The organism is Catellatospora sp. KI3, from assembly GCF_029948125.1.
GTDB lineage: Bacteria > Actinomycetota > Actinomycetes > Mycobacteriales > Micromonosporaceae > Catellatospora.
Genome location: NZ_JASAMB010000018.1, coordinates 1 through 56,738, shown reverse-complemented (window position 1 = coordinate 56,738; position 56,738 = coordinate 1). Strand labels below are relative to the sequence as shown.

Genomic DNA, 56,738 nt, shown 5'->3' with positions numbered 1-56,738 from the left:
CCAGCGCGCGGGCGCGGCTGCCGCGGACCAGGGCCAGTGCGAGCCCCCAGACCATCGACAGCGCGCCCGCGATCAGCGACAGCTCCACGGTGATCCAGAACCCGGCCAGGACCTTGGGGAAGTGGGTCCACATGACCCCGAGGTCGAAGTACTGCCGGAAGAAGACGTCCATCGTCAGCTGAGCAGGTTCGCCGGCGGGGCGGTCTGGAACCACTCGCGGTAGATGCGCTCGAAGGTGCCGTCGGCCTTCATCTCCCGCAGCGCCTGGTCGACCTCCTTGCGCAGCGGCGAGCCCTGCTTGAAGGCCAGGCCGTAGTACTCGCCGGTCTGGATGGTCGCGGCGACCTCCAGGGTGGGGTAGCTGCGCTCGGCGAACTTCGAGGACGGGAAGTCGTTGATCACCGCGTCGAGCTGGCCCGCGGCCAGCCCTTTGAAGGCGTCGTCCACCAGGTCGTACGTGCGCAGGTCGACCGAGGCGACGTTGGCCTTGGCCCACTTCTCGCCGGTGCCGCCGAGGACCACGCCGATGCGCTTGTCGGTCAGGCCGGCCGCGTCGGTGATCAGCGAGCCCTTCTTGACCATGATCGACTGGTCGGAGTTGAAGTAGGGCAGCGAGAAGTCGACCACCTTCTTCCGCTCCTCGGTGATGACCATGGACGCGGCGATCATGTCGAACCGGCCCTGGGCGACGTCGCGGACGATCGTGTCGAACGGGGTCTTCTGGATCTCCACGCGGCGGCCGAGGCGCCTGCCGATCTCGCGTACCAGGTCCATGTCCATGCCCTTGTAGTCCGGCCCGTCACCGAAGGCGAAGGGCACGTAGGGGATGTCCGCGCCGACCTTCAGCGCGGGCGGGTCCTGGCCGATGCTGGTGACCGGCGCGGTCGTGCCGCAGGCGGCGGTGGCGGCGACGAGGAGCAGGGCGACTGCTCCGAGGCTGGTGCGTATGCGGGTGCCGAGCATGGGATCTCCATCTGTGGTTACGGCTGCGGGCGGCGCGCCGCCGGAGTGATGATGGCAACCACACAAATCATGGTCAATACATGTATCGATCTCTTCCTGATAACATCCGTCCGATGTCGACATACGGCACGGCGCACACCTGCGGCGAAGGGCGGTGTGGTCTGCTGCCCGCGTCGAGCCCGAGGCGAGCTCGCACTGCCGGGTAGGAGAAGCCGAGGCAGCTGGGCGATGTCGGTTGAGCTGCCTCGGCGGTTTGTGGGCCGGGGTAGCGCGGGTTGCGAGCCATGGGGACTACCCCGACGTCAACGGGCCCTGATTTGCCGAACCGAGGACCGTTTCGAGACCCCAACCTACGTCAGATACTGCTGTAGGTCTAGTCCTGTTTGGAGAATGCATCACTATCTGCACTTGCTGACGGTGGTTGGCACATGGTCTGATCGAGGAGCCGAACCGAGGAACCTCACATGCCTGTAGCAAAAGCGGATTACCGCCGGATCGCGGATGCGATCACCGGGAAGATCAAGAACGGCGAGCTGGCGCCGGGTACGAAGCTGCCCAGCACCGCGAAGCTCGCTGACGAGTACGACGTGAGCCCCGCAACCGTCTACCGTGCGGTGTCGCTCCTGCATGACCGTGATCTGGTGATCGGTCATCCGGGCAAGGGCGTCTTCGTCGCTGGTGCGACGTCGTAGCTGCCCGTCGTGCACCCTTGCCCGAAGGGTGCACACGCAGCGGTAGAGAGGTAAGTGCGCCCGGCAGGACTCGAACCTGCGACCTGAGGATTAGAAGGCCCCTGCTCTATCCGGCTGAGCTACGAGCGCGCGTACTGAAGGCTACCGTGACCGGGCGCCGCGGTGATCGGCTACCCGGTCTGATCCGACCCCGATCCTAGGTCAGAGACACGCCGCCGAGCAGGTATTTATCGCCATGATCAGCCGTGGACGTAGGTCGACAGCCAGCGGTCGGACTCGGCGAAGAACGCGTCCCTGGCCGGGCGCCGCGACAGGGTCAGATCGTGCTTGCCGCCGTCGATGCGGACCAGGGTCAGGTGGCGGCCCAGCGCGGGCGCCCAGCGCACGATGTGCTCCACGTTCAGCACCGCGTCGGTCTCGTGCGCCTCGTCGGTCCAGCCCCGCTGCCGGTAGGTCCGGGTCGCGCAGGCCACGAAGATCGGCATACGCAGGTCCAGGCCCGCGTGCAGGCGCTGCTGCCCGGCCCGGATCGCCTTGATCCAGGCCACCCGCACCGGGAACCCGGCCACCGGCTTCCAGTCCACCCGGAAGTCCCACTCGCCGTCGTGGTCGCGGTGGATGCTGCGGCCGTACAGCCGCGGCACCTTCAACGGCACGACGCGGTACGGCGCCCGCCGGGCCAGCGAGCCCACCGCGCTGACGGCCGGCCGCCGCATGAACCAGGGCGCGTTGAAGTCGAAGAACGGGCTGTTGAACAGCAGCCCGTCGACGGTGCCGTCGTCGCCGCGCGCCTGCGCCCACAGCGCCGTGATCAGCCCGCCGGTCGAGTGCGCCGCCACCACGAGCTTGTCGTGGCCGTCCTGCTCCCGGATGATCCGGGCGGCGGCGTCTAGCTCGGGGAAGTACTCGTCCATGCTGCGGGTGAAGTTCGGCGTCTGGTGCTCGAGCAGGCTGCGGCCGTACTTGCGCAGGTCGATGGCGTAGAAGTCGTAGCCGCGCTCGACGAAGAAGTCGGCCAGGTGGGTCTGGAAGAAGTAGTCGTTGAAGCCGTGCACGTAGAGCACCGCGCGGGTGGTGGGCTGGGCGGCGCGGCGGCTCACCAGCGTGGCCACCACCGGGCCCTGGTCGTCGTCGGGCAGCGCGATGGTCCGCTGCCGGTACGGCTCGCCCAGGATGTCGATCTCGCCCGCGATGTCGGTCTGCACGCTGGAATGTTACCGCGAAGTAGTCCTCGGCATAACAGATCATCTGGCTGCTCGGGCCGTCATCCCCAATCGGGTCGTCGTCCACAGGCCGGGGGTCCGCGCGGTGGCTCGCGAGCGCGCCCGCCGGGATTCTCATCGGTGTCGGACATCGAGAGGAGATGGCAGTGTTCGATACGTATGTAACGATCGTCGGGAACGCGTTGACTGCGCCGGAATGGCGGCGTACGCAGCAGTCCGGGCAGCTCGTGGCCAACTTCAAGGTCGCCTCCACCGCGCGGCGGCTGGACCGGACGACCGGTCGCTGGGTCGACAGCAACAGCCTGCGGGTCCGGGTGAACTGCTGGCGGCGGCTGGCCGAGGGGGTGGCCAGCTCGGTGATGGTCGGCGACCCGGTGGTGGTCACCGGACGGCTGTACACGCGGGACTGGCTCGACGAGGAGGGCCAGCACCGGGTCATGTACGAGCTGGAGGCGGTCGCGGTCGGCCACGACCTGTCCCGGGGGCGGGGGCGGTTCGCCCGTACCAAGCCGGGCACCGGCACCAGCTCGGTCGAGGACGGCTCGGCGGAGTCGCGGGTGGGCAACGAGGAGACGGTGGCCGCGCCGGACCTGCGGGTCGGGCCGGACCCGGACGATCCGCTGTTCGCCGACGACTTCGGTGACGCGTTCGGGCTGGATCCGGTCGCGGCGCTGCGCGGCGGCGGTCTGAGCGCCGAGCTGGTCGGCGGGCGCCCGGTCGGCGAGGAGGACGAGGACGACGACCTCGACGACGCCGACGACGAGCAGGTCGCCGCGCGTGAGCGTGTGCCGGTGGGGGTGTAGCCGGGGTGAACAGGGGGTGGCCGGAGGGGTTCGCTGAGGGGCCGGCCGCCCCCGCGCATACGCTGACGACATGAGCGGGATCTTGATCGCCGGCACCACCTCCGACGCCGGCAAGAGCGTGCTCACCGCCGGAGTGTGCCGCTGGCTGCACCGGCGCGGCGTGCGTGTGGCCCCGTTCAAGGCGCAGAACATGTCCAACAACTCGGCCGTGGTCGTCGACGAGAACGGGCGCGGCGGCGAGATCGGCCGGGCCCAGGCGCTGCAGGCCGTCGCCGCCGGGCTGGCACCGCAGGTGCGGTTCAACCCGGTGCTGCTCAAGCCCGGCAGCGACCACAGCAGCCAGGTGGTGCTGCTCGGCCAGGCCGTCGACACCATCGACGCGGTCGACTTCCGGCGCCTCAAGACCGCGATGTCGGGCGCGGCCTACACCGCCTTCGACGAGCTGTCCCGGGAGTACGACGTGGTCGTCTGCGAGGGCGCGGGCAGCCCCACCGAGATCAACCTGCGCGAGCACGACTACGTGAACATGGGCCTGGCCCGGCACGGCAACCTGCCCACGATCGTGGTCGGCGACATCGACCGGGGCGGCGTGTTCGCGGCCATGTTCGGCACCGTGGCGCTGCTGGACCCCGCCGACCAGGCGCTGCTGGCCGGATTCGTGGTCAACAAGTTCCGCGGCTCGCGCGAGCTGCTGCAACCCGGCCTCGACATGATCGAGAAAGCCACCGGCCGCACCGTCTACGGCGTACTGCCCTTCGACGTGGACCTGTGGCTCGACGCCGAGGACGCCCTCGCGTACGGCAAGGTGCTCGGGCGGCCCGGCCCCGCCCGGGGCAGCGAATGGCTGCGGGTGGCCGTGATCCGGCTGCCGCACATCTCCAACGCCACCGACGCCGAGGCGCTGGCCTGCGAACCGGGCGTCAGCGTCCGGCTCACCGTGGAACCGGCCGAGCTCGCCGAGGCGGACCTGGTCGTGCTGCCGGGCACCAAGGCGACCGTCGCCGACCTGCGCTGGCTGCGCGACACCGGGCTGGCCGACGCGGTCGCCGAGCAAGCCGCGCGCGGCAAGCCGCTGCTCGGCATCTGCGGCGGGTTCCAGATGCTGTCCGAGCAGATCACCGACGAGGTCGAGAGCCGGCGCGGCACCGTCGACGGGCTGGGGCTGCTGCCGGTGCGGATCGCGTTCGCGCCGGACAAGGTCCTGTCCCGACCGGTCGGGTCGGCGCTGGGCGCACCGGTACGCGGGTACGAGATCCACCACGGGCGGGTGGCCCACCGCGACCCGGGCCTCGCCCCGCTCATCACGTACGACCACGGCGAACCCGAGGGCGCCGCCGCCGGTCACGTCTTCGGCACCCACTGGCACGGCGCGTTCGAGTCCGACGAGTTCCGGCGCCGGTTCCTCACCCACGTGGCCGGGATCGCCGGACGGCGCGGCTTCGCCGCGGCCCCCGACACCGGCTTCGCCGCGCTGCGCGAGGCGACCGTGGACCGGCTCGGCGACCTGGTCGAGGAGCACCTGGACACCGGGGCGCTGTGGCGACTGATCGAGCAGGGGCCACCGGTGGGGCTGCCGTTCCTGCCGCCGGGCGCGCCCGCATGACCCCGCAGGACGTCGCCGCACTGGTACGGGCCGCGCCGCCGAAGCTGGGCCGCACCCGGCTGGTGCTGGTGGATGGGCCGAGCGCCTCGGGCAAGACGATGTTCGCGGCCCGGCTCGCGCAGGAGCTGGGCGGGCCCGACCAGGGCGCCGCGGATGCCGGGGCGGTCGACATGGTGCACACCGACGACCTGCTCGACGGGTGGCACGACCAGTTCACCTACTGGCCCCGGCTGGAGCGGCAGATCCTCATGCCGCTGCGCCACGGGGCGCCGGGCGGGTACCACCCGTTCGACTGGCAGCTCGGCCGGTTCGGCATCGAGTGGACGACGGTGTGGCCCGCCGACGTGGTGATCGTCGAGGGGGTGGGGGCGGCGCGGGCCGAGGCGCGGCCGTGGGCGTCGCTATCGGTGTACGTGCACGCGCCAGCCGCGCTGCGCCGCGCCCGCAGCATCCTGCGCGACGGCCCGGCCATGCAGGGCGTGCTGCGGGTATGGCGGCACCGCGAGGTGATCCACTTCGCCGCCGACGGCACCGCCGACCAGGTCGACGTCCGCATCGACGGCTCAGGCTAGAGGTCGGTCCGCCGGATGATCGCGATCTGCGGTCACCAGACTGGGAGCGGCGCGTGGTGATCGGCGTCGGCGGCCCCTCGAGCAGGAGGCGGTGCGTGGTGATCGGCGACTGCGGTCCCTCGAACAGGAGGCGGCGCGTCATGATCGGCGTTTGCGGTCACCGAGTCTGTGGCGGCGGCCCTTGATCGGCATCTGCGGTCAGAAGGCCAGCGATAACCCGGTGTTCTGACCCGGGATAGCGATCATCGCGGGCGGGAGGCGGCAAGATCGCGACTTGTGGTCGCGAGCGGACGGCGACCTGCCGACCCGCCGACCCGCCGACCCGCCGACCCGCCGACCCGCCGACCCGCCACCTGCCGACCTGCCACCTGCCGACCTGCCACCTGCCACCTGCCGACCCGCGGACCCGGCGGCATGTGGACCCGGCGGCATGTGGCGCGGGTCGGGTGGGACGCGCGTGGGCTGGGTGGCGCTGTGCGAGCCCATTGGGTGGAGGTGCGGGGCGGTGGATCGCGGTGCGGGGCGGTGGAGCGGCGTGTAAGGATCATCCTCATGACGACCCTCACTGTTGACCAGCTTCGCGCTGCGATCGAGCGCGAGTTGCCGGGCGTACGCGCCGACCTGGAGGCCCTGGTCCGCATTCCCGGTATCGCCTTCGACGGCTTCGACTTCGCCCCGCTGGAGCGCTCGGCCCAGGCCGTGGCCGACCTGCTGCGCGGTGTCGGCCTCGAGGTCGAGGTCAGCCGCATCGGGGACGGCCACCCGGCCGTCATCGGCCGCCGCCCGGCCCCGCCCGGCGCGCCCACCGTGCTGCTCTACGCCCACCACGACGTACAGCCCGTCGGTGACCTCAGCAAATGGGAGTCGGACCCGTTCGAGCCGACCGAGCGCGACGGCCGCCTATACGGCCGGGGCGCCGCCGACGACAAGGCCGGTGTGATGGCCCACGTCGCCGCGCTGCGCGCCTTCGGCTGCGGCACCTCCGACGACCGGCTGCCGCTCGGCGTGGTCGTGTTCATCGAGGGCGAGGAGGAGTTCGGCTCGGACTCGCTGCCCGAACTGCTGGCCAAGCACCGGCAGGAACTGGCCGCCGACGTCATCGTCATCGCCGACTCCGGCAACTGGGACATCGGCGTGCCCGCGCTCACCACCTCGCTGCGCGGCATCGTCAACTCGTTCGTGGACGTGCAGGTGCTGCACTCGGCCGTGCACAGCGGCATGTACGGCGGCCCCGTGCCCGACGCGCTGACCGTGCTGTGCCGCCTGCTGGCCACCCTGCACGACGACAACGGCGACGTGGCGGTGCCCGGCCTGGTCAGCAAGCCGGCCTCGCCGCTGGACTACCCGGAGGACCGGTACCGGGCCGAGGCCGGGATCCTCGACGGCGTCGAGCTGATCGGCACCGGCCGCATCGTCGACCGGATGTGGACCAAGCCGTCGCTGTCGGTGCTGGGCATCGACGCGCCGCGTACCGCCGAGGCGCCCAACGCGCTGGTGCCGTCGGCGCGGGCGAAGCTGAGCATGCGGCTGGCGCCCGGGGACGACCCGAAGTCGGCGTTCCAGGCGCTGCAGGCGCACCTGGAGAAGCACATCCCGTGGGGCGCGAAGGTCACCTTCGAGTTGGAGCACGACGGCAACCCGTGCGTGATCGACGCGACCGGGAAGTACTTCGACGCCGCCCGTGCCGCGTTCACCACGGCGTGGGACGGCACCGAGCCGGTGGAGATCGGGGTGGGCGGGTCGATTCCGTTCATCGCGACCTTCCAGGAGGTGTACCCGGAGGCGTCGATCCTGGTCACCGGGGTCGAGGACCCGAACGCCAAGGCGCACGGGCCGAACGAGAGCCTGCACCTGGGCGAGTTCGCGCGGGTCTGCCTGGCCGAGGCCCTGCTCCTGCACAACGTCGCCGAGGCCGCCAAGTCCTGACCCACCCCGTTCAGGCCCCGCTTTAAATTTACGCTGGCCTATCTAGTGGACGATTTTCCAAGATCCGTCTTCTAGATAGGCCAGCGTAAATGTTAAAGCGGGGCGGTGGGCCCGGGTGAACCGGTGACCGGCGAGGTGGAACGTCAGAGGGCGGCCAAGGAGCGGACGTAGTTGACCTGGGCGTGCAGGTGTGCGATCACCCGCTGGTCGCCCACCGGGATGCGTACCACGTAGTGCTGTCCCGCGTTGGCGATCGAGATCTGCACCGACCCCTCGTACGTGGTCTCCTTCACGAGCAGGAACAGCAGGCTGAGGAAGCACAGCAGGAAGAACAGCAGGATGGCGCAGACCACCGCCCACGCCGGGATGCGCTGCCGGCTGTGGAACTGGTCGTTGACCGTCCACTGCGACCCGCGCAGCGGGATCTCCCCGGCCGGCGTGATGATCGTCGTCGCGGTGACCGCGACCTCCCCGAGCTGCACCAGCACGGGCCCGCCCGCCCCGATCCGCACCGGCGCGGGCGCCGCGGACGGCAGCCGCAGCCGGGGCGGGGCGGGCGGCGTCACCGGGGGCATGGGCGGCGTGGGCGCAGTCGCGGCGGCTCTCCCGACCGACGGCATCGGCGGGGTGCCGGCGGCGGCTCCCTCGACAGGCTGCAGGCGCGTGGGCGCGATGCCCGTCGGGTCCGGCGGCCGCATCCGCACCGTCGGCTGGGCGGGCGGGGGCTCCGGCACGGCGGCCCGGCCCGACGGGACGGGCGGCACGGCCGGTTCGGGCACCTCGGCGGTGGCCCGTACGCCGAAGCCGGCCAGCGGCTCGGTCGGCAGCGGCAGCGTCGGCGGCATGAACGGGTTCGGCCGGTCCGCTTCGGGCTGATCGGGCTGCTCGTCGGTCACCACCGCACCATAGCGTTCACGCGCCCGCCCCACAGCCGTCGCATCCGCCGGCGCCCCCGCCCGCTGGTCGAGGACCGTGGTTAAGAAGGGGCCCTTCTACTACGGAAAGCGATTGGAAGGGTCCCTTCCTTACGTCAGGGAGGGGGTGGTGGGGGTGGTTTCGCGGCGGTCTTTGCGGATGAGGAGGGCCACGCCGACCAGGGCGCCGACGGAGAAGATCCACCACTGGACGGCGTACCCGAGGTTGAGCCAGGCGTTCTCGTGGCTGACGGGGATCGGCACGAGGCCCTGGGCCCCGGGGGTGTCGCCGTCGGCGAGGATGTACGCCCCGAGCACCGGGTACGGCAGCTTCGCCGAGATGGGGCCGACTGCCGCGCGGCGGGTCTCCCAGCGGCCGAAGCGCTGCTCGATGGCGCCGGGGGAGGACTCGCTCAGGTGGACGCGGCCGACGACGGTGACCGTGCCGGACGGGGCGGCGGGCACGTCGGGGGCGGCGGTGATGCCCTGCGGGTTGGGCTTGACCCAGCCGCGGTTGACCAGCAGCGCCGTACCGTCGGCCAGGCGCAGCGGCGTCAGCACCTCGTAGCCGACCTCGCCCTCGACGGTGCGGTTGCGCAGCAGGATCTCCTGGGCGGGGTCGTACTGCCCGGTGGCGGTGACCCGGGTCCAGGCGTGGTCGTCGCCGGGGGCGGTGCCGGGCGGGCCGAGTATGTCGCGCACCGGCGCGGGGGCGACCACGGTGCTGGCGTCGATGCGGTCGTTGACGGCCGAGCGCAGCTCGTACCGGCTCCACTGCCAGCGGCCGAGCAGCACCATCACGAAGGATGCGAGCAGGGCGGCGAGGAGGATTCCCAGCCAGCGGGGGGTCAGGAGGGAGCGCACCCGGGCAGTCTACGGGTATGCCCGAGTTGTGAGTTCTATCACGCCCAAACGGCTGACCCGACACTCAGGCGACCGTATGGTGCACCAGGTATGGTGCAACTTCGAGTCGCCCCGGGCGCTCTACCTGATGCAGGTACGCCAAGGGCAGGCGCGCCACCCCCGACGATGGAGTCATGCATGTCGAGCCTATTGACCGCAGGTGTGGCCGGGCGAGGCAATCTCGCCATCCGCCGTTTCCCGACGCTCACGGTGCAGACGCCGCGGCTGGACGTGCGGCCGCTGACCGCCGCCGACGCCGATCCGGTGACCGACATCTTCGCTGACAAGCAGACGCAGCGCTGGCTGCCGTTCCCGCAGGAGTTCGGCGAGATCGAGGGCCGGTCCTGGTGCACCGAGATGGCCGCGGAGCGGCGCGACAGCGGCATGGGCGACCACTACGGCGTCGTACGGCGCGAGGACCAGCAGCTGGTCGGGTGCCTGTGGACCAAGCGCACCGACTGGGTGGGGCGGGTCACCGAGATCTCGTACGCGGTGTCGCCGGACGCGCGCGGCCTGGGCATCGCGCCGGAGGCGGTGGACGTGCTGGCCCTGGCGCTGGTGCTGGAGCACGGCTTCCAGCGCATCGAGCTGCGGGTCGCGCCGGGCAACACCGCCTCGCGGCGGGTGGCGGAGAAGGCGGGCTTCACCTACGAGGGCCTGCTGCGCAACGCGGGCTACGTGCACAGCGGCCGGGTCGACCTGGAAGTGTGGTCCATAGTCGCCGCCGACCTGCGCTGACATACGCCGAAGGGGCGCCCCGATGACCCGGGGCGCCCCTTCGGCGTCGCTGCTACTTGGAGCCGAGGATCGAGTCCGGCGGCGGGGTGAACTGCTTGACCGGCTTGCCCTCCAGCGCGTCGCGCAGGGTGTACGAGACGGTCTCGATCGGCTTCCAGGAGTTCCAGTCACCGGTCACGTGGAACGGGTTGTCCGGGTCGGCCATGAAGCTCGCCGCGGCCAGCTCCTTGGTGAAGCCGACGAACCAGGCCGCGCGGGTGTCGTCGGTGGTGCCGGTCTTGCCCGCCACCGGCCGCTTGACCATGCCGTACACGCCGGGGGCGGTGGACCAGTTGCCGCAGGAGCCCTTGGCGGCGCCGTACCCGGTGACGCAGCGCATGGCGTCGGTGGCGGCGCGGGCCACCGCCTTGGTGACCTCCTGGCGGCAGCGGGGCGTGGCCACGGGGACCTGCTTGCCCTTGACGTCCATCATGGCCGGGCTGCCGTCGGGGTTGGTGATCCCGATGACCGGCAGCGCCTCGCAGTACTTGCCCTCGGCCGCCATGGTCGCGTACGCGTTGGCCATCTCCAGCGGGGTGGTGTCGGCGACGCCCAGGGTGAACGAGCCCCAGCTCTTGGCCTTGGCCGGGGACGCCTGCAGCTTGTCGATGTCGGTACGCCAGTGCAGGCCCAGCCGCTCGGCCATGCGGACCGCCTTGTCCGCGCCGACCTTCTGCTCCAGCTGTACGAAGTAGGTGTTGACCGACTTGCCGAAGCCCGACCACATCGCGTGCTTGCCGGTCATCGCGCCGCTGGCGTTGACCGGGCACCAGTGGCCGCCGCCGCAGGAGCCGCGCTCGCCCCAGCCCGCGAAGTAGATGGAGCGGTAGCGGTGCGGGGCGTAGAACCAGGTGTTCATCTTCAGGCCCGCGTCGAGCGCCGCCACCATCGTGAAGATCTTGAACGTGGAGCCGGCCTGGTAGCCGGGCAGGTTGCCGCCGCCCAGCAGCGGGTTCACCGTGTTCGGGTAGTTGCCCTTGATCTTGCCGGCGCGCAGCGGGTCGGTGTGCGTGCCGTTGTTGGCCTGGTCCAGCGAGTAGTTGCGGTTGACCGCCATCGCCTTGACCAGCCCGGTGCCGGGCTGCACCACGACCTCGCCGAGGGCGTACGAGCTGCCGATGGGCTGGCGCTTGGTGACGTGGTCCATCGCGATGTCCTGGACCTTCGGGTCCAGCGAGGTGACGATCTTGTAGCCGCCGCGGCGCAGGTTGTCCTCGCGCTCACCTGGGTTGGCCCCGAAGGCGGGCTGCGAGATCCACCAGTTCTTGAACATGTCGCAGAAGAAGCCCCAGCTGTTGTGGGCCGCCGACACCGAGGTGCAGTCGTTCGGCGGATCAGTGATCTTGAGGCTGATCGGCTCCTTCTTCGTCTTCTCCGCCACGTCGGGGGTGATGTAGTTCAGCTCGCGCATCCGGTCGATCACGTAGTTGCGCCGCTGGGTCGCCGCGCTGCGGTCGGTGCCCGCCGGGTCGTACGCCGAGGGCGCCTTGACCAGGCCCGCCAGGGTCGCCGCCTCGGCCAGGGTGAGGTCTGCGGGCAGCTTGGAGAAGAAGATCTGCGACGCGGCGAAGATGCCGTACGCGCGGTGGCCGAAGTACGCCACGTTGAGGTACCGCTCCAGGATGTCGATCTTCGACATCTGCTGCTCCAGCTTGATCGCGAGGCGGGCCTCGCGGATCTTGCGGAGGCTGGTCTGCTCGGTCGCCGCCATGACCTCGCTGGGGGTCTGCGCGCCGTCGCGCAGCGCCATCCGGACGTACTGCATCGTCAGGGTCGAGGCGCCCTGCGACACCTCGCCCGCGGTGTGGTTGGCCACGAACGCACGCGCGATGCCCTTCGCGTCGACGCCGTTGTGCTGGTAGAACCGCCCGTCCTCACTGGCCACGATCGCCTTCTGGATGTTCTCCGAGATGTCGGCGATGGGGGCGTACTTGCGGTGCTCCTCGTAGAAGAGCGTGATCAGGGTCTTGCCGTCGGCGGCGTACACGTAGCTCGTCTGCGCCGGCGGCACGGTCTTGAGCTGCGACGGCAGTGAGTCGTAGAAATCGGCGCCGGCCTTGACGCCGAGGCCGCCCACCGCGGCCAGTGGGTAGGTGACCGCGGCGACGACGACGCCCGCGATCAGCCCGGATCGCATGATCGGCCCGAATCGTCCCGTGGCGGAAAGGGCCTCTTTGAGGCGGCTGAGCGGCTTCACCCCATAAAAGTAGAACAGCGTCCCCTTTATCCGGATTCAAAGCGGTAAAAGACGCGGCGTTTTCTGCCCCCGAGTCGGCAAGGCGACACGGGACGTGATGAGCTGACGGAGTGACGAGTGAGCTACTGGGGCTAACGATCGAGTCGGTGCGTCCGCTCGACGCCGCCGCGATCGAGCAGGCCCGCGCGCTGCAGGCCCGGCTGACCAAGCCCGCGGGCAGCCTGGGCGCGCTGGAGGAGCTGTCCGAGCGCCTCGCCGGGCTCGCCGGGGTCTGCCCGCCGCCGCTGCTCGAACCCGCCCAGCTGGCGATCTTCGCGGGCGACCACGGCGTACACGCGCAGGGGGTCACGCCCTGGCCGCAGGTGGTGACCGCGCAGATGGTCGGCAACTTCCTGGCCGGCGGCGCCGCCGTCAACGCGCTGGCCCGCCAGGCCGGGGTCCAGGTCACCGTGGTCGACGTCGGCGTCGCCGCCGACGTGCCGCCCGCCGGCGGGCTCATCCCGGCCAAGGTCCGCGCGGGCACCCGGGACATGACCGTCGAGCCCGCGCTCACCCGCGCCGAGACCACCGCCGCGTTGGAGGTGGGCATCCAGATCGCGCACCGGCTCATCGACGGCGGCGCCCGCATCCTGCTCACCGGCGACATGGGCATCGCCAACACCACCGCCTCGGCCGCGCTCATCGCCGCGTTCACCGGCCGCGAGCCGGGCCTGGTCACCGGGTACGGCACCGGCATCGACGCGCCGACCCACCTGCGCAAGGTCGAGGTCATCGGCAAGGCGCTCAGCCTGCACGCCCACCTCTGGCAGGGCGAACCGGCCCGGGACCCGATCGCGGTGCTCGGCGCGGTCGGCGGGCTGGAGCACGCGGCGCTGGCCGGGTACATCCTGGGCGCGGCGTCGCGGCGGGTGCCGGTGATCCTCGACGGGGTGATCGCGGCCGCCGCCGCGCTGGCCGCCGCGGCGCTCGCCCCCGGCAGCCGGGATGCGATGATCGCGGGGCACCGCTCGGTCGAGCCGGGCGCCGACGTCGCGCTGACGCGGCTGGAGTTGGCACCCCTGCTCGACCTGGGCCTGCGACTGGGCGAGGGCACCGGCGCCGTGCTCGCCTATCCGGTGGTGGCCGCTGCGGTACGCGTACTGCACGAGATGGCCACCTTCGACAGCATCGACATCGCCCCCGCGGCCTGACCTCTCACCATCCGCCGGCACCGAGCCGACCCGCTTCGTTCGCAACTCGTAAACGAAGGTGAACACGGGTCGGCGGCGTCGGCGGGACGCTTGAGTGGCGGGCGGGCGCGGCCGGGCGAGGCAAGGGGTGGACGTGTCTGAGTTGTACCCACTGGGGTTGCGGTTGGACGGGCTGCCGGTGCTGGTGGTCGGCGGCGGCGCCGTCGCCACGCGGCGCGTGCCCGCGCTGCTGGCGGCCGGGGCCCGCGTGCGGCTGGTCGCGCCGGAGCTGACCCCGGCGCTGCACGGGCTGGCCGACGCCGGGCGCCTGGAGTGGGCGCGGCGCGCCTTCACCGAGGACGACGTCGAGGGCGCGTGGCTGGTCCAGGTCGCCGTCGACGATCCGGAGGCGGCCCAGCGGGTCTCGGCCGCCGCGGCGGCGCGGCGCGTCTTCTGCGTACGGGCCGACGACCGGCACGCCGCCACCGCGTGGACCCCCGCCGTGGCCAGGCACGGCACCGTCACCGTGGCGGTGCTCGCCGGGGGCGAGCCGAAGAAGGCGATGTCGGTGCGCGACCGGGTGGCCGGGCTGCTGGCCACCGACACCGAGACCGTGTCGGAGTCGTACCGGGGCACGGTCGCCCTGGTCGGCGGCGGTCCCGGCGACCCGGAGCTGATCACGGTCAAGGGCCGCCGCCTGCTGGCCGCCGCCGACGTGGTGGTGGCCGACCGGCTCGCGCCCGGCCTGCTGCTGGACGAGCTGCGGCCCGAGGTCGAGCTGGTCGACGTGGCGAAGCTGCCCTACGGCCCGGCCGCGCAGCAGGAGGAGATCAACCGCATCCTGGTCGAGGGCGCCAAGGGCGGGAAGTTCGTGGTCCGGCTCAAGGGCGGCGACCCGTACGTCTTCGGCCGAGGCGGCGAGGAGGTGCTGGCCTGCGCCGAGGCGGGCGTCCCGGTGACCGTCGTGCCCGGTGTGACCAGCGCGATCTCCGTCCCGGCCGCCGCCGGGGTGCCGGTCACCCACCGCCGGGTGGCGCACGAGTTCACCGTGATCAGCGGGCACATCCCGCCGGACCACCCGGACTCGCTGGTCGACTGGCCCGCGCTGGCCCGCATGCGCGGCACGCTGGTGCTGCTGATGGGCCTGAAGAACCTGCCCGCGATCACCGCGACGCTGCTGGCGCACGGGCGGCCCGCCGACACCCCGGCCGCGCTCGTGCAGGAGGGCACCACCGCCCACCAGCAGGCCGTCCGCGGCACCCTGGCCGAGCTGCCGAGCCTGGCCGAGGGCTTCCGCCCGCCCGCGATCGTCGTCATCGGCGATGTCGTCGGCGTGCTGCCCGCCTGATCACTCGCCCTGGTAGAGCCGGACCAGGTCGACCAGGACCACGTCCTCGCGGGGCCCGGCGGCGGCGGTGAGGGCGGCCGTGAACCCGGCCCGGCTGAACAGCATCAGCCGGACGGGTTCCGGCGTGGCCTCGGCGGGCAGCATGGTGCGCAGGTGCTCCAGCCGCTCCAGCTCCGCGACGCCGACCGGGCCCGTCGTGGCCTTCGCCTCGCCGACGGCCACGATGCGGTCGGCCTGGTTGGGGCGCGCCTCCCAGACCACCGCGTCCAGCTCGTGGCCGGTCTGGTGGCTGCGGCAGGCGAGCTGGCTGGGCAGCACCCGGCTGGCCACCCCGCCCAGCGTCTCGGGCGAGGCGTGCCACAGGCACCACTGCCGGGCCAGGTCCTCGAAGTGCGGCCCGAAGATCTTCGACTGGACGGTGCCCGCGTTGCGGGCCCACACGTCGGCGGCGCGGCCGCCTACGAGTTCGGCCTCGTGCCGCGCGCTGATCAGCTGGTACAGCCGGACCACGGGTTCGGTGATGCGGTAGACGGTGCGCCGGTGGCGCAGCGCGTCGTCCACCGCCTCGACCAGTCCGATGTCCTGCAGCCCGTCGAGCAGGTGCGCCAGCGAGGTGGCGGGCCGGCCGAGGTCGGCGGCGATCTCGCTGCGCCGCACGTGGCCCGCGCTCAGCGCGGTCAGGATCGCCGCGTACGACGTCGGGTCGGCGATGGACGGGTCCTCGCGCAGCAGCAGGCTGCCCTCGCGGAACATGGCCGAGGCGGGGTTGATGATCCGCCGCTGCACCCACCGGTCGAAGTCGGCCCGGTCGCGCGGCCCGGCCCCGCCGCTCATCTCCAGGTACGCCGGGGTCCCGCCGACCAGCGCGTGCACCTTGAACGCCAGCTCCGGATCGTCCAGGCGCCAGAACGCGGCCGCCTCCCGGTAGCCGAACGGCCGCACCACCAGCTCCAGCACCGCCCGGCCGCGCAGCGGGGCGCTGGCGCTGAGCAGGGTCGCCATCGTGGTCAGCGCGCTGCCGCAGAGGATCAGCCGCGCCTGGGTGTACTGCTTGGCGCGGCCCAGCGGGCTGAGGGTCTGCTGCAGGTAGGACGGCAGGCCGGGCGAGGACGCCACCAGGTAGGGGAACTCGTCGAGGATGACGGGGCACGGGCTGTCCGCGCCGAGTCGCACCAGCTCGTCGAGCGCTTCGGGCCAGCTCCCCAGCGCCAGCGGGGCGCCCAGGCCGCGATGGTCGGCGATGGCGCGGCCGAGGTCGGCCAGGTTCTGGTGCTCGCTCTGCTGGGTGGCGCCGAAGAAGAAGCCGCCGGTCTGCCGGGCCAGCAGCTCCAGCATCAGGGTCTTGCCCTGGCGGCGGCGGCCGTAGACCAGCCCGAGCGTGGCGCCGGTGACCTGCGCCGAGACGAAGTCGGCCAGCTCGTCCCACTCGGTGACCCGGCCGTGCAGCTGCTGCGGCTTATCGATCTCCATGGCGTCTCCCACAGTTATAGCTGCACCTATAATAGGCACAGCTATAACTTCGGACAACGCAGGTGCGTTAAGAAGGGCCCCTTCTACCTCGCAAAGCGATAAGAAGGGGCCCTTCCTTACCTCAGGGCTACTTCGAGAGGAGCTGGGCGCAGCGGATCAGGCCCAGGTGGCTGTAGGCCTGCGGGTGGTTGCCCAGCCCGCGCTCCAGGTCCGGGTCGTACTGCTCGGGCAGCAGGCCGGTCGGGCCGGCCGTGGCCAGCATCTGGTCGTACAGCTCCTCGGCGTCGGCGCGGCGGCCGGTGCGCAGGTACGCCTCGATCAGCCACGCCGTGCAGATGTGGAAGCCGCCCTCCTTGCCGGGCATGCCGTCATCCCACTTGTACCGGTACACCACCGGTCCCGAGCGCAGCTCGGCCTCGACCGCGAGCACCGTGTCCAGGAAGCGCGGGTCGTCGTCGGCGAGCAGGCCGGACAGGCCGATCCACAGGCTGGACGCGTCCATCTCCGGGAACCCGTACGCCACCGTGTACGCCTTGGTGCCCTCGTGCCAGCCCTGGTGCAGCACGTTCTCGGCGATCCGGTCGCGCAGCTCGACCCACTCGGGCCGCTCCTCGTTGGTGTGCCGCTCCAGCACCTTCAGGCCCCGGTCCACCGTCATCCAGGACATGACCTTGGAGTACACGTGGTGCCGCGGTGGCAGGCGCGCCTCCCAGATGCCGTGATCAGGCTCGTGCCAGCGCTGGCTGACCGCCTGCACCATCGCCTCCATGACCCGCCACTCCTCGTGGCGGATCTTGCCCCGGCGGTCGGCGACCGCCATCAGCACGTCGGCGACCGGCCCGAACACGTCGAGCTGGAGCTGCTTGTTGGCGGCGTTGCCGACCCGGACCGGGCGCGAGCCCGCGTACCCGGGCAGGCTCTCGATCACGGCCTCGGGGCCGAGCTCGTACCCGTCGACGGTGTAGAGCGGGTGCAGCCGCTCCGGGTGCCCGCCGGTGCGCTCGACGACGCCGTCGACCCAGCGCAGGAACGACTCGGCCTCGGTCAGCGAGCCCAGCTCGACCAGCGCCTTGACCGTCATCGCGCCGTCGCGCAGCCAGCAGAAGCGGTAGTCCCAGTTGCGGATGCCGCCCAGCGTCTCCGGCAGCGAGGTGGTGGCCGCCGCGATGACGCCGCCGCCCTCGAAGTGGCACAGGCCGCGCAGCGTCAGCGCGCTGCGCAGCACCACGTCCCGCTCGCTGCCGGTGGGCAGCTCCAGCGAGTTGGCCCACTCGCGCCACGGCTGCTCGACCGCCTCCAGGCGGTCGGTGGTGCTGCGCGGGTGCGGGGTGAGGTCGTGGCTGCGCATGCGCATCTCCAGCAGCGCCTCACCGCCGAGCTTGGCCAGGTCGATCACCGCGCGGGCGGTGTCGTGCCCGCCGTCGTCGACCACGTCCCACTCCACGCCGGGGGAGTACAGGCTCAGGTGCTCGCTGGTGCCGAGCACCAGCAGGCCGTCGCTGAGCGCCTGCAGCTGCACCGGCACCTGCCCGAACTCCGGCCGGGGCGCGAACTCGACCCGCACCACGGTGTTGCCGGACAGCCGCCGCATCAGGCTGTCGCCCTCGAGCCAGTCGGTCACGGTCAGGCCGGACCAGCGGGTCTCGATGGTCATCGTGCCGTTGCGGTAGCGCTGGCCCAGCGGGTGGCCGCCGCGCTGCGGGCCCACGCTGAAGTGGCCGGCCGGGGCGCCGCCGAGCAGGTCGGCGAAGATCGCCGCCGAGTCCGGGCGCGGGTGGCACAGCCAGCTCATCCGGGCGTCCGGGCTGATCAGCGCGACGGTACGGCCGTCGGCCAGCATCGAGTGGCGCTCGATCGGCACCGCCCGCTCGCCGAACAGCCAGTTGCGCCGGGTGTCCAGCAGCAGCCCCAGGATGCGCACCGCCTGCAGCGGGTCCTGCACCCGGTGCCCGGCGGCCGTCTCGCCCGAGCCCACCTTCACGCCGATGTCCTTGCCGGACAGGCTGCGGAACGCGTTCTCGTCGGTGACGTCGTCGCCCATGAACAGCACCGCGCCGGCCGAGACCTGGCGGCGCAGCTCGTCGATGGCGGTGCCCTTGTGCGAGGCGAGCACCGACAGTTCGAGGACCTCCTTGCCCTCGGTGGTGTGCACGCCGGGCCAGGCGGCCGGGCCGCAGCGCACCGCGTCGGTGATCGCCGAGGCGACCGGGCGGGAGGCGGTACGCAGGTGCACCGCGATGCTGGCGGGCTTGTTCTCCAGCCGTACGCCCGGGTGGGCGGCGGCGATGCGCTCCAGCTCGTGCTGCAGGCGGGTGCGCAGCTCGACCTGGTCAGGGGCCAGGCGCTGCACGAAGCCGACGTCGAACTCGGAGCCGTGGCTGCCGACCAGATGGACCTCGCTGGGCAGCCGCGACAGCGCGGCCAGATCCCGCAACGCCCGGCCGGAGACCACCGCGACGGTGGTCTGCGGCAGCGTGGCCAGCGATCGCAGCGCGGCGACCGCCTCGGGCAGCGGCGCGGCCGCGGCCGGGTCCTCCACGATCGGCGCCAGTGTGCCGTCGTAGTCGCACGCCACCAGCAGTTGCGGCACCCGGGCCAGCTTGCTGAGGGCGGAGCGGAGGGCGGGGTCGAAACCGTCGCGGTCTAGATCGACGGTGGTGCCCAGGGTCATGTTGTGGCTCCCAGTTCGGTCAGGAAGTCGGACGCCCAGCGCGCCACGTCATGCCGCCGCAGATGCCGCTGCATGACGCCGATCCGGCGCCGGGCCTCGTGCTGGTCGACGGTGACCGCCCGCATCAGGGCATCCTTGACCGCGTCCAAGTCGTGCGGGTTGCACAGGAACGCCTGCCGCATCTCGCCCGCCGCGCCGGCGAACTCGCTCAGCACGAGCGCCCCACCGTGGTCGAGGCGGGCTGCGACATACTCCTTGGCCACCAGGTTCATGCCGTCCCGCAGCGGAGTCACCATCATCACGTCGGCCGCGCAGTAGAGTGCGGCCAGCTCACTGCGACTGTACGACTGGTGCAGGTAATGGACGGCAGGCACGCCGACACGGCCGAAATCACCGTTGATCCGGCCCACCTCCCGCTCCACCTTGATCCGCAGTGCCTGGTAGTGCTCGACCCGTTCGCGGCTGGGCGTGGCGACCTGGACCATGACCGATTCCGGCACGGTCAGCTTCCCCGCGGCCAGCAGCTCCCGGTACGCCTTGAGCCGGTGCTCGATGCCCTTGGTGTAGTCGAGCCGGTCCACGCCGAGGATGACCGTCTTCGGGTCGCCCAGTTCGGCGCGGATCTGCCTGGCCCGCTCGCGCACGAGCGGGTTGTCGGCGAGCCGTTCCATCTCGCCGACGTCGATGCTGATCGGGAACGCGTCCGCCTTGACCTGGCGGCCCTCGTACTCGATCACGTTGCCGTGGTACGGCGTGCCGAGCAGGTGCTTGGCCAGCCGGAGGAAGTTCTGCGCCGCCAGCCGCTGCTGGAACCCGACCAGGTCGGCGCCGAGCAGCCCCCGCAGCACCTCGGCCCGCTGCGGCAGCTGCATGAACAGCTCGATCGGCGGGAACGGGATGTGCAGGAAGAACCCGATCTTGAGGTCGGGGCGCAGCTCCCGCAGCATCGCGGGGACCAGCTGGAGCTGGTAGTCCTGCACCCAGACGGTGGCACCGGGGGCGGCCACGGCCGCGGCGGCCTCGGCGTAGCGCCGGTTGACCACGCGGTACGCCTCCCGCCAGCGCCGCCGGAACGCCGGCGGCTCGACGTTGTCGTGGTACAGCGGCCAGATGGTCGCGTTGGACTGCCCCTCGTAGTACCGCTCGAGGTCGTCCTCTGACAGCGGGACGGGGTGGATGTTGATCCCGTCCAGCTCGAACGGCTCCGGAGCGACCTCGCCGGGCGTGCCCGCCCAGCCGATCCAGGTGCCGTGGTGCTCGACGAGGACGGGGTGCAGGGCGGTCACGAGTCCGCCGGGGCTGCGTCGCCACCGGCGCTGCTGATCCCCGGTGCCGGTTACCCGGCCCCCGGGGGTGTCGTTGGGGACTTCGTCCACAGGGAGCCGGTTGGCAACCACGACAAACGGGCTGCGATCGACCATCGCGGCCTCTCCTCCGATCGGTTGACCGTTGGCCATCCTTTGAGACTACTGGCGCAATCCGGAAGATGGATCATCGGCACGGTGATGACCGCAATACGTCGCGATAATCCCAGCGGGGGACATTGATCACAACCCACCCGATGCGGAGGTCGCCCCGGTGGCCTGGGATGATGGAGCGGAAGTCTGTCTGAAGGGGGTTGGCCCACCCGTGGCCCAGTTCATATACACGCTCGAAAAGGCGCGCAAGGCACACGGCGACAAGGTTGTGCTGGACAACGTCACGCTCAACTTCCTGCCCGGTGCCAAGATCGGCGTGGTCGGCCCGAACGGCGCGGGTAAGTCCAGCCTTCTGCGCATCATGGCTGGTCAGGACATTCCCAGCAACGGCGAGGCCCGGCTCATGCCGGGGTACACCGTCGGCATGGTGGCCCAGGAGCCCCGGCTCGACGAGTCACTCACCGTGCTGGAGAACATCGAGCTGGCCGTCGCCGCGACCAAGGCCAAGCTCGCCCGGTTCAACGAGATCGCCGAGCTGATGGCGACCGACTACTCCGACGCGCTCATGGACGAGATGGGCAGGCTCCAGGAGGAGCTGGACCACTCGGACGCCTGGGACCTCGACTCCAAGCTCGAGCAGGCCATGGACGCGCTGCGCTGCCCGGAGCCCGACCTGCCGGTCGGCCCGCTCTCGGGTGGCGAGAAGCGCCGCGTGGCGCTGTGCAAGGTGCTGCTGGAGCAGCCCGACCTGCTGCTGCTGGACGAGCCCACCAACCACCTGGACGCGGAGAGCGTGCTGTGGCTGGAGCAGCACCTGGCCAAGTACCCGGGCACCGTCATCGCCATCACCCACGACCGCTACTTCCTCGACAACGTGGCGCAGTGGATCCTGGAGCTCGACCGCGGCCGGGCGTACCCGTACGAGGGCAACTACTCCACCTACCTGGAGAAGAAGGCGCAGCGTCTGGGGGTCGAGGGCCGCAAGGACGCCAAGATGAAGAAGCGGCTGTCCGAGGAGCTGGAGTGGGTCCGCTCCAACGCCAAGGCCCGCCAGACCAAGTCCCGGGCGCGACTGGACCGCTACGAGGAGATGGCCGCCGAGGCGGAGAAGACCCGCAAGCTCGACTTCGAGGAGATCCAGATCCCGCCGGGCGGGCGACTGGGCAACACGGTCATCGAGGTCAAGGGCCTGAAGAAGGGCTTCGACGAGCGCGTGCTCATCGACGACCTTTCCTTCTCGCTGCCGCGCAACGGCATCGTGGGGATCATCGGTCCGAACGGTGTCGGAAAGACGACTTTGTTCAAGACCATCGTGGGGCTGGAGAAGCCGGACGACGGCTCTGTCAAGGTCGGGGAGACCGTCAACCTGTCCTATGTGGACCAGAACCGGGCCGGTCTCGACAGCGGCAAGTCGGTCTGGGAGGTCGTCTCCGACGGCCTGGACTACCTGATGGTCGGCAAGGTCGAGATGCCGTCGCGGGCGTACGTCGCCGCGTTCGGCTTCAAGGGGCCGGACCAGCAGAAGCCGGTCAACGTGCTGTCCGGTGGCGAGCGTAACCGCCTCAACCTGGCGCTCACCCTCAAGATCGGCGGCAACGTGCTGCTGCTCGACGAGCCCACCAACGACCTCGACGTGGAGACCCTGTCGAGCCTGGAGAACGCGCTGCTGGAGTTCCCCGGCTGCGCCGTGGTCATCTCCCACGACCGCATGTTCCTCGACCGCGTCGCCACCCACATCCTCGCGTGGGAGGGCACCGACGAGGACGAGTCGAAGTGGTTCTGGTTCGAGGGCAACTTCGAGGCGTACGAGAAGAACAAGATCGACCGCCTCGGCATCGAGGCCGCCCGTCCGCACCGGGTCACCCACCGCAGGCTGACCCGGGACTGACGAAGATCCACCAGGTCGCCCGGCGGTCACGACCGCCGGGCGACACCCATGACTGAGGCGGCATCGATGAGGTTCACCTACCACTGCGCGCTGCGCTGGTCCGATCTTGACGCGTACGGGCACGTCAACAACGCCCGCTTCCTCACCCTGTACGAGGAGGCGCGTGTCGCGATGATGTTCGTCGGCGCCCGCGAGGCGGGGGTCACCTCGTTCGAGGACGGGATCGTGGTCTCCCGGCACGAGGTGGATTACCTGCGCCCGGTCGACTACGGCGACCCGGTGCGCATCGAGCTGTGGGTCGACGACCTCAAGGCGTCGCGGTTCACCATCTGCTACGAGCTGTTCGACGGGGACCTGCTGGCCAGCCGGGCCAAGACCGTGCTGGTCCCGTACGACCTCGAACGCCGCCGCCCGCGCCGGCTCACCGAGGGCGAGCAGGCCTTCCTCAAGCCGTGGCTGGTCAGTTGAGCACCGTGTCCGCCCCCTCGGGCACCGCACCGGCCGCCGACGCGGGCGCGTTCCTGAGCCGCCTGGTCCGGCTGGACCCGGCGGCTCTGGTGCGGCTGCGCCCGGCGGGGGCCGGGCGCACCGCGCTGTGGGCGGCGCTGCCGTGGGGCGTGCTGGTGACCCGTACCGTCGACGGCCCGGTCCCCGACGACCGGGTCACCACGGCCGCGGCGCTGCTGTCCGGCGCCGCCGAGCCGCCGCGCCGCGACGGCGACTGGCGGCAGCCGCTGCCCCCGGCGGCGGGCCGGGTGCTGGAGTCGCTGCCGGTCGAGGTGGTGCGCCAGGCGGCCGCGGCGGCCGCGGCGACGCTGCGCGAGGTCGAGTCCGACGGGCTGCGCGGTCGGGCCGTCGGGCAGCGGATGTTGCGCGACGCACTCCTTGACCACGTTGTCATCACCGGAAAGTCCGATATAGACGATGTACCCTTTTCTGTACCGCAGCGGCTGGTCCAGGCTGTGGTGCGGATGGGCTTCCTCGGCACATCAGGCCAGGTGAGCGTAGTCACCGCCGGACCCTGGACCGGTTTGGCCGCTTCCTTTGGTACGGCTTGGATCCGGGCCACCTCGGCATTGACTGTACGACCGATCGCCTCTCGTCCTATTGGTTGATCACGGCTAGTTCATTTAGCCTGGGACGGCCGGTAAGGGGATGACGGAAGGCGGCTGTCCGGGTAGCCTCTCGCCGGGGGATGAACTGAGGGTAGGCATTTGCTCTCCCTCAGCACTTATCTGGTCGGCATCAAGCTACGTCGGACAGGAGCATGAGCGATGGCTTGGTTCTCATGGCAACGCGGATGGCGGGGGCAGTCCGCGGCGGCGAGCACGGCTCGGCAACGGGTCGTCCCGCAGCAGCGTGGGCTCTTCGAAGTGCCGGACGATCTGTCCATGATGGACAGTCTGCCACCGGCCCCTACCAAGCTGGCGGTCAGTGAGACCCCACCGGTCAACCTGCGCCGCATCGCGGCCACGCTCGACCTGCTCGACATCCGGTACCTGTCCGACGGCGAGGAGAGCCTGCTCGCGCTGTGGGAGCGGCACGCGCTGCTGTTCGCGGTCGAGGGGCCCGACGACGAGATCCTGGTGATCCGCGCCCGGCCGCACGCCACCGTCCCGCCGGAGCTGGCCGACCTGGCCTACCGCGCCGTCAACGAGTGGAACCACACCCGCCGCTTCGCCAAGGCGTACGTGGGCGACCCGACCGAGCGCGGCCAGCTGCCGATCTACGCCGAGTGGCAGGTGCCGCTGCGCTCCGGGGCGCACGACGCGCTGCTGATGGAGATCCTGGACTGCGCGGCCTCGGTGTCGACGACCTTCGTCGACTGGATGCACTCCGACGGCGGCCTGCTGCTCTGACCCCCGGCCCCGCCACCCTCGCACCGTGGCGGTATACCGGTCAGCGCCCGGACGCCCCTCCGCACTCCGCCCGCAGCGCCCCACGCCCGTTTTGTCATAGACGTTGGCCTATCTCAACGAGTCCGATCCTCGCACACTCGATGAGATAGGCCAACGTCTGTATTTAGCGGGGCGCCGCCCGGGGCGGGTCACTCGGGGCGGGGGAACAGCCCCACGCGGCCGTGGAACTCCCGGCCGAGTTCGTCGGTGTCCGAGCCCACCAGCAGGCCCAGCGGGGTCGCCGCGAACGCCTTCACGCCCACGCCGCGGGTGCGCGTCGGGTTCCACGGCAGCGCCATGCCCGTCTCCGGGTGGATCGCGCCGACACCGGGCCGCGACACCGCACCCGGCCCCTCCGACTCGTGGCCGTACGGGTTGTCCAGCCAGCGCTGGTGCCCGCCGACGTACACCGCGCCGCCGATGATCTCCACGGCGTACAGCGAGTCGCCGCCGGTGTGGTTGACCCAGGTCGGATCGGTCCGCCCCGGCGCGTACGTCTCGAACCGCGCCGCGGTGTCGCAGGTCAGCCGCCGCCCGCTGAGCCGTCCCGTGGTCACGATGACCAGGTACCCGCCGTCCGGCGAGAAGTCCGCCCCGCGCATGTACGTGTCGAACCCGTCCCGGCACAGCGGCGTGTACGCGTCGGTCGACCAGGGCGCCAGCGTCGCCTTCGGCCTGGTCAGGTCGAACATCGCCGCCTGTACCCGCCGCGTGGACCCGACCCGGGTGAACGCGCCGACGGCCAGCAGCCGGTCGCCTGACGGCGTGATCGCGATGTCCTCGACCTTCACTCGGCCGATCTCCGGCGCGGACAGCCGGGCGTCGAAGCGGGGGTCGACCGCGCCGGTGTCGGGGTCGATCCGGGCCAGCCCCAGCCGCGCCACGTCGTCGACGGCGCTGAACGAGCCCGCCAGGTAGAGCCAGCCGCCGCTGGGCACCAGGGCGCGTACGTCACCCCAGTTGATCATCGCGTCGAAGCCCTCGACCGGTTCGCCGGTGGCCAGGTCCAGCCGGGCCAGACCGCGCCCGTACCGGCCGTCGATCCCCTGGAACGCCCCGCCCACGAACACGGAGCCGTCCGGGCCCGGGGCCAGCGACATCACCTCGCCGTCGACGTCGGGGGCGAAGTCGAGCACCGCGCCGGTACGCAGGTCGAAGGCGAAGATGTTGCGGCGCTCGTACTGATACTCGACCTCGCTGTCCACGACGGTGCTGAACTCGCCGCCCACCACGACGGTGTCGCCGACCACCGTGATCGCCTCGACCTCGCCGTCGAGGACGTGCGGCGTCCAGTCGACGGGGTCCTCGCCGACGGTGTCTGCCGCGCGCGGCCTGGCGAGGGCCTCCGGTGCGGCGGCCGCCCCCACGGCGGCCAGCACGGCCAGGGCGGCCAGCGATATGACGCGACGGCGCATCAGGATGTCTCCTCGTTGTCCGGGGTCTCCACCCGGTCTAACGAGGCTCCAGGCCGCTGTGAGCGGCCCGGCGGTGTTAAGAAGGGGCCCTTATACGTCACATACCGATAAGAAGGGTCCCTTCCTTACGGCCGGACGCGCTCAGTGCTCGGCGTTGACCATGAAGAAGGCGGCGCGCTCGAGGTAGTCCCAGAGGAGCTGGTCCAGCTCGGGGGAGAGGTCCAGGACGTCGACGGCGTGGCGCATGTGGCGCAGCCAGGCGTCGCGTTCGGTGCTGCCGATGACGAACGGGGCGTGGCGCATGCGCAGGCGCGGGTGGCCGCGCTCCTGCTGGTACGTGGTCGGGCCACCCCAGTACTGGACGAGGAACTTGCGCAGCCGGTCGTTGGCGGGGCCGAGGTCCTCCTCCGGGTACATCGGCCGCAGCACCGGGTCGGCGGCCACCCCGGCGTAGAACTCGTCCACGAGCAGCCGGAAGGTGTCCTCTCCGCCGAGCAGTTCGAAGTAGTTCGGCGGCGTCTGCGTCGCGGGGGCGGTCTGTTCGCTCACCCGGCCCAGGTTACCCGGCGACCGGAGCCTCGTTCAGGCGGCGAGCCCGCTCGATGGCGGCGGTGAAGAGGTCCGCGGCGGGCCAGGCGCTGAGCGCCACCAGGATCAGCACCACCCCGGCCACACTCCACAGGCCGATGACCTGGTGCAGCGGCCAGTGGTTGGCGAGCATGCCGGTGACCAGGACCGAGGCGCCCTGCAGCAGCTGCACCCCGGTCTGCATCACCCCGAAGGCCCGCGCCCGGTACTGATTGGGCAGCGCCTGCACGAACAGGCCGTTGGCGGCGGGCATCATGCCGGCGATGCAGAAGCCGCAGACGGCGGCCATGACGCACACGGTGAACAGGGGCGGATCGGCCAGCGCCGGCACCAGCGACAGCGCGGCGACCAGGGCCAGCGGGCGGATCAGGCGGCGCCTGGTCTCCGGTGCGATCAGGCGGCCGACCAGCAGGCCGCCCAGCACGTAGCCGACCGGGCTGGCCAGCATGATCAGACCCTGGTTGAAGCCGACCTCGGCCGGATCGCCGTTCGGTTCGAGGTGGTGGGCCCAGACGACGGCCAGGCCCTCGGGCACGATCGCGAACAGCATCGAGGTGAAGACGAGCACCGCGATGCCGCGCAGCGCGGCCGTGCCGAACACGATCGCGAAGCCGTCGCCGGTCTCGCGGACCAGGTTGCGGCGGGTGGACCGGGCGTTGACGGCCGGGCGGTGGGCGACCATGGTCCACAGCACCAGGGCCGAGACCGCGAAGGTGGCGGCGTCCAGTCCCAGCGCCAGGCGCGGGCTGAGCGCCGCGAGCACGCCGCCGGCCAGGTAGCCGACGATCTGCGCGGTCTGGTTGAGGCTGAGGTTGAGGGAGATGCCCAGCACCAGGCGGTCGCCGGAGAAGACCTGCGACAGCAGCGCGGAGCGGGCCGAGTCGTACGGCGGGTTGCCCAGGGCGGTCAGGAACAGCAGGCCGATCAGCACGGGCAGGGGCAGGCCGGGCACGGCGACCAGCGCGATCAGGACCATCCGGGCCACGTCGCTGACGATCATGACATTGCGGTACGGGTACCGGTCGGCGACCGCGCTCAGCAGCGGCCCGAGCAGCAGCCACGGTGCGAAGCTGATGGCGAAGGTGGCCGCCGCCGCGCCCGCCGAGCGGGTCTGGTCGAAGACCAGCGCGGTGACGGCGGCCTTGGCCAGGTAGTCGCCCAGCCAGGACAGCGCCCCCGCGCAGAGGATCCCCCGGTACTCGCGGTCGGCGAGCACGTCGCTGAAGGTTGCCCGCCGCTCGGGTTGCGAGGCGGCCGTGGTGACCTGCGCCGGTGGGTCGTTCGGCGGTGATGCGTTGGTGGGGGCGGAGGGGTGCACCACCGGATGGACCTCCATCGATCACGACGTGGGTGTCGAGGAACGTCATCCTGTCGTACGTTCACGTCGAATGGCCGTCCCGGTAGGGATCTCGACGGTAGATTCTGCCCGATCGGTGGATAAAGCGCTAGCCTCTACGGTTGATGCCCTGGTGGTCGGTCAGCTAGCCGACTCGGCTGCGACGACCGTTCCCTCCTCCGGGGGCACCGCCGCACGCAGCGTCCGGGCGGCCTGCATCTGCGCCGCGATGCCCGACGCCTCGAGCGCCTCGGTGAGCCGCCGCCGCAGCTCCCGCTGCACGATCCACTGCTTGTCGGCCGAGGTCTTGCAGATGGTGCGCAGCACCGCGCCGTCGACGCTGATGCTCTCCACGCCCAGCACCTGCGGCGGGTCGATGAAGTCCCCGGCGAACTCCGGGTCGGCCGCGAACGTCGCCACGGCCTGCCGCAGCACGCCGGTGGCCTCCTCGACGCCGACGAAGCCGATCGGGACGTCGACCATCACCTGGGCCCAGCCCTGGCTCTTGTTGCCGATCCGGATGATCTCGCCGTTGCGCACGTACCAGAGCACGCCGCGCGCGTCGCGCACGGTGATGGTGCGCAGGCCGACCGACTCGACCACGCCGACCGCCTCGCCCGTGTCGACCACGTCGCCCACGCCGTACTGGTCCTCCAGCAGCATGAACAGGCCCGCGATCAGGTCCTTGACCAGCGTCTGCGCGCCGAAGCCGAGCGCCACGCCGGCGATGCCGAGGCTGGCGATGAGCGGGGCCAGGTCGATGCCGAACTCGCTCAGCACGATCAGGAAGGCGATGGAGAAGACGCCGACCGTCACCATGCTCTTGAGCACCGAGCCGATCGCCTCGGCCCGCTGGCGGCGGCGCTCGGGGAAGACCGTGGTGGCGTTGACGACCGAGGTGGGGATCTTCTCCCGCAGCGGCCGCAGCATCGTCGGCGCCTTGCCCGCCGAGGCCCGCTTGACCACGTTCATGATGAAGTGGCTGATCACCGCGCGGGCGATCATGGCGCCCAGGATGATCGCGAGGATGCGCAGCGGCTTGATCAGCAGGTAGAAGCCGCCGTCGGCCAGCCAGATCGAGTCGGTGAGGTTGTAGAGGCTCTTGCAGAGGTCGTCGCCCATGCACTGGGCGGACGGCGTCGGCGAGCCCGTGGCCGACGGCGTGGGGGCGCTCGTCGGGTCCAGCACCAGCAGGGCGAGCTTACTGAGCAGCATATCGGCGTACTACCTCGTCGGTCGGTGGCGAGAGCCCAGGGTATCGTGCCGGCCGGCCACCCCCCGTCGGCGGCTTCCGCGGGCGGCACTAGATTAGCGACCGTCCGCATTGGTCGCGGGGCGCGTGGGCCGGTTTTGGGACGGCGGATGCGGCGCCCGACGCGCGTGCGGCCTCCAGTGGCCCACCGCGCCGGTGTTCTCGCGGCGCGATCTTCGGGGATTAATCTCGCAAATGCCCATGAGCTGGGCTGATTGCCGCCGAGAATTCACAGTAGGGCCGCAAATTGTAGGTGCGATCACCCGATCTATCGGGGACGATGGTCACAGTGACAGGTGGGATCTGAGGCCCCGGCGTCAGGCCCTTGGTGATAGAGGGTGATACCGATGCCTGACATACGACCCACAGCCTCTTCCGCCGCGTTGCTCCTCAACGCGACCTATGAGCCGCTGTGTGTCGTGTCCGTGCGTCGGGCCGCCATCCTCATCCTCTCCGGCAAGGCCGTCTGCGTCGCCGACGGCGACGGGGTGCTGCACAGCTCCCGCCACGACGTGCCGGTGCCGCTGGTCGCCCGGCTGACCCGCTTCGTCCGGGTGCCGTACCGGACCTCGGTGGGCCTGTCCCGGCGGGCCATCTTCGCCCGCGACGGCGGGCGCTGCGTCTACTGCCAGGGTCCGGCCGAGACCATCGACCACGTGCACCCGCGCTCCAAGGGCGGCCCGCACGCCTGGGAGAACGTGGTCGCCGCGTGCGCCCGGTGCAACCACCACAAGGGCGACAAGACCCTGGCCGACCTCGGCTGGCGGCTGCCGGTCAAGCCGGCGGTGCCGCACGGCATCATCTGGCGGGTGCTCGGCCACCGGGCCCCCGACCCGCGCTGGGCGCAGTGGCTCGAACCGGTCTGACCGTCACCCCTTGCGCGTGCTGACCAGGCTCGCGAACACCACGATGTTGTCGGCGTAGCCGAGCTTCCCGCCGACCCACCGGCCCCCGCACGTGATCACCCGTAGTCCGGGGCGGCTGAAGTCCTGGTAGACGCGTTTGACCGGCAGCGCGTCCTTGGCGAAGCGCTCGACCGTGTTGACCTCGAACACCGCCACCTTGCCGTCGCGCCGGGTGATCTCGATCCGCTGGCCCGGCTTCATCTCGTTGAGCCGGTGGAAGACGCCGGGGCGGTCCTTGGTGTCCACGTGCCCGACGATGATCGCGGGCCCGTACTGGCCGGGCGTCGGGCCCTGCTGGAACCAGCCCGCCTCGTTGCGCAGCAGCAGCGAGGGGGTGGCGACCGCGCCGTCGGCGGCCACGCCGACGCCGTGCACGTACGCCTTCACCTTGATCGACGGGATCTCGATGCGCAGCGGGCGGCTCGGCGCCAGCACCGGGAACTCGCCCGGCGGCGGCTTGCCCGGCCCGCGGAACAGCTCGGCCAGCGAGAGGCCGTGCGCCCGGCCCAGTCCGATCCCGACACTGAACAGCCCCGCCAGCACCAGCAGCAGCGCCAGCGGGCGGCTCCACCGGCCGCGCACCGGTCAGCCCTGCGGAATCGTCCGGCGCCGCCGGGCCAGCAGCGCCACCCCGGCGCCCAGGCCCACCGCGGCCGCGCCCGCGCCGATCAGCGCGCTGCCGTCGTCACCGGCCAGGAACCCGCCGCCGGTGTCGGGGCCGTGGTGCGAGGTGTGCTCGCCGACCACCCAGAGCGTGGTGGTGGCGGTCTGCCGGCTGGGGCAGGTCAGCTTCACCGTGTACCCGCGCGGCGTCTTGTGCTCGGGCACGGTCGCGGCGGCGATCAGGTACGCGTTGACCGGCTCGACGGTGACCTCGCCGAACGCCTCCGAGTGCACCTTGGCGTTGTTCAGCGCGTCGCCGCAGCTGGCCCTGATGGCGACCTGGAACCCCGCCTGGATCGTGCTCGGGTTGACCTCCACGAAGACGCCCTCGGCGTACGCCGGCGCGGGCGCGCTCAGCCCCGCGAGCGCCAGCGCCGCAGCACCGGCCGCGACCCGGATGGCAGACCGCATGTTTCCCCCATCATCGGCGATCCCGGCGAAACCCACCGGGCTAGGAGGAATCCTCTCATCACCGACGCGACCCCCCACCGAAACATGAAAACTCGTCCACCGCGCCCGCGGCTGCGCCAGATTGGGGTCAGGGTTCCTGCGGGGGCATGGGGGTGATCGGGCGGCGGGACAGCGGAGTGGACAGGACCATGGTGCTGGAGGGGCGGCCGTGCCGGGCCAGGCGGTCGATCACCGCCTCGAACGCCTCCATCGAGGGCGCGGCGACCTTGAGGATGCTGCACGCGTCGCCGGTGATGCGGTGGATCTCCAGGATCTCCGGCCACTGCGACACGGTCGGGTCGCGCAGGATGCAGCCGGGCCCGTAGCAGGACATCTGGATCAGGGCGACCACCGGCCGCCCGACCGCGCTCAGGTCGATCTGCGCGTGGTACCCGGTGATCACGCCCGACTCCTCCAGGCGCCGGACCCGTTCGGCGACCGCGGGCGGGGACAGGTGGACCCGCCGGGACAGCTCGCTGAAGGACAGCCGCGCGTCGTCCTGCAGCTCGCGTAGCAGCGCCCAGTCCATGTCGTCCACGCGGCACCTTTCCTTCGTAAACCGGGTTCTCGAACTTGATTATGAACCGAAAGCCGGGCGCCTCCGGCGCCGTTGAAACGGCATTCCGCGGGCGGGGTGTCCGGAGACAGGATGTCCGCATCAGTGAACGGAGGAGCCACGTGGACGCCAAGACTTCGACGACCGTCGTACGCCCGGCCACCGCCCTGGAGCGCGACGAACGCGCGGCGGTCAACGGCGGCGAACCCACCCTGGAGTTCGCCGACCAGACGCCGTACGACGCGTATGTGCACGCCTCCACCCTGCACAGCCTGCAGCAGACCCTGAGCAAGGACCCCGGCGAGATGTCCTTCCTCATGATCAGCCAGGTGATGGAGCTGTACTTCGGGCTGGTGCGCTTCGAGCTGCGCGAGGCGCAGCGGCTGCTCGGCGAGGACGACGTGTGGGGCGCGCTGGCGCCGCTGCGCCGTACCGTGCTGCACCTGGACGGCCTGATCGCGGCCTGGCAGGCGCTGCACTGGATGACCCCGGCCGACTTCAACCGCTTCCGCAACCTGCTCGGCGAGGGCTCGGGCTTCCAGTCGGCGATGTACCGCCACCTGGAGTTCCTGCTCGGCCTGAAGACCGCTTCCCTGGTACGCCCGCATCGGCGCCAGGACGACGTCTACCACGACCTGCTGGCCAGCCTGAACGGCGCGAGCGTGTGGGACGACGTGATCGCGCTGCTGGCCCGGCAGGGCTTCGGAATCCCGGCCGACCTGCTCGCCCGCGACCTGGCCGAGGAGCACCAGCCGCACCCGGCGGTCGAGGCGGCCTGGGTGGAGGTCTACCGCGACGACAGCCCCGACAACCACCTGCGCCAGCTCGGCGAGGCGCTGACCGAGGTGTCGGAGCGCTTCGACGAGTGGCGCCACCGGCACCTGCGCGCCGTCGCCCGCACCATGGGCGCCAAGGTCGGCAGCGGCGGCTCGAACGGGTACGCCTGGCTCCAGCGCAGCATGTCCCGCACCGTCTTCCCCGAACTCTGGTCCGCCCGCACCCTCATGTAGCGGGTCCGCCCGCACCAGCGCGGGCCCGCGCCGGTGATCACGGTGGCAGGGTGGAGACACACCGTCGAACACGTCCTTAAGTTCATGATCAACGCAGAATGAAGAGTGGCATGAGGTTCAGCGAGGAAGACGCGCGGGAGCGGGATGCGGCGGAGGCGGGGCAGCGGGAGCTGTTCCGGGTGCCGCAGGCCGAGGGCGGGGTGTACGCCGAGGTGGCGTACATGGCGGGGAACTCGTTGGGGTTGCCGCCGAAGGCCACGCGGGAGGAGCTGCTGGCCGATCTCGACGAGTGGGCGCGGCTGGGGGTGGAGGGGCACCTGGACGCGGCGCGGCCGTGGCTGCCGTACCACGAGCTGCTGACCGGGCCCGCGGCGCGGCTGGTCGGGGCGCTGCCCGCGGAGACCGTGGTGATGAACTCGCTCACGGTCAACCTGCACCTGCTGATGGTGTCGTTCTACCGGCCCGAAGGCGCGCGGAACCGGATCGTCATCGAGGACTCGGCGTTCCCGTCGGACAGCTACGCCGTACGCAGCCAGGCCGCCTTCCACGGGCTCGACCCGGACCTGGCCGTGGTGCGGCTGCGGCCGCGCGACGGCGAGGACTGCCTGCGCACCGAGGACGTGCTGGAGTTCCTGCGGGTCGAGGGCGACACGGTCGCCCTGGTGCTGCTCGGCGGGGTCAACTACCTCACCGGCGAGCTGATGGACATCCCGGCGATCACCGCCGCTGCGCGGGCCGCCGGGGCGGTCGCGGGCTGGGACCTGGCGCACGCCGCGGGCAACGTGCCGCTCAAGCTGCACGAGTGGGGCGTCGACTTCGCCGCCTGGTGCTCGTACAAGTACCTCAACTCCGGGCCGGGCGCCCTGGCGGGCGTGTTCGTGCACGAGCGGCACCTCGGCGACCCGCGCATCCCGCGCTTCGAGGGCTGGTGGAGCACCGCGCAGGCGACCCGGTTCGAGATGACGCCGACCTCGCGGCCCCCGGCCACGGTCGAGGCGTGGCAGGTGTCCAACCCGCCGATCTTCGCGATGGGCCCGGTGCGCACCTCGCTGGAGCTGTTCGACAAGGTCGGCATGGAGGTGCTGCGCGAGCGCAGCCTGCGGCTCACCGGATACCTGGAGAGCCTGCTGGACGGGGTGCTGCCGGGGCGGCCGCTGGCGCTGGTGACCCCGCGCGACCCGCAGCGGCGCGGCTGCCAGCTGTCGGTGCGGGTCACCGGCATGTCGGCCAACGAGCTGGCCCGGCGGCTGCGGTACGAGCACGGCGTGATCGCCGACGCGCGGCAGCCCGACATCGTGCGCTTCGCGCCGGTGCCGCTGTACTCGACATTCCACGACTGCTGGCGGGTCGCCCGAGCGCTCGCCGAGATCTTCCCGGAGGAGGAAGCGTGAAGGACAAGCAGATCGCCGTCGTCGGCGCGGGGCTCGCGGGCTGCCTGCTCGCCTGCTTCCTGGCCCGGCGCGGCTACACCGTGCACCTGTACGAGCGCCGCCCCGACCCGCGCACCGGCAAGGTCGAGCGGGGCCGCTCCATCAACCTCGCCCTGTCCGAGCGGGGCCTGGACGCGCTGCGCCGGGTCGGCCTCGACCGGAGCGTGATGGCCGACGCGCTGCCGATGCGCGGCCGGATGATCCACCCGGTGACGGCGCCGGGGGTGGCCGGTGAGCAGGCGTTCCAGGCGTACAGCAGCGACGGCGAGCGGGCCATCAACTCGATCAGCCGCGGCAACCTGAACAACGCGCTGCTCGCGGCGGCCACCGCGCTGCCGAACGTGTCGGCGAGCTTCGACCACCGCCTGGTCGGGCTGGACCCGAAGACCGGCGAGATGCAGTTCGACACCCCGGCCGGGCGCGTCGGCGCCCAGGCCGACGTGGTCCTCGGCACCGACGGCTTCAGCTCGGCGGTACGCGGCCAGCTGCTGGCCCACACCGGGCTGACCGAGAGCATCGACTTCCTGGACTACGGGTACAAGGAGCTGACCATCCCGGCCCGCGACGGCGAGTTCGCCCTCGACCCGGGCGCGCTGCACATCTGGCCGCGCGGCTCCTCGATGATGATCGCGCTGCCGAACCCGGACCGCTCGTTCACCTGCACGCTGTTCTGGCCCACCGGCGGGACCAGCGCGTTCGCGTCGCTGACCAGCCCGTCCGCGATCGAGCGGCACTTCGCCGAGCACTACCCCGACGTGGCGGAGCTGGCGCCGAACCTGGTCGAGGACTACCTGCTCAACCCGGTCGGCGTGCTGGGCACCGTGCGCTGCGAGCCGTGGCAGGCGTATGGCCGCGTCGGCCTGCTCGGCGACGCCGCGCACGCGATCGTGCCGTTCTACGGCCAGGGCGCGAACTGCGCGTTCGAGGACGTGGTGGAGCTGGACCGGGTGCTCGACGAGGTCGGCGACGACTGGGACCGGGCGCTGCCGGAGTTCGAGGTGCGGCGCCGGGCGAACACCGAGGCGATCGCGCAGATGGCGCTGGCCAACTTCGTGGAGATGCGCGACAAGGTCGCCTCGCCGGTGTTCGCGCTGCAGAAGAAGGTCGAGCACGCGCTGGAGCGGGTGCTGCCCGGAAGGTACGTGTCGCGGTACGAGCTGGTGTCGTTCTCGACCACGCCGTACGCGCAGGTGCAGCGGCGGGTGCGGCGCCAGCAGCGGCTGCTCGGCGCGGCGGCGGGCGTGGCGGTGGTGGCGCTGGGCGCGATCGGCGCCGGGCTGGCGTGGCGGAAGGGTAGTGGGGCGTGAACTGGGATCAGAGCGTCAGCTGGCATCGCAGCCTGATGACCGGCGTCCCGGCCGGAGAGCCGGGGCTGCTGCGCAACTACGTCGGCGGCGAGTTCGTCGACACGGGGCGTACGTTCGCCAAGCTGAGCCCGGTCACGGGCGAGAAGGTGTTCGAGGTGTCCGAGGCCGACGCGGCGACCGTGGACGCGGCGGTCTCCGCCGCCCGCGCGGCGCTGCGCGGGCCGTGGGGCCGGATGAGCGAGGGCGAGCGCGCGGCGGTGCTGCGCCGGGTCGCCGACGAGCTGGAGCGGCGCTTCGACGACCTGGTGACGGCTGAGGTGGCCGACACGGGCAAGAGCATCTCGCAGGCCCGTACGCTGGACATCCCGCGCGGCGCGGCCAACTTCCGGGCCTTCGCCGACATCGTGGCCAGCGCCCCGACCGAGTCGTTCACCACGACCACGGCGGCCGGGGTGAAGGCGCTGAACTACGCGGTGCGCAAGCCGGTCGGCGTGGTCGCGATCATCGTGCCCTGGAACCTGCCGCTGCTGCTGCTCACCTGGAAGCTCGCCCCGGCCCTGGCCTGCGGCAACGCCGTGATCGTGAAGCCGTCGGAGGAGACGCCCAGCTCGGCGACGCTGCTGGCGGAGGTGTTCGCGGCCGCGGGCGTGCCCGAGGGCGTGTTCAACCTGGTCCACGGCTTCGGCCCGGACTCGGCGGGTGAGTTCCTGACGAGGCACCCGGGCGTGGACGCGATCACGTTCACGGGGGAGTCGGCCACCGGCGGCGCGATCATGCGCGCCGCGTCCGACGGCGTGAAGGCGGTCTCGTTCGAGCTGGGCGGCAAGAACGCCGGCCTGGTCTTCGCCGACGCCGACCTGGAGGCGGCGCTCGCGGGCTCGGTGCGGTCGAGTTTCACCAACGGCGGCCAGGTGTGCCTGTGCACCGAGCGGCTGTACGTGCAGCGCTCGGTCTTCGACGAGTTCGCCGAGAAGCTGGCCCGCCGGGCGAACGAGCTGGCCTTCGGCTGGCCCGCCGACGAGGCCACGGTCAACATGCCGCTGATCTCGCGCAACCACCGCGACAAGGTGCTGGGCTACTACGACCTGGCCCGCGCCGAGGGCGCGACCGTGCTGGCCGGGGGTGGGGTGCCGGTCTTCGGCGACGCCCGCGACGGCGGCGCGTACGTGCAGCCGACGGTCCTGACCGGGCTCAGCCAGCAGGCGCGGACCAACCGCGAGGAGGTCTTCGGGCCGATCGTCAGCCTGCTGCCGTTCGACGACGAGGACGAGGCGTTCGCGCTGGCCAACGACTCCGACTACGGCCTGGCGGCGACCGTCTGGACCCGGGACGTGGGCCGGGCGCACCGGGCCGGGGCGCGCATCGACGCCGGGCTGGTGTGGATCAACACCTGGTTCCTGCGCGATCTGCGTACGCCGTTCGGCGGTGTGAAAGCCTCTGGGGTGGGTCGCGAGGGCGGCGTGCACTCGCTGGCCTTCTACTCGGAACTGACCAACGTGTGCGTGGAGCTGTCATGACGCTGGCCATCTCGAAGGACACCCTCGACGAGGCGGTGCGGATCCTGCACCGGGCCCAGGAGACACGCACCCCGTGCCCGCCCCTGCGCGAGCGGCTGCTGCCGGTCGGCGACGTGGCCTCGGCGTACGCGGTGCAGCGGGCGATGACCCAGGACGCCGTCGCGCACGGCCGCCGCGTCGTCGGCGCCAAGATCGGCCTGACCAACCCGGTGGTGCAGAAGCAGCTCGGGGTGGGTCAGCCCGACTTCGGCGTCCTCTTCGCCGACATGGCCGCCTGGGACGGCGCCGAGGTCGACGTGACCCGGCTGCTCCAGCCCAAGGTCGAGGCGGAGGTCGCCTTCGTGCTCGGCCGCGACCTGCCGTACGAGCAGGTCACCGTGGCCGACGTGATCCGCGCGACGGACTACCTGCTGCCCGCGATCGAGATCGTCGACTCGCGGATCGCCGGCTGGGACATCTCGATCGTGGACACGGTCGCCGACAACGCCTCCAGCGCCATGTTCGTGCTCGGCAACCAGCCGGTGGCCCTGTCGTCGGTGGATCTGCGCCTGTGCGGCGCGGTGCTGGAGCACCAGGGCGAGCCGGTCTCGGTCGGCTCCGGCGCCGCCTGCCTCGGCAACCCGGTCCACGCCGTCGCCTGGCTCGCCGCCACGATGGCCCAGGCCGGCACCCCGCTGCACGCGGGCGACGTCATCCTGTCCGGCGCCCTGGGCCCCATGGTCCCGGTCACCCCCGGCGCCTCCTACGAGGCCCGCATCACCGGCCTCGGCACCGTCCGCACCGCCTTCACCCCCGGAACGAAGCGTTGATCATGAATCTTTGGACGTGTTCGTCGGCGTGTCACCACCCTGGCACCGTGATCGACGAGGAGGTGGCGCGGTGAAGGCGGGAGTGGCGGTCATCGGGTCGGGGAACATCGGAACCGATCTGATGATCAAGGTGCTGCGGCTGAGCGAATCGCTGCGGATGGTGGCGATGGTGGGGATCGACCCCGAGTCGGACGGGCTCGCCAGGGCCGCGCGGCTGGGGGTGGCGACCACGGCCGAGGGCGTGGACGGGCTGGTCAAGATGCCGGAGTTCGACGAGGTGGAGATCGTGTTCGACGCGACCTCGGCCAAGGCGCACCGGTACCACGACGAGGTGCTGCGCGCGCACGGCAAGACCGTGGTGGATCTGACCCCGGCCGCGCTCGGCCCGTACGTCATCCCGCCGGTGAACCTGGAGCAGCACCTGCACCAGCCCAACGTCAACATGGTCACCTGCGGCGGGCAGGCCACCGTGCCGATCGTCGCCGCCGTCAGCGCGGTCACCCCGGTGGCGTACGGCGAGATCGTCGCCTCGATCTCGTCCCGCTCGGCGGGCCCCGGCACCCGGGCCAACATCGACGAGTTCACCGAGACCACGGCCCGCGCCATCGAGGTGGTCGGCGGCGCGGCGCGCGGCAAGGCGATCATCGTGCTGAACCCGGCCGAGCCGCCCCTGCTCATGCGCGACACCGTCTACTGCCTGTGCGCCGACGCGACCGCCGACCGGGCCGCCGTCGCGGCCTCGGTCGAGGCGATGGTCGAGCGGGTGCAGGGCTACGTCCCCGGCTACCGGCTCAAGCAGCAGGTGCAGTTCGACGTGGTCGAGGTGCCGATGCTGCCCGCGCCCGCGCTGCAGGTGTCGGTGTTCCTGGAGGTCTCCGGCGCGGGCCACTACCTGCCCGCGTACGCCGGAAACCTCGACATCATGACCTCGGCCGCGCTGCGCACCGCCGAGCGGCTCGTGGAGATGAAGCGATGACCGAGGTCTACGTACAGGACGTGACGCTGCGGGACGGGATGCACGCCATCCGGCACCGCTACACCGTCGACCAGGTGCGCACCATCGCCGCCGCGCTGGACGCGGCCGGGGTGGCCGCGATCGAGGTCGCGCACGGCGACGGCCTGGCCGGTTCGAGCGTGAACTACGGCCACGGCGCCGCCACCGACCGCGACTGGATCGCGGCGGCCGCCGAGGTCATGACGAACGCGAAGCTGACCACGCTGCTGCTGCCCGGCATCGGCACCATCGCCGACCTGCGCGAGGCCCGCGAGCTGGGCGTGACCAGCGTCCGGGTGGCCACGCACTGCACCGAGGCCGACATCTCGGCCCAGCACATCGGCTGGGCGCGCGAGAACGGCATGGACGTCTCCGGCTTCCTGATGATGTCGCACATGAACGACCCGGCGAACCTGGCGAAGCAGGCCAAGCTGATGGAGTCGTACGGCGCGCACTGCGTCTACGTCACCGACTCCGGCGGCCGGCTGCTGATGAACGACGTCGCGGAGCGGGTCGACGCGTACCGGCAGGTGCTCGACGAGTCGACCCAGATCGGCATCCACGCCCACCACAACCTGTCCCTGGGCGTGGCCAACAGCGTCGTGGCGGTCGAGCACGGTACGTACCGCGTCGACGCTTCGCTGGCGGGCATGGGTGCCGGGGCGGGCAACGCGCCGCTGGAGGTGTTCGTGGCGACGGCCGAGCTGATGGGCTGGAAGCACGGCTGCGACGTGTACGCCCTGATGGACGCCGCCGACGACGTCGTGCGGCCGCTGCAGGACCGCCCGGTCCAGGTCGACCGCGAGACCCTGTCGCTGGGGTACGCGGGCGTCTACTCCAGCTTCCTGCGGCATGCCGAGCGCGCGTCGGAGAAGTACGGCGTGGACGTGCGCTCGATCCTGGTGGAGCTGGGCCGCCGCCGCATGGTCGGCGGCCAGGAGGACATGATCGTGGACGTGGCCCTGGACCTGGTCGCGGGCAAGGAGCAGGCATGAGCGAGGAGCGGGCTGAGAAGATCGCGAAGATGGCGGAGCTGCTGGACGACGCGGCCGTCACCGCCACCGCGATCCCGCAGCTGACCAAGGTCTTCTCCCTCGGCGTCGACACCGCGTACGCGGTGCAGGAGGCCCTGGTCGGCCGCCGCCTGGCGCGCGGCGAGAAGCTGGTCGGCATCAAGATGGGCCTGACCAGCCGGGCCAAGATGGCGCAGGTGGGCGTGCACGAGGTGATCTGGGGGCGGCTCACCGACGCCACCGCGATCCCCGACGGGGGCACGGTGCGCACGGCCGGGTTCATCCACCCGCGGATCGAGCCCGAGGTGGCGTTCCTGCTGCGTGGCGGCGAGATCGCCGCGGTCGCCCCGGCTCTGGAGATCATCGATTCGCGGTACGCGAACTTCGAGTTCACCCAGCCGGACGTGGTCGCCGACAACACCTCGGCCGCGGCGTACACGATCGGGCCCTGGCAGGCGGCCCCCGCGGACCTGGCCAACCTCGGCGTGCTGCTGGAGGTCGACGGGCGGGTGGTGCAGACCGGCTCGACCGCCGCGATCCTCGGCGACCCGCGCCGTGCCCTGGCCGAGGGCCGCCGCCTGACCGCCCGCCACGGCGTCAAGCTGGCGGACGACTGGGTCTTCCTGGCCGGTGCCGCGACCGAGGCCGTCCCGCTGCGCCCCGGCGCGCACGTGCGCGCCGTCGTGCAGGGCCTCGGCTCCGCCTCGATCAAGGCGGCGCTGGCATGAGCGGCAGGGTGGTCGAGGGCAAGGCGGTGCCGCGCGGGAAGTTCCCGCACGTCAAGGTCGCCGGTGGCTTCGCCTTCGTCTCCGGTACGAGCAGCCGCCGGCCCGACAACAGCATCGCCGGTGCGCAGGTCGACGAGTTGGGCACCACGAACCTCGACATCCGCGAGCAGACCCGCGCCGTGATCGAGAACATCGGCGACATCCTGCGCTCGGTCGGCGCCGACCTGTCCGACCTGGTGCAGGTCACGACGTACCTGGTCAACATGAACGACTTCGGCGGCTACAACGAGGTCTACGGGCAGTACTTCGACGCGACCGGCCCCACCCGGACCACGGTCGCCGTGCACCAGCTGCCGCACCCCCACCTGCTGATCGAGATCCAGGCAGTGGCACTCATCCCTTCGAAGGAGCAGCGATGACGCACATCGACGAGCCGGTCGACTTCCCGGCCTGGGTCGAGGAGAACCAGCACCTGCTCAAGCCGCCGGTCGGCAACAAGCAGGTGCTGCCCAGCGGGGACGACTTCATCGTGCAGGTGGTCGGCGGCCCCAACCAGCGCACCGACTTCCACGTGGACCCGTACGAGGAGTACTTCTACCAGCTCCAGGGCACGCTGCGGATCAACGTGATGACCCCGGACGGCCCCGAGACCGTGGTCGTGCCCGCCGGGCACATGTGGATGCTGCCCCGGCTGCTGCCGCACTCGCCGCAGCGCGAGGCCGGATCGCTGGGCATCGTGGTGGAGCGGGTCCGCGAGGAGGGCACGCTGGAGAAGTTCCGCTGGTACTGCCCCGAGTGCGCGGAGACAGTGCACGAGGTGGAGTTGCAGGTCCGCGACATCGTCGCCGACCTGCCCCCGGTGTTCCAGGCGTTCTACGACAGCGAGTCCGCCCGCACCTGCGGCAAGTGCGGCCACCTGCACCCGGGCAAGGGCTGATGGCACCCGTCGTCGACGTGCACACCCACGTCGTGCCGAAGGGCTGGCCCGACCTGTCCGCCGAGTGCGGCGGGACGGGCTGGCCGTGGCTGCGGGTCGACTCCGAGCGCGCCGCCATGATCATGGTGGGCGAGACCGAGTTCCGGCCGATCGGCGCCCAGTGCTGGGATGCCGGGACCCGCCTGGCCGACATGGCCTCCGACGGCGTGGACGTGCAGGTCGTCTCGCCGACCCCGGTCTTCTTCAGCTACGACCGGCCCGCCGCGCAGGCGGTCAAGGTCGCGAAGATATTCAATGACCTGACCCTGGCGCTGTGCGCCGAGCAGCCCGACCGGCTGGTGCCGTTCTGCCAGGTGCCGCTGCAGGACCCGGAGCTGGCCTGCGCCGAACTCGACCGGTGCATGGCCGCCGGCCACGCCGGGGTCGAGATCGGCAACCACGTCGGCGACCGCGACCTCGACGACCCCGGCATCGTCATGTTCCTGCAGCACTGCGCGCAGGTCGGGGCGCCGGTGTTCGTGCACCCGTGGGACATGCCCGCCGGGCCCCGGCTGGACCGGTGGATGGCCCGCTGGCTGACCGGCATGCCCGCCGAGACCCACCTGTCGGTGCTGGCCCTGATCCTGGGCGGGGTGTTCGACCGGGTGCCGGAGACGCTGCGGCTGTGCTTCGCGCACGGCGGCGGCAGCTTCCCGTTCTGGCTGGGCCGGGCCGACAACGCCTGGCACCGGCGCGGCGACGTGGTGCGGGGTGCCTCGCAACTGCCGCCCAGCGCTTACGTGAACCGGTTCCTCGTCGATACCGTGGTGTTCGAACCAGCCGCGCTGCGGCTGCTCGTGGACACGATGGGGGAGGACCGAGTGGTGCTCGGCAGCGACTACCCGTACCCGCTGGGCGAGCGGCCGGTGGGCCAGGTGGTGGCCAAGGCCGACTTCCTGACCGGCCCGCAGCGCGCCAAGCTGCTCGGCGGCAACGCGCTGGCCTTCCTCGGGCGGGACCGGTGACCGAGGACCGCTCGGTGCTCAGCCGCACCGCACCCGCGCCCGACGCGACGCCGCGCCACGGCGGGCTGCCCGAGCACGTCGCCGACGTCTGGTACGGCGACACCCGGGCCCTGGCCAGGCCGCTCGTGCTGATCGTGCACGGTGGATTCTGGCGCCCCGAGTACGACCGCGCGCACACCCACCCGATGGCCGCCGCGATCCGCGACGCGGGCTGGACCGTGTGCTCCATCGAGTACCGGCGCGAGCCGGGTGTGCCGGACGTCACCACACGTGACGTGGCCGACGCCATCGCCGTGCTGCCCAGCGAGCTGACCAGGCACGATGGCCGCGTCATCGTCGTCGGGCACTCCGCCGGGGGTCACCTGGCCCTGTGGGCGGCCACCGCCGCGCCCGCCGCCGGGCTCGCCGGAACGATCGCGCTCGCCCCGGTCGCCGACCTCGTGCTGGCCGAGCGGCTGCGGCTCGACGACGGCGCGGCCGGTGATTTCCTCGGTGTCCCGGCGGCTGAGCGCGCTGACCTCGATCCGGCCAGGCTCGCCACCCCTTCGGCGGAGGTGGTGCTGGTCCACGGGGTGCTCGACGAGGTGGTTCCGATCGCGCTGGCGCGCTCGTACGCGGTGGCGCACCCGGGCAGCCGGTTGGTCGCGGTACCGGATACCGGGCATTTCGCCGTCATCGACCCCCTGTCGGCGGCGTGGCCGGCGGTGCTGGCGGAGCTGGCGCGGCTGGGTGACTGACACGACGGGTTTCACCCCCTGAGCACGGGGGCACCTTCGTTCCGCTAGCGTTGAAGCGTTCGGATCGGACTCGAGCCGGGGGGCTGTACTTGTCCACGCCAGATATCGGAGACCTGCTGATCTACGTGGGTATCCCGCTCGCGGTGATCGCCACGATATTTGCTCTGGTCTATGTAGTCGGTGGCCGTCGGAGTGCCAAGCGCTACCGGCCGGGCCGCCCGTACACGTACGCGCCGGTGTGGTTCCTGGCCCGCCCCGACGCCGACGGGCCGCAGGCGCGCCACGCTGCGCTGACCGCCGCCGCCCGCGCGGAACTCATCGCCGCGGGTGACGTCACGCCCGTGGTCGACGTGACAGGAGGCGCAAGTGACCGCTGGTAACATCCAGGAAGCACCGCACCACGACGGCGGCGTCGACGCGGTGATCAACGGCCCGTTCACCACCCGTCAGCTGCTGCGCCTGGACGACGCGCTGACCCGCGCCGACCACGCCACGGGCTTCACCTTCAGCGTGTACGTCGGCGACATCGCCGAGCCGGTGCGCCAGAGCGCCGAGCAGCTGCACGCCCGGCTGGCCAAGCCCGCCGACTCGGTGCTGATCGCGGTGTCGCCGGACTCCCGCCAGCTGGAGATCGTGACCGGCTCGCAGGCGCGCAAGCGGCTGTCGGACCGCGACTGCAAGCTGGCCGCGCTGTCCATGGCGGCCTCCTTCGGCGGCGGCGACCTGGCCGGGGGCCTCGTCAGCGGCCTCGCCCAGCTCACCGGGCTGGCCGGAAAGAGCTGACCCACCGCGGCGTGCGGCACCCGATCCAGCTGATCGAGGTCGGCCCACCCGGAGAGCGGCCCGCGAGCCGTTCCCGGGTGGGCCGCTGTCGTCTCGGGCTCGCAGGGGCGCCCGACGACCCCGCCACCTGCTAACGTGTCCGGGGTTTACGGCGATCTTCGTCGCGTCACCCCTCCGTGCCGCCGACGGCCGGCACGAGGAAGACGGTCATGACTGAGCTTGACAAGGGCAGTGCGCCGCGCGCCGGGCACGGGTATCGCGGCGACATCGAGGGCATGCGGGCCGTGGCGGTCGGGCTGGTGCTGCTGGCGCACGCCGGGGTCCCCTGGGTGGCCGGGGGTTTCGTCGGGGTCGACGTCTTCTTCGTGATCTCAGGCTTCCTCATCACGGGTCTGCTCGTGGCGGAGCAGGATCGCAACGGCCGCATCTCGCTGACGGCGTTCTATGCCCGTCGGGCCAAGCGGCTGCTGCCGGCCGCGGCGGTCGTGCTGGTGTCGACCCTCGTGCTGGCATACGCGTTCCTGCCCGCGACCCGCTGGCGTGGCACGGTGTTCGACGTGGTCGCCAGCGCCTGCTACGCGATGAACTGGCGGCTGGCGGCACAGGCGGTGGACTACCTGGCCGCCGACGACGCCCCGAGCATGCTGCAGCACTTCTGGTCGCTGGCCGTCGAGGAGCAGTTCTACCTGGTATGGCCGCTGCTGCTGATCGCCGCGGCCGTCCTGGCCCGGCGGGCGGGCATCCACCGCCGCAGCCCGCTGCGACGCTACTACCTGACCGGCCTGTCCCTCATCGGTGTCCCGTCGCTGGCCTACTCGATCTACCTGACCGCCGCCGACCCGGCCCGCGCCTACTTCGTCACGCCGACCCGGCTGTGGGAACTGGCGCTGGGCGCGGCACTCGCGATCACAGCTCGTTCGTCGGCCAAGCTGCCCGCCCGGGTCGCCGCCGCGATGGCCTGGTGCGGTCTGGCCCTGGTGCTCGTCTCCGCTGTCATGATCACCCCGGCGACCACGTTCCCGGGCTACGCGGCACTGCTGCCCACGATCGGCACCGGCGCGGTGCTCGCGGGCGGGCTCGCCGCCGGCAGGTCGGGTCCGGTGCGGGTGCTCGGGCTGCGCCCGGTACGCGCGATCGGCGCGATCTCCTACTCCCTCTACCTGTGGCACTGGCCGCTGCTGATGGCGGCCGAGAGCTACTACGGCAAGCTGAGCACCGGGGCCGGACTGGCCGTGGTGCTCGCCTCGGTGGTGCCCGCGGTGCTGACGTACCGGCTGGTGGAGAACCCGGTCCGGCTCAGCCCGCGTCTGGCCGCCCGGCCCGGCCGCGCCCTCGCCCTCGGGTTGGCCTGCACCCTGCTGCCGGTGGCCGGCGCGTTCGGCTTCCAGGCGGCGGTGCTGCCCACCTTCCGGCCCGTGCCCAACGCGGCCGGTGCCCAGGCGCTGGTGGCGTCCGTCACCAGCGGCATGGCCGTGGACCGGGTGGACGCGGTCACGCCGGACCCCGTCACCGCCCGCGACGACCTGCCACTGGTCTACGGCCAGAACTGCGTCTCGCTCAGCACCGACAGCAAACCCAAGGCCTGCGTGTACGGCTCGCAGACGGCGACGTTCACCGTCGCGCTGGTCGGCGACTCGCACGCGGCACAGTGGTTCCCGGCCCTGAAGACGATCGCCGAGCAGCGGCAGTGGCGGCTGGTCACCTACCTCAAGGCGTCCTGCCCGCTGCTCAACGAGACGGTCACGCTGTCGGGCCGGGCGTTCGACGCCTGCGCCAAGTGGAACACCGCGGTGCGGGAGGTGCTGGCCGGGCCGGACAAGCCGGATCTGGCGGTGGTGTCGGCCAGTACCGGGCACATCATCTTCCGTGACGGCGCCATGCTCGGCGCCGCCGAGAACAAGCAGGCGATCGAGCAGGCGATGCGGTCCACGTTGACGGCGGTCACCGGTGGCGGGGTGCCGGTGGTGCTGATCCGGGACACCCCCCGCCCGCTCATCGACATTCCGGAGTGCGTGGCGCGGCACTGGACCGAACTCACCAGGTGCGGGTTCTCGCAGTCGAGGGCCGCGGAGACGTCCGAGCCGCAGGTACGGGCCGCTCAGGGCGCACCTGGGGTGCACCTGATCGACGTCAACCAGGCGATCTGCCCCAGTGACCCGTGTGCGCCGATCATCGGCGACGTGCTGGTCTACCGGGACACCCACCACCTGACCGCCACCTACGCCAGCACGCTCGTTCCGCTGCTCGGCGTCGAACTCGACCGGGTCGTGGCCGACCTGCCCCACCCCGTGACGTCGGCCCCCTGACGCCTCGGTCGGCGCGGCTGCTCGCGAACGAGGCAGGGGCCGGGGTCACCGAACCCCCGGCCCCTGCCTCGTGGCTGTCACCTCAGGCGTTCGACGCGTCCCTGGCGCGTGCCTTCAGCGCCCGCAGCACCCGGTCGTTGCCCTCGGCCACCAGCCGCCGCAGCGGCGTCGCATGCCCCTCCTCGGCCGCCCACGCCTCGTACGCGGCCACGCACTCCGGCGACACGTCCATCACCGGGTAGCCCAGCACCATGAACTCCTGCGCGGGCTCGCTGTCCCGGGCCGCCCACACCGCGTCCGCGTCGGCGAAGAACCGCGCCGTGTACGGCCTGGTCAGCTCCACCTGCACCGGGTGCTGGAAGCCCATGACCAGGGCCCGCCCGCGCCAGTTGGCCGGGTTCTGCGCGGCGGTCAGCTCCGCCCACACCTCAGCCTTGTTCTCCGCGCTCGGGATCAGCGCGTACGCCAGCGCAGCCCCGATGTCCCCGGCCGCGGTCCGGTCCGCGTCGTGCTCGGCCTGGATCACGTCCGGCGTGACCGCCCCGTTGGCGACCAGTGCCTGCACCAGCTGCCAGCGCAGCTCGCCGACGATGCTGATGCCCTCGGGCACCCCGTCCCCGGCCAGCCAGCCGCGCAGCACGTCCAGGTCGGCCCGGCTGCGCGAGGCGGTGATGAACGCCCGCGCCCAGCCGAGCTGGAACCCGCTGCCGGGCTCGGCGGTCTCCATCGCGGCGCGGGCCGCGTCGGCGAGCTTGCCCCAGCCGGTGGGCGCCCAGTCGGCCGCGACGTACTGGATGAGCACGGTCTGCACCTGGCGCAGCGTCGACATGACCAGGTTGATGTCGCGCTCGTGCGGCAGCGAGTTGGTGACCAGCGCGACGTAGTCGCGGGCCGGCATCTCGGCGTCGCGGACCATGTCCCACGCGGCGGCCCAGACCAGCGCGCGGGCCAGCGAGGAGTCGAAGCCGCTGAGGTTCTCGACGACCACGGCCAGCGAGCGCTCGTCGAGCCGGAGCTTGGCGTAGCTGAGGTCCTCGTCGTTGAGCAGCAGCACGTCGGCGGCGCGTACGCCGGTCAGCGCGTCGATGGCGGTGCGCGCGCCGGCCACGTCCACCTCGAGCAGCTCGCGGCGCACCAGCGAGCCGTCGACCAGGTCGTAGAGGCCGATGCCGAGGTGGTGCGGGCGCAGCGTCGGGTGGCTGGCCGGGGCCTCCTGCTCGACGGCGACGGAGGCGTAGGTGCCGTCGGCGGCGATCTCCACGGCCGGGCGCAGCGTGTTGACCTGCGCGGTCTCCAGCCAGGCGGCGGCGAAGTCGCGCAGCTGCCGGCCGGAGGCCTGCTCCAGGGCGCCGAGCAGGTCGCCGAAGGTGGCGTTGCCCCAGGCGTTGGCCTGGAAGTACGACCGCAGCCCGGTCACGAACGCGTCGATGCCGACGTACGCGACGAGCTGCTTGATGACGCTGGCGCCCTTGGCGTACGTGATGCCGTCGAAGTTGACCTCGACCGCCTCGACGTCGGTCATCTCGCAGTAGACCGGGTGCGTGCTGGACAGCTGGTCCTGCCCGTAGCCCCAGTTCTTGCGCAGCGACAGGAAGGTGGTCCAGGCGTCGCTGAAGCGGGTCGCGTTGGCGTTGCACCAGTGCGAGGCCCACTCGGCGAACGACTCGTTCAGCCACAGGTCGTCCCACCAGCGCATGGTGACCAGGTCGCCGAACCACATGTGGGCCAGCTCGTGCAGGATCGTGTTGGCCCGCTGCTCGCGCTCGAAGTCGGTCACCTCGGAGCGGAAGATGTACGCCGCGTCGGCGTGGGTGACGCAGCCGAAGTTCTCCATCGCGCCGGCGTTGAACTCCGGCACCCACAGCTGGTCGTACTTCGGCAGCGGGTAGCGCACGCCGAACTGGGCCTGGAAGAAGTCGAAGCCGTGCTTGGTGACCTCGAACAGCTCGTCGGCCTCCAGGTAGGCGGCGTTGGACGCGCGGCAGAACAGGCCCAGGTCGATGCCGTCGTGCGTGGTCCGGACCTCGTGGTACGGGCCGGCGCACAGCGCGGTGACGTAGGTCGACATCTTCGCCGACTGCTCGAAGCGGACGGTCTTGCCCACGGTGCCCGCCTCGGTGGAGGCGATCGGCGCGTTGGAGACGACCTTCCAGTGCTTGGGGACGGTCGCGTGCCAGGTGTAGACCGACTTGAGGTCGGGCTGGTCGAAGCAGGCGAACACCTTCTGGGCGTCGGCCGTCTCGAACTGGCTGTAGAGGTAGACCTCCTTGTCGGCCGGGTCGACCGCGCGGTGCATGCCCTGGCCGGACTGCGAGTACGGGAAGTCGGCCTCGACGACGAGGGTGTTGCTCGCGGCGAGGCCGGGCAGGACCAGGCCGGTGTCGGCGGTCCAGGCGCTGGTGTCGACCTCGGTGCCGTTCAGGGTGGCGCGCAGGATCTTCGTGGCCGCGACCTCGATGAACGTCTGGGCGCCCGGCTCGGTGGCGGAGAACTCGATCGTGGTCACGCTGCGGAAGGTGCCGTCACCGGGATTGCCGGCCCCGTCGGTCAGGTCCAGCGCGATGTCGTACGAGTGGATGTCCAGCAGGCGGGCCCGCGCGGCGGCCTCGACCTGGGTGAGATTGCGCGTACCGGTCACGGCGTCACTTCCTGTCGGCTGCGGTGGTGAGCAGCATGGGAGGCAGCCCTGTATGTGGCTGCCCAGTGCAGTCTGTCATCGCGGCGGCGCGCTGCGACCACCCACGCTTGCGTATCGGTTGCGGCAGCACCTCGTCGCCCCGCGCCACGGACGGCCCGAAGCAACTCTTTCACATTATGGCCCGGCCACGTGCCCTAGGTCACGCGTCGGATGTGCGGCAGCGCGCCGCCCGAAGGGTGACTATTCAACTATGAGCACCCCTTCGATCGACATGTGGTTCGACCCGATCTGCCCGTGGGCCTGGATGACCTCCCGCTGGCTGCTCGAGGTCGAGCAGGTACGCGACGTGCGCGTGGACTTCCACGTGATGAGCCTGTCCGTCCTCAACGACGGCCGCGACGACCTGCCGGAGAAGTACCGGGAGCTGCTGGCGCAGGGCTGGGGCCCGGTGCGGGTGTGCATCGCCGCCGCCCGCAAGTACGGCGAGCCGGTGCTGCGCGACCTCTACACCGCCCTGGGCACGCGCATCCACCTCGGCAAGGAGCCGCTGGGCCGGGAGCTGTACGAGGCCGCCCTCACCGACGCGGGCCTGGACCCGGCGCTGGCCGCCGCCGCCGAGGAGACCACCCACGACGAGCTGCTGGTGGAGAGCCACAACCGGGGCATGAAGCCGGTCGGCACCGACGTCGGCACCCCGGTCATCCACGCGCCGGGCCCCGACGGCTCCACCATCGCCTTCTTCGGCCCGGTGGTCACCCCGGCGCCCAAGGGCGAGGCCGCCGGCCGCCTCTACGACGGCGTCCTGCTGGTCGCGGGCACGCCCGGGTTCTACGAGCTCAAGCGCACCCGGGACCTCGGCCCCATCTTCGAGTGACCGGGCGCGGCGCGTACGCCTCCTGAGGGCTCCTGGCTCGTTGGGGTGAGGGAGACCACACCAACGAGCCAGGCCTGGTCGCCAGGCCGGGTAGGAGAGCACCGTGGCGGACGTCGTCGCAGATCCGTGGCGTATGGAGGCACCCGCCGAGGCGGTCGCCGAGAGCCTGGGCACCTCGTACGTGCTGGTCGAGGAGAGCCGCTGGGCCACCTGGCAGCCGTCGCTGCCCGCCGAGATCGCCGCGTTCCTGGCCCCGCCGGTGCTGGTCGGGGCCTTTCCCACGCAGCGGGGCTGACGGGTCCGCCCCGCCGTCCCCGGCGGGGCCCGCCCGTCCCAGCGGGTGGACGACGGTAGCGTGAGCAGGCGTGACAGTCGCACACCCGATCCCCACCGCCTGGCTGACGGCCGGGGCCACCGGCGCGCAGAACTACGACGAGTTCGCCGACGACGCCGAGATCACCGAGATCATCGCCGCCAATCCGAGCAGCGCACTGGCCATCGAGATGCCGCACCGGGCTCCGGGCAGCCTGGGCCGCAGCTTCGCCGAGTCGCTGCCGGACGCCGTGGTCCGCCTGACTCAGGCCAAGGACGCGGGCAACTACCGCCGCAGCGACGACGTCGTCGTCCTGTACCGGATCTCCGATCCCGACGGCGCCACCGCGTACGGCCTGTGGTGCATGGTCGACACCGACCAGATCTCCACCAGCGCTGACGAGCCCGGCCTGGTCATCCGCAACGAGGACGTCTTCCTGGAGAAGGTCCGGGAGCGCGTCGCGCTGTTCCAGGCGCTGGGCCACCTGCTGTCGCCGGTGCTGCTGCTGCAGACCGGCCGCGGCGACGAGCTGCACGCGGCGCTGGCCGCCGCGACGGCCCAGGCGGGGGCTCCGGCCGCGACCGATGTGGACCCCGCCGGGCGTACCCACGCGATCTGGCCGCTGGCGGCCGGGCCGGTCGCCGACAGCCTGCGCGAGCTGGCCGGCGGCGGTGAGCTGGTGGTCGCCGACGGCAACCACCGCAGCCTGGCCGCGCAGAGCGGCGGCCTGGACCGGTTCCTGGCCGTGGTGACCACGCCCGCCTCGGTGGCGATCCAGCCCTACAACCGGCTGGTGCACCAGCTCGACGCCCCGATCGAGGAGCTGCTGGAGCGGCTGGAGAAGGCGGGCGCGCAGGTCGCGCCGGGCACCCCGACCGTGCCGGCCCAGGGCGGCACCGTGCACCTGTACGCCGACGGCCGCGCCTTCGCGGTCACCCTGCCCCGCGACCCGGCCGGCAGCGTGATCGACAACATCGACCACGCGCTGGTGGAGCGGGTGCTCTTCGGCGAGGTGCTGGGCCTGGAGCCGGGCGACAAGCGGATCACCTACGTGGGCGGCGACTACCCGGCGTCCTGGCTGACCGAGGAGGTCGACGCGGGCCGCTCGGCGCTGGCCGTGCTGATCGCACCGGTCACCGTCGACGACTTCGTCGAGGTCAACCTGGCCCGGCAGAAGATGCCCCGCAAGAGCACCTGGTTCACCCCGAAGGCCCGCGGCGGCCTGGTCGTGGCCCAGGTCGCCTGAGCCGTGCGCCGTCCGCCGGGTCCCCTGCGGGGCCCGGCGGACGGCTGGCAGACTTTGCTCATGCGCGTATATCTGGCCGCCGACCACGCCGGCTTCGAGCTCAAGGCCCACCTGCTCAACGAGCTTGCGGCGAAGGGGTACGACGTCGTCGACGTCGGCGCGCACAGCTACGACGCCGAGGACGACTACCCGTCGTTCTGCCTGCACGCGGGCGTGCGGGTGGTCTCCGACCCGGGCAGCCTGGGCGTGGTCATCGGCGGCTCCGGCAACGGCGAGCAGATCGCCGCGAACAAGGTCGCCGGGGTGCGCGCCGCGCTGGCCTGGAACCTGGACACCGCCCGGCTGTGCCGCCAGCACAACGACGCCAACGTGGTCGGCATCGGCGCCCGCCAGCACTCGCTGGCCGAGGCGACGGAGATCGTCGAGGCGTTCCTTAGCACCGACTTCTCCGGCGAACCGCGCCACTCCCGCCGCATCGACCAGGTCGCCGCGTACGAGAAGTCCGGCGAGCTGCCCGCGCTGCCCGCCTGAGGGCTCAGCGCAGCGGATCGCGGGGCACCCAGCCCCGGCGCACGATCTCCAGCTCGGCCTCCGCCCTGGCGATGTCCTCGGCGGTGGGCCGGGCCGCGTCCCGGGCCCGCATCGCCGCCGACAGGCTGATCTGCGAGGCTCCGGGGCCGATCAGCCCGCGCAGGCCGCGCTCGAGGTCGTGGTCGTCGGAGTCGTCATCCCGACTGCGGTGGCGGCGGCGCTCGTGCTCCTGCATGCCTGCCACGTTACTGCTCCTGCGTGCGGTCGGGCCGGGTCGGTTTCCACCCGGTCGCCGGTGTCGTGCGGGTTGGCTACGCTGTGCGGCGTGACTGAGGGCAACGACCCGACGCGGGAACTGCGTCTGGACGCTACGCAACAGATTCCCACCGAGGTGGTGAAGCCGCAGCAGGCCGGGTTCAAGCCCGGCGTGGCCGCCATCCCCGCCCAGCGGCAGGTGGACCACACGGCCTCCTTCGAGCCGACCCTGCCCCCCGGGCGGATCGTCACCTCCGGGGCGCTCAAGCGCCCGGTCGTGACGTTGAGCGTCCGGCTGCGCCAGCTGCGCGTCGGCGGCCGCTGGAGCGTGGCCGGCGCCGTGTTCCTGATCGTCTGCTGGGGCCTGTGGAGCGCCTCGTCCAGTGACGGGGATCACGCCTCGGCGACCCTGGCGCTGGTGCTGGCGCTCGCGGTGGGCATCGGCCTGTTCGGCCTGTCGCGCCTGGTGGGCAGCGTGGTGCTGGAGAAGCTGATGGGCCGCACCCGGCGGGGCGCCTGGGCCTCGCACGCGACGGTGGGCCTGTTCCTGGTGATCGTGGGCTTCTCGTATCTGAGCCAGATCGAGTGGGTCGTCGACGCCTGGAACTTCCTGCGCGGCGTGCGCTGACCCGTACCGCCTGGGATCCACATCCCGCCTGCCGGCATTACCGGCAGGTCCTGGGGATGTGGATCTTTCTCGTTTACGGAGAGTATTTGTCGTCTCCACGGGTGGTCACCAAGCGAGATATGAATTACGTTGGTTCAGCCTGATAAGCCGAGAAAATCACGGGGGTGGTCACGATGGGATTCAGGTATGGCTGGGCCGCGGCGGCGGCGGGAGTCGGCACCGCCAGCGCGGTGGCGGGACTGGGACTGGGCCTGCTCGCGGGCGCTCCCGCGACGATGGCCGCGTCCAGCGCGACGCTGCTGGCCGGCGCGCCGCAGGCGCTCGCGCTGACGCCGACCGCACTGACCCCGACGACGTTCGAGCTGACCGCCGCTCCGGCGCGGCTGAGCGCGTCCCCGCTGAGCGGCGCCGCCCTCGCGCCGTTCGTCGGGAGCTGGCACGTGCACGGCGCCGACCTCGACATCAAGGCCGACGGCACCGGCACCGAGCTGATCCAGCTCGGCCCCTGCCAGGGGCTCGACGGTGGCAAGCGCTGCGTGGCCGTGGCCAGCGTGCGGCTGGTCGCCGACGGCGGCCCCGGCTACGTCTACACCGCGTTCAGTTACCGCGACCAGAACGGTGCGGCGGTGGTCCCGGACAGCCTGGACGGGCTGCCGCGCGTCGGCGACGGCTACCGGGTCGAGGTCTACCAGCCCGGGGTGCTGAAGATCTCGCCGATGACCGAGCACAGCGGACAGATCATGGGCAGCCCGTACCGCTGCTCGGCCGACGCCCCGGCCTACGCGCACCAGCGCCTCTGCAACGCCTGAACCGGTCCTCCGGGCAGGGTTGGCGGCGCACCCGCGCGGGCATAATCCCCGGCGTGAGCGTCAGCGAGCTGTGGTACCAGTCCTCGGGCACCCTCGGTGCCACGCCGGTCCTGCTGCTGCACGGGCTGACCGGTGACGCGACCACCTGGCAGGAGGTCGCCCCGCTGCTGGCCGAGCGGGCCTGGCTGCACACCGTCGACCTGCGCGGACACGGGGCCAGCCCCTGGCCGGGCGAGTACTCGTTCGAGCTGATGCGCGACGACGTGGTCGCGCTGCTCGACCGCCTCGAACTCGACCGCGTCGTGCTGGTCGGCCACTCACTGGGCGGTGTGGTGTCGTACCTGCTCGCGCAGGCGCATCCGGAGCGGGTCGCGGGCATCGTGCTGGAGGAACCGCCGCCGCCGCGCCCGTTGGAGCGCACCGTCGGGCCGCGCCCGGACGCTCCGCTCAGCTACGACTGGGACGTGCGCCCCGCGATCGTCGGGCAGCTCGTCGCCCCCGATCCGCGCTGGTGGGCCGCACTGGCCGACATCACCGCGCCCGCCCTGGTCGTCGGCGGCGCGCACAGCCACCTGCCGCAGGACCAGCTGGCGGAGATGGCCGCCCTCATGCCGCGCGGCCGCTACCTCGCCCTCGACGCCGACCACGGGGTGCACGCCGCGCTACCAGCGGAGTTCGCCGCGGCCGTGCACGGCTTCCTCGACGAGCACGGCCTCTGACGCAAACCTGACCCTTCCGGTGGCCTGGAACGAGGCGACCGGCTCTCGCCCTCGTCGCACCACGGTGGCATGATCCTCCCGCAGCGTGCGCTCCGGCCGACGGCCGAACCGTTACGCGGCAACGTATCGATCTCTCCGCTCCGATGTGGATAATCGGTACCCCGTTACGTGTGAGAGGGGAAGTCACCGTGGCAGAGCGTGAGGGCGGCGCCGTGAAGGTGCTGCGCGGCCTGGGGATCGCGGTGGCCATCGTCGCCGCGATCGTGCTCCTCGCCGTGTACTGGGAGCCGGCGCTCGACGCGCTGGTCTCCATGTGGAACTGGCTGATCGACCGGATCCCGGAGCAGGGCGGCCAGCGGACCGCGGTGCTGATCTACATGATCGCGGCGGTGCTGCTCGGCATCCTGTTCTCGCAGGCCGGCCACTTCACCGCGTACGGCATCGCCACCGGCCTGGTGCCGCTGCTGTGGTTCCTGTTCTGGGAGGGCTTCCCGCCGCTCGGCCTGAACCCGGTGTGGACCGGCAACATGGGCGTGGCGCACCTGAGCCCGAGCCAGGTGATCCTCTGGGCGGTGGTGGCCACCGTGGTGACGACGCTGGTCTTCGTGCCGCTGGAGTACCGCGAGAAGTGGACCCGGCGCCGCCGCAACCGCTGACAACCCTTCGCCGGAAGGGGCGGCCCGTACGGGCCGCCCCTTCCGCGTGCGCGGCGTGACCGGTGCGGATTCGTGCAGTTTCGGGAAACTGCACGAATCCGGGTCGAGATTCCGGCACTTTCCCCGCAACTGCGCGGACTGCGGCGCCGTGGTCAGCCGGTGTAGCCGGCGAAGATCTTGCTGAACTCGTACGGGGACTGCGCGATGTTGGTGCACATGTAGAGGGCGCCGGTGCAGGCGTTGCGGTCGCGCGTGGTCTCCCAGAACGCCAGCATGCCCAGGTGCTTGGACTGGGCGAAGGTCACCAGCTGCCGGGCGTCGGCCTGGTTGTAGACCCGCCCGTCGTCGTTCTGCCCCAGCATCGGGGTCACCCCGACCATCTTCCACACCTGCGCGTCGGTCTTGGCCGGGTACAGCGTCTTCAGCTGCGCGAACGTCGAGTTCGCCGCCTGCACGGCCAGATCGCCGTAGTCGCCGTTGCGGTAGTAGTCCATCGCCATGACGTTGACCAGGTCGAGGTTGACCCCGGCGTCGCGCGCCGACCGGACGACGCCCAGGCCGTCGGCGGTCAGGCCCTCCGGCAACACCGGCAGGGTCAGCGAGATCTTCAGCCCCGGGTTGGCCGCCTGCAACGCCGCCAGCGCCTGCGAGCGCCGCGCCACCGAGGCCGGTTCGGCCGTGGCCGAGCCCTCGATGTCCAGGTCGATGTACTTCAGCGCGTACGCGGTGACGACCGCCTGGTACTCGGCCTGCAGCGCCGACACCGAGGTGCAGGCCTGGGCCAGCTCGATGCCGGTGGCGCCGCCGAAGGAGACCTTCACGTCGCCCCCGCGCGAGCGGATGGCGTCGATCTGGTCGCGGGCCCAGCCCTGGCGCGGGTCGTACGCGTTGAACCACATCGCCTTGCAGGCCGAGGCGGTGATGAAGGCCATGGTGAAGCTCTTCAGGTTGCCGCCCGTGGCCAGGTCCGGCAGCGCGGGCGTGGGCCAGGCGCCCATGTCCACATAGGGCGCGGTGGGCAGGCCGGGCGCGGTCGGGCAGCCGGAGGTGGAGGCCGACACGGCCCCGCTGGCCGCCGACTCGCCGGTGGCGTTGTAGGCCGCGACGCTGTACGAGTGCGAGGTGCAGGTGCCCAGCCCGGAGACGGTGGTGCTGGTGCCGGACACGGTGGCGCGCAGGGTGGTGCCCTCGTAGACGCGGTAGCCGGTGGCGCCGGTGACGGCGTTCCAGCTCAGCGAGATCGAGCTGCTGGTGGTGCCGGTGACGGCGAGGCCGGTCGGGGTCGCCGGGCCGCCGGGGTTGGTGCCGCCCGGCCCGTCGAGGGACACGTCGTCGGCGTAGTAGGTGCCCTGGCCGTACCAGCCGTGCAGGAAAACCTGCGCGCTGGTCTGCCCGGCGCCGGTGGTGAAGCTGACGGTGAGCTGGGTGTACGCCGTCGCGCCCGGGGTCCAGGTGGACGCGCCGCCGGTGACGCCGAGGTAGACGTAGCTGCCGCGGACCCACGCCGACAGGGTGTAGGCGGTGTTGGGCTGCACGGTGACGGTCTGGGTGCACTGGGCGTGGTCCGACGCGGACGCCGCCCCGGCCAGCGCCCTGGTGCCGCCGTGGACGGGGGTCGACACGACCGAGCCCAGCCCGCCGGAGCAGGTCCACGGCGACAGGGCGCCGGATTCGAAGCCGGGGTTGGCCAGCAGGTTGGCCGCGTAGGCGGGCTGCGCGCCGAGCAGCACACCCGCCAGGGCGAGACACAGCGCAACGAATCGAAGCTTCTTCATGCATGTATTATTAGGAAACTTTACTTACCATGTCCACGAACTTGGCACACTCCGCCCGCCCTGCCGCCACGGCCCACCCGGGGGCGCTGCAGTTTCGGGGAAACTGCACGAATGGAGGG

Annotated in this window: 55 protein-coding genes and 1 tRNA gene (1 of these 56 running past the window's edge); 36 read left to right on the top strand and 20 right to left on the bottom strand. The window is 71.6% G+C overall.

From position 1 onward, the window contains the following. Together QEZ54_RS25700 and QEZ54_RS25695 are read right to left on the bottom strand one after the other, a co-directional pair. Positions 1-172 carry the 5' end (the start) of an amino acid ABC transporter permease gene (locus QEZ54_RS25700; protein WP_281307278.1) on the bottom strand. Its footprint begins 566 nt before the window's first position, so the window shows 172 of its 738 coding nt (coding positions 1-172); its start codon is at positions 170-172; its stop codon lies off the left edge, out of view. Between the two features lie 2 nt (positions 173-174). Then, positions 175-963, bottom strand: coding sequence for an ABC transporter substrate-binding protein (locus QEZ54_RS25695; protein ID WP_281307277.1), 789 nt, complete (start codon positions 961-963; stop codon positions 175-177). Positions 964-1,427: 464 nt separating this feature from the next. Here QEZ54_RS25695 and QEZ54_RS25690 point away from each other — a divergent pair, with 464 nt between their 5' ends. Next, positions 1,428-1,655, top strand: coding sequence for a winged helix-turn-helix domain-containing protein (locus QEZ54_RS25690; protein ID WP_281307276.1), 228 nt, complete (start codon positions 1,428-1,430; stop codon positions 1,653-1,655). 55 nt (positions 1,656-1,710) lie between these two features. On the opposite strand, the gene QEZ54_RS25685 is transcribed toward QEZ54_RS25690, so the two are convergent. After that, positions 1,711-1,784 (bottom strand) — tRNA-Arg (locus QEZ54_RS25685). A 110-nt stretch (positions 1,785-1,894) separates the two neighbouring features. After that, a complete protein-coding gene (locus tag QEZ54_RS25680; protein WP_281307275.1) occupies positions 1,895-2,860 on the bottom strand; it encodes an alpha/beta hydrolase in 966 nt (321 codons plus the stop codon). Between the two features lie 164 nt (positions 2,861-3,024). Between QEZ54_RS25680 and ssb the strand changes: the two genes are divergently transcribed. The 4 genes from ssb (at position 3,025) to QEZ54_RS25660 (ending at position 7,782) form a co-directional block, all read left to right on the top strand. Continuing rightward, the gene (ssb, locus tag QEZ54_RS25675; RefSeq protein ID WP_281307383.1) at positions 3,025-3,681 is read left to right on the top strand and encodes a single-stranded DNA-binding protein; all 657 of its coding nucleotides are present in this window, start codon (positions 3,025-3,027) and stop codon (positions 3,679-3,681) included. Positions 3,682-3,751: 70 nt separating this feature from the next. Further along, entirely contained in the window at positions 3,752-5,284 is a 1,533-nt protein-coding gene (locus tag QEZ54_RS25670) for a cobyric acid synthase (RefSeq protein ID WP_281307274.1), read from the top strand. Further along, entirely contained in the window at positions 5,281-5,856 is a 576-nt protein-coding gene (locus QEZ54_RS25665) for a hypothetical protein (RefSeq protein WP_281307273.1), read from the top strand. Before QEZ54_RS25670 ends, QEZ54_RS25665 begins: the two co-directional genes overlap by 4 nt. A 552-nt stretch (positions 5,857-6,408) precedes the next feature. Continuing rightward, on the top strand, positions 6,409-7,782 hold the full coding sequence (locus QEZ54_RS25660) for a dipeptidase (protein ID WP_281307272.1): 1,374 nt from the start codon (positions 6,409-6,411) through the stop codon (positions 7,780-7,782). Positions 7,783-7,925: 143 nt separating this feature from the next. On the opposite strand, the gene QEZ54_RS25655 is transcribed toward QEZ54_RS25660, so the two are convergent. Both QEZ54_RS25655 and QEZ54_RS25650 read right to left on the bottom strand, forming a co-directional pair. After that, on the bottom strand, positions 7,926-8,678 hold the full coding sequence (locus tag QEZ54_RS25655) for a hypothetical protein (RefSeq protein ID WP_281307271.1): 753 nt from the start codon (positions 8,676-8,678) through the stop codon (positions 7,926-7,928). Between the two features lie 129 nt (positions 8,679-8,807). Next, positions 8,808-9,560 carry an SURF1 family protein gene (locus QEZ54_RS25650; protein ID WP_281307270.1) on the bottom strand — a complete coding sequence of 251 codons (753 nt, stop codon included), beginning with the start codon at positions 9,558-9,560 and terminating at the stop codon, positions 8,808-8,810. 177 nt (positions 9,561-9,737) lie between these two features. Between QEZ54_RS25650 and QEZ54_RS25645 the strand changes: the two genes are divergently transcribed. After that, positions 9,738-10,337 (top strand): GNAT family protein, encoded by a 600-nt coding sequence (locus tag QEZ54_RS25645; RefSeq protein ID WP_281307269.1) that lies wholly within the window; start codon positions 9,738-9,740, stop codon positions 10,335-10,337. A 52-nt stretch (positions 10,338-10,389) separates the two neighbouring features. On the opposite strand, the gene QEZ54_RS25640 is transcribed toward QEZ54_RS25645, so the two are convergent. Then, positions 10,390-12,513 carry a transglycosylase domain-containing protein gene (locus tag QEZ54_RS25640; RefSeq protein WP_281307268.1) on the bottom strand — a complete coding sequence of 708 codons (2,124 nt, stop codon included), beginning with the start codon at positions 12,511-12,513 and terminating at the stop codon, positions 10,390-10,392. Between the two features lie 170 nt (positions 12,514-12,683). Here QEZ54_RS25640 and cobT point away from each other — a divergent pair, with 170 nt between their 5' ends. Both cobT and cobA read left to right on the top strand, forming a co-directional pair. Next, entirely contained in the window at positions 12,684-13,763 is a 1,080-nt protein-coding gene (cobT, locus tag QEZ54_RS25635) for a nicotinate-nucleotide--dimethylbenzimidazole phosphoribosyltransferase (protein ID WP_281307267.1), read from the top strand. A gap of 133 nt (positions 13,764-13,896) precedes the next feature. Beyond that, positions 13,897-15,090, top strand: a complete 1,194-nt coding sequence (gene cobA / locus QEZ54_RS25630) for a uroporphyrinogen-III C-methyltransferase (RefSeq protein ID WP_281307266.1) — start codon at positions 13,897-13,899, stop codon at positions 15,088-15,090. Here the strand turns inward: cobA and QEZ54_RS25625 are convergent, their stop codons facing one another. From QEZ54_RS25625 to QEZ54_RS25615, 3 genes are all read right to left on the bottom strand, one after another. Then, positions 15,091-16,560: an ATP-binding protein gene (locus tag QEZ54_RS25625; protein ID WP_281307265.1), complete on the bottom strand. Its 1,470-nt coding sequence runs from the start codon at positions 16,558-16,560 to the stop codon at positions 15,091-15,093. 127 nt (positions 16,561-16,687) lie between these two features. Beyond that, positions 16,688-19,231, bottom strand: coding sequence for a trehalose-phosphatase (gene otsB, locus QEZ54_RS25620; protein ID WP_281307264.1), 2,544 nt, complete (start codon positions 19,229-19,231; stop codon positions 16,688-16,690). Continuing rightward, positions 19,228-20,652: a trehalose-6-phosphate synthase gene (locus QEZ54_RS25615; protein WP_281307263.1), complete on the bottom strand. Its 1,425-nt coding sequence runs from the start codon at positions 20,650-20,652 to the stop codon at positions 19,228-19,230. The genes otsB and QEZ54_RS25615 overlap by 4 nt, the downstream gene beginning before the upstream one ends. Positions 20,653-20,860: 208 nt before the next feature. Here QEZ54_RS25615 and ettA point away from each other — a divergent pair, with 208 nt between their 5' ends. The 4 genes from ettA to QEZ54_RS25595 all read left to right on the top strand — a co-directional run bounded on the left by ettA (position 20,861) and on the right by QEZ54_RS25595 (position 24,396). Then, entirely contained in the window at positions 20,861-22,537 is a 1,677-nt protein-coding gene (ettA, locus tag QEZ54_RS25610) for an energy-dependent translational throttle protein EttA (protein ID WP_281307262.1), read from the top strand. 66 nt (positions 22,538-22,603) lie between these two features. Beyond that, positions 22,604-23,005 carry a thioesterase family protein gene (locus QEZ54_RS25605; RefSeq protein WP_281307261.1) on the top strand — a complete coding sequence of 134 codons (402 nt, stop codon included), beginning with the start codon at positions 22,604-22,606 and terminating at the stop codon, positions 23,003-23,005. Beyond that, positions 22,990-23,652, top strand: a complete 663-nt coding sequence (locus QEZ54_RS25600; RefSeq protein WP_281307260.1) for a hypothetical protein — start codon at positions 22,990-22,992, stop codon at positions 23,650-23,652. Before QEZ54_RS25605 ends, QEZ54_RS25600 begins: the two co-directional genes overlap by 16 nt. A gap of 276 nt (positions 23,653-23,928) precedes the next feature. Beyond that, a complete protein-coding gene (locus QEZ54_RS25595) occupies positions 23,929-24,396 on the top strand; it encodes a YbjN domain-containing protein (RefSeq protein WP_281307259.1) in 468 nt (155 codons plus the stop codon). A gap of 188 nt (positions 24,397-24,584) precedes the next feature. Here QEZ54_RS25595 and QEZ54_RS25590 read toward each other — a convergent pair whose 3' ends face one another. The 4 genes from QEZ54_RS25590 to QEZ54_RS25575 form a co-directional block, all read right to left on the bottom strand. After that, positions 24,585-25,850, bottom strand: coding sequence for a delta-60 repeat domain-containing protein (locus tag QEZ54_RS25590; protein ID WP_281307258.1), 1,266 nt, complete (start codon positions 25,848-25,850; stop codon positions 24,585-24,587). A gap of 141 nt (positions 25,851-25,991) precedes the next feature. Then, positions 25,992-26,399, bottom strand: a complete 408-nt coding sequence (locus tag QEZ54_RS25585; protein ID WP_281307257.1) for a globin — start codon at positions 26,397-26,399, stop codon at positions 25,992-25,994. A 10-nt stretch (positions 26,400-26,409) separates the two neighbouring features. Then, a complete protein-coding gene (locus tag QEZ54_RS25580; RefSeq protein WP_281307256.1) occupies positions 26,410-27,759 on the bottom strand; it encodes an MFS transporter in 1,350 nt (449 codons plus the stop codon). A 156-nt stretch (positions 27,760-27,915) separates the two neighbouring features. Beyond that, positions 27,916-28,896 (bottom strand): mechanosensitive ion channel family protein, encoded by a 981-nt coding sequence (locus QEZ54_RS25575; RefSeq protein WP_281307382.1) that lies wholly within the window; start codon positions 28,894-28,896, stop codon positions 27,916-27,918. 477 nt (positions 28,897-29,373) lie between these two features. On the opposite strand from QEZ54_RS25575, the gene QEZ54_RS25570 reads away from it, so the two are divergent. After that, entirely contained in the window at positions 29,374-29,892 is a 519-nt protein-coding gene (locus QEZ54_RS25570) for an HNH endonuclease (protein WP_281307255.1), read from the top strand. Between the two features lie 3 nt (positions 29,893-29,895). On the opposite strand, the gene QEZ54_RS25565 is transcribed toward QEZ54_RS25570, so the two are convergent. The 3 genes from QEZ54_RS25565 to QEZ54_RS25555 form a co-directional block, all read right to left on the bottom strand. Continuing rightward, on the bottom strand, positions 29,896-30,513 hold the full coding sequence (locus QEZ54_RS25565; protein ID WP_281307254.1) for a class F sortase: 618 nt from the start codon (positions 30,511-30,513) through the stop codon (positions 29,896-29,898). 3 nt (positions 30,514-30,516) lie between these two features. Next, the gene (locus QEZ54_RS25560) at positions 30,517-31,005 is read right to left on the bottom strand and encodes a hypothetical protein (protein ID WP_281307253.1); all 489 of its coding nucleotides are present in this window, start codon (positions 31,003-31,005) and stop codon (positions 30,517-30,519) included. Between the two features lie 127 nt (positions 31,006-31,132). After that, positions 31,133-31,582 (bottom strand): Lrp/AsnC family transcriptional regulator, encoded by a 450-nt coding sequence (locus tag QEZ54_RS25555; protein WP_281307252.1) that lies wholly within the window; start codon positions 31,580-31,582, stop codon positions 31,133-31,135. A gap of 140 nt (positions 31,583-31,722) precedes the next feature. Between QEZ54_RS25555 and QEZ54_RS25550 the strand changes: the two genes are divergently transcribed. The 15 genes from QEZ54_RS25550 (at position 31,723) to QEZ54_RS25480 (ending at position 46,175) form a co-directional block, all read left to right on the top strand. Next, entirely contained in the window at positions 31,723-32,610 is an 888-nt protein-coding gene (locus QEZ54_RS25550) for a tryptophan 2,3-dioxygenase family protein (protein ID WP_281307251.1), read from the top strand. A 110-nt stretch (positions 32,611-32,720) separates the two neighbouring features. Continuing rightward, positions 32,721-34,001 (top strand): kynureninase, encoded by a 1,281-nt coding sequence (kynU, locus tag QEZ54_RS25545; protein ID WP_281307250.1) that lies wholly within the window; start codon positions 32,721-32,723, stop codon positions 33,999-34,001. Next, positions 33,998-35,347: an NAD(P)/FAD-dependent oxidoreductase gene (locus QEZ54_RS25540; protein WP_348650570.1), complete on the top strand. Its 1,350-nt coding sequence runs from the start codon at positions 33,998-34,000 to the stop codon at positions 35,345-35,347. Before kynU ends, QEZ54_RS25540 begins: the two co-directional genes overlap by 4 nt. A gap of 35 nt (positions 35,348-35,382) precedes the next feature. Then, a complete protein-coding gene (locus QEZ54_RS25535; protein WP_281307381.1) occupies positions 35,383-36,864 on the top strand; it encodes a 2-hydroxymuconic semialdehyde dehydrogenase in 1,482 nt (493 codons plus the stop codon). Next, positions 36,861-37,673 (top strand): fumarylacetoacetate hydrolase family protein, encoded by an 813-nt coding sequence (locus QEZ54_RS25530; RefSeq protein ID WP_281307249.1) that lies wholly within the window; start codon positions 36,861-36,863, stop codon positions 37,671-37,673. The genes QEZ54_RS25535 and QEZ54_RS25530 overlap by 4 nt, the downstream gene beginning before the upstream one ends. A 70-nt stretch (positions 37,674-37,743) precedes the next feature. Next, positions 37,744-38,649, top strand: coding sequence for an acetaldehyde dehydrogenase (acetylating) (locus QEZ54_RS25525; protein ID WP_281307248.1), 906 nt, complete (start codon positions 37,744-37,746; stop codon positions 38,647-38,649). Continuing rightward, positions 38,646-39,662, top strand: a complete 1,017-nt coding sequence (gene dmpG / locus QEZ54_RS25520) for a 4-hydroxy-2-oxovalerate aldolase (protein WP_281307247.1) — start codon at positions 38,646-38,648, stop codon at positions 39,660-39,662. The genes QEZ54_RS25525 and dmpG overlap by 4 nt, the downstream gene beginning before the upstream one ends. Further along, positions 39,659-40,408 (top strand): fumarylacetoacetate hydrolase family protein, encoded by a 750-nt coding sequence (locus tag QEZ54_RS25515; RefSeq protein ID WP_281307246.1) that lies wholly within the window; start codon positions 39,659-39,661, stop codon positions 40,406-40,408. Before dmpG ends, QEZ54_RS25515 begins: the two co-directional genes overlap by 4 nt. After that, positions 40,405-40,827: a RidA family protein gene (locus QEZ54_RS25510; RefSeq protein WP_281307245.1), complete on the top strand. Its 423-nt coding sequence runs from the start codon at positions 40,405-40,407 to the stop codon at positions 40,825-40,827. Before QEZ54_RS25515 ends, QEZ54_RS25510 begins: the two co-directional genes overlap by 4 nt. Further along, a complete protein-coding gene (locus tag QEZ54_RS25505) occupies positions 40,824-41,345 on the top strand; it encodes a 3-hydroxyanthranilate 3,4-dioxygenase (protein ID WP_281307244.1) in 522 nt (173 codons plus the stop codon). Before QEZ54_RS25510 ends, QEZ54_RS25505 begins: the two co-directional genes overlap by 4 nt. Next, the gene (locus tag QEZ54_RS25500; RefSeq protein ID WP_281307380.1) at positions 41,342-42,349 is read left to right on the top strand and encodes an amidohydrolase family protein; all 1,008 of its coding nucleotides are present in this window, start codon (positions 41,342-41,344) and stop codon (positions 42,347-42,349) included. The genes QEZ54_RS25505 and QEZ54_RS25500 overlap by 4 nt, the downstream gene beginning before the upstream one ends. Next, positions 42,346-43,086 (top strand): alpha/beta fold hydrolase, encoded by a 741-nt coding sequence (locus QEZ54_RS25495; protein ID WP_281307243.1) that lies wholly within the window; start codon positions 42,346-42,348, stop codon positions 43,084-43,086. Before QEZ54_RS25500 ends, QEZ54_RS25495 begins: the two co-directional genes overlap by 4 nt. Positions 43,087-43,175: 89 nt before the next feature. Beyond that, positions 43,176-43,466, top strand: coding sequence for a hypothetical protein (locus QEZ54_RS25490; protein ID WP_281307242.1), 291 nt, complete (start codon positions 43,176-43,178; stop codon positions 43,464-43,466). Continuing rightward, the gene (locus tag QEZ54_RS25485) at positions 43,453-43,869 is read left to right on the top strand and encodes a DUF5130 family protein (protein ID WP_281307241.1); all 417 of its coding nucleotides are present in this window, start codon (positions 43,453-43,455) and stop codon (positions 43,867-43,869) included. The genes QEZ54_RS25490 and QEZ54_RS25485 overlap by 14 nt, the downstream gene beginning before the upstream one ends. Before the next feature lie 209 nt (positions 43,870-44,078). Beyond that, on the top strand, positions 44,079-46,175 hold the full coding sequence (locus QEZ54_RS25480) for an acyltransferase family protein (RefSeq protein ID WP_281307240.1): 2,097 nt from the start codon (positions 44,079-44,081) through the stop codon (positions 46,173-46,175). A gap of 82 nt (positions 46,176-46,257) precedes the next feature. On the opposite strand, the gene pepN is transcribed toward QEZ54_RS25480, so the two are convergent. Beyond that, positions 46,258-48,813, bottom strand: coding sequence for an aminopeptidase N (gene pepN / locus QEZ54_RS25475; protein WP_281307239.1), 2,556 nt, complete (start codon positions 48,811-48,813; stop codon positions 46,258-46,260). Positions 48,814-49,063: 250 nt separating this feature from the next. Between pepN and QEZ54_RS25470 the strand changes: the two genes are divergently transcribed. From QEZ54_RS25470 to QEZ54_RS25455, 4 genes are all read left to right on the top strand, one after another. Next, positions 49,064-49,687, top strand: a complete 624-nt coding sequence (locus tag QEZ54_RS25470) for a disulfide bond formation protein DsbA (protein WP_281307238.1) — start codon at positions 49,064-49,066, stop codon at positions 49,685-49,687. Positions 49,688-49,790: 103 nt separating this feature from the next. After that, positions 49,791-49,982: a hypothetical protein gene (locus tag QEZ54_RS25465; RefSeq protein WP_281307237.1), complete on the top strand. Its 192-nt coding sequence runs from the start codon at positions 49,791-49,793 to the stop codon at positions 49,980-49,982. 70 nt (positions 49,983-50,052) lie between these two features. Next, positions 50,053-51,246, top strand: a complete 1,194-nt coding sequence (locus QEZ54_RS25460) for a DUF1015 family protein (RefSeq protein WP_281307236.1) — start codon at positions 50,053-50,055, stop codon at positions 51,244-51,246. A gap of 60 nt (positions 51,247-51,306) precedes the next feature. Then, positions 51,307-51,777 (top strand): ribose-5-phosphate isomerase, encoded by a 471-nt coding sequence (locus QEZ54_RS25455; RefSeq protein WP_281307235.1) that lies wholly within the window; start codon positions 51,307-51,309, stop codon positions 51,775-51,777. Positions 51,778-51,781: 4 nt separating this feature from the next. Here the strand turns inward: QEZ54_RS25455 and QEZ54_RS25450 are convergent, their stop codons facing one another. Then, the gene (locus tag QEZ54_RS25450; protein ID WP_281307394.1) at positions 51,782-52,021 is read right to left on the bottom strand and encodes a hypothetical protein; all 240 of its coding nucleotides are present in this window, start codon (positions 52,019-52,021) and stop codon (positions 51,782-51,784) included. Between the two features lie 81 nt (positions 52,022-52,102). Between QEZ54_RS25450 and QEZ54_RS25445 the strand changes: the two genes are divergently transcribed. From QEZ54_RS25445 to QEZ54_RS25430, 4 genes are all read left to right on the top strand, one after another. Then, complete coding sequence (locus QEZ54_RS25445; protein WP_281307234.1) at positions 52,103-52,660, top strand: hypothetical protein; 558 nt, start codon at positions 52,103-52,105, stop codon at positions 52,658-52,660. 173 nt (positions 52,661-52,833) lie between these two features. After that, complete coding sequence (locus tag QEZ54_RS25440) at positions 52,834-53,469, top strand: hypothetical protein (RefSeq protein ID WP_281307233.1); 636 nt, start codon at positions 52,834-52,836, stop codon at positions 53,467-53,469. Between the two features lie 53 nt (positions 53,470-53,522). Next, positions 53,523-54,188: an alpha/beta fold hydrolase gene (locus tag QEZ54_RS25435; RefSeq protein ID WP_281307232.1), complete on the top strand. Its 666-nt coding sequence runs from the start codon at positions 53,523-53,525 to the stop codon at positions 54,186-54,188. Between the two features lie 188 nt (positions 54,189-54,376). After that, positions 54,377-54,844, top strand: coding sequence for a hypothetical protein (locus tag QEZ54_RS25430; protein WP_281307231.1), 468 nt, complete (start codon positions 54,377-54,379; stop codon positions 54,842-54,844). A 152-nt stretch (positions 54,845-54,996) separates the two neighbouring features. On the opposite strand, the gene QEZ54_RS25425 is transcribed toward QEZ54_RS25430, so the two are convergent. Then, entirely contained in the window at positions 54,997-56,619 is a 1,623-nt protein-coding gene (locus tag QEZ54_RS25425) for a carbohydrate binding domain-containing protein (RefSeq protein ID WP_281307230.1), read from the bottom strand. Between the last annotated feature and the right edge of the window lie 119 nt (positions 56,620-56,738).

What these genes read in the sequence shown, in the direction of transcription:
- QEZ54_RS25625 (WP_281307265.1), bottom strand. Translation starts at nt 16,560, where the DNA reads ATGGAGATCGATAAGCCGCAGCAGCTGCACGGCCGGGTCACCGAGTGG.
- QEZ54_RS25575 (WP_281307382.1), bottom strand. Translation starts at nt 28,896, where the DNA reads ATGGGCGACGACCTCTGCAAGAGCCTCTACAACCTCACCGACTCGATC.
- QEZ54_RS25695 (WP_281307277.1), bottom strand. Translation starts at nt 963, where the DNA reads ATGCTCGGCACCCGCATACGCACCAGCCTCGGAGCAGTCGCCCTGCTC.
- otsB (WP_281307264.1), bottom strand. Translation starts at nt 19,231, where the DNA reads ATGACCCTGGGCACCACCGTCGATCTAGACCGCGACGGTTTCGACCCC.
- QEZ54_RS25425 (WP_281307230.1), bottom strand. Translation starts at nt 56,619, where the DNA reads ATGAAGAAGCTTCGATTCGTTGCGCTGTGTCTCGCCCTGGCGGGTGTG.
- QEZ54_RS25690 (WP_281307276.1), top strand. Translation starts at nt 1,428, where the DNA reads ATGCCTGTAGCAAAAGCGGATTACCGCCGGATCGCGGATGCGATCACC.
- QEZ54_RS25515 (WP_281307246.1), top strand. Translation starts at nt 39,659, where the DNA reads ATGAGCGAGGAGCGGGCTGAGAAGATCGCGAAGATGGCGGAGCTGCTG.
- QEZ54_RS25560 (WP_281307253.1), bottom strand. Translation starts at nt 31,005, where the DNA reads ATGCGGTCTGCCATCCGGGTCGCGGCCGGTGCTGCGGCGCTGGCGCTC.
- QEZ54_RS25510 (WP_281307245.1), top strand. Translation starts at nt 40,405, where the DNA reads ATGAGCGGCAGGGTGGTCGAGGGCAAGGCGGTGCCGCGCGGGAAGTTC.
- QEZ54_RS25595 (WP_281307259.1), top strand. Translation starts at nt 23,929, where the DNA reads ATGATGGACAGTCTGCCACCGGCCCCTACCAAGCTGGCGGTCAGTGAG.
- QEZ54_RS25455 (WP_281307235.1), top strand. Translation starts at nt 51,307, where the DNA reads ATGCGCGTATATCTGGCCGCCGACCACGCCGGCTTCGAGCTCAAGGCC.
- QEZ54_RS25535 (WP_281307381.1), top strand. Translation starts at nt 35,383, where the DNA reads ATGACCGGCGTCCCGGCCGGAGAGCCGGGGCTGCTGCGCAACTACGTC.
- QEZ54_RS25660 (WP_281307272.1), top strand. Translation starts at nt 6,409, where the DNA reads ATGACGACCCTCACTGTTGACCAGCTTCGCGCTGCGATCGAGCGCGAG.
- kynU (WP_281307250.1), top strand. Translation starts at nt 32,721, where the DNA reads ATGAGGTTCAGCGAGGAAGACGCGCGGGAGCGGGATGCGGCGGAGGCG.
- QEZ54_RS25640 (WP_281307268.1), bottom strand. Translation starts at nt 12,513, where the DNA reads ATGCGATCCGGGCTGATCGCGGGCGTCGTCGTCGCCGCGGTCACCTAC.
- QEZ54_RS25670 (WP_281307274.1), top strand. Translation starts at nt 3,752, where the DNA reads ATGAGCGGGATCTTGATCGCCGGCACCACCTCCGACGCCGGCAAGAGC.
- dmpG (WP_281307247.1), top strand. Translation starts at nt 38,646, where the DNA reads ATGACCGAGGTCTACGTACAGGACGTGACGCTGCGGGACGGGATGCAC.
- QEZ54_RS25470 (WP_281307238.1), top strand. Translation starts at nt 49,064, where the DNA reads ATGAGCACCCCTTCGATCGACATGTGGTTCGACCCGATCTGCCCGTGG.
- QEZ54_RS25530 (WP_281307249.1), top strand. Translation starts at nt 36,861, where the DNA reads ATGACGCTGGCCATCTCGAAGGACACCCTCGACGAGGCGGTGCGGATC.
- QEZ54_RS25590 (WP_281307258.1), bottom strand. Translation starts at nt 25,850, where the DNA reads ATGCGCCGTCGCGTCATATCGCTGGCCGCCCTGGCCGTGCTGGCCGCC.
- QEZ54_RS25645 (WP_281307269.1), top strand. Translation starts at nt 9,738, where the DNA reads ATGTCGAGCCTATTGACCGCAGGTGTGGCCGGGCGAGGCAATCTCGCC.
- QEZ54_RS25505 (WP_281307244.1), top strand. Translation starts at nt 40,824, where the DNA reads ATGACGCACATCGACGAGCCGGTCGACTTCCCGGCCTGGGTCGAGGAG.
- QEZ54_RS25570 (WP_281307255.1), top strand. Translation starts at nt 29,374, where the DNA reads ATGCCTGACATACGACCCACAGCCTCTTCCGCCGCGTTGCTCCTCAAC.
- QEZ54_RS25665 (WP_281307273.1), top strand. Translation starts at nt 5,281, where the DNA reads ATGACCCCGCAGGACGTCGCCGCACTGGTACGGGCCGCGCCGCCGAAG.
- QEZ54_RS25480 (WP_281307240.1), top strand. Translation starts at nt 44,079, where the DNA reads ATGACTGAGCTTGACAAGGGCAGTGCGCCGCGCGCCGGGCACGGGTAT.
- QEZ54_RS25605 (WP_281307261.1), top strand. Translation starts at nt 22,604, where the DNA reads ATGAGGTTCACCTACCACTGCGCGCTGCGCTGGTCCGATCTTGACGCG.
- QEZ54_RS25440 (WP_281307233.1), top strand. Translation starts at nt 52,834, where the DNA reads ATGGGATTCAGGTATGGCTGGGCCGCGGCGGCGGCGGGAGTCGGCACC.
- QEZ54_RS25615 (WP_281307263.1), bottom strand. Translation starts at nt 20,652, where the DNA reads ATGGTCGATCGCAGCCCGTTTGTCGTGGTTGCCAACCGGCTCCCTGTG.